Origin of the sequence: Roseateles agri, assembly GCF_034043675.1 — a bacterium.
Classification (GTDB): domain Bacteria; phylum Pseudomonadota; class Gammaproteobacteria; order Burkholderiales; family Burkholderiaceae_C; genus KK5.
Window position 1 is genome coordinate 446,563 of record NZ_JAXCLA010000001.1, and the last position, 56,149, is coordinate 502,711.

Genomic DNA, 56,149 nt, shown 5'->3' on the forward strand with positions numbered 1-56,149 from the left:
GGCGCCGAGGCAGCCAGCACGCCCGAGGCCACGGCTGCCGCAACAGCGCCAGCGCCGGCGATGAGTGGCGAGATCAATTCACGCGAGGAAGCGATCCGCGCGCTGGAACGCATTTGCGACTGGATCGAGCGCAACGAGCCCGCGAGCCCCGCGCCGATCTTCATCCGCCGCTCGCAGCAGCTGCTACAGAAGAGCTTCATCGAGATCATCCGCGACCTGCTGCCCGACAACGTCAAGCAGATCGAGCACTTCGTCGGCAAGACCAGCTAGCGAACGAACCCAGGCATCACCAGGAGTACGACATGGCCAAGGACAGCAGCCAAGGCTTCATCGCCCGCAACCGCGCACCGCGCGTACAGATCGAATACGACGTCGAGACCTACGGCGCCGAGAAGAAGATCCAGTTGCCCTTCGTGATGGGCGTGATGGCCGATCTCTCCGGCACGCCGAAGGAACCGCTGCCGCCGGTGGCGGAGCGCAAGTTCAAGGAGCTGGACGTGGACAACTTCAACGACTTCATGAAGTCCACCCAGCCCCGCGCCAACTTCCGCGTGCCCAACACGCTGACCAAGGATGGCAGCCTGAGCGTGGACATCACCTTCTCGAGCATGGCCGACTTCTCACCGGCCAAGGTGGCGGAAAAGGTCGACGGCGTGCGCGAACTGCTCGAAGCGCGCCAGCAGTTGGCCAACCTGAAGACCTTCATGGATGGCAAGGCCGGTGCCGAGGTGCTGATCGCCGAAATCATCAAGGACCCGGCCCTGCTGCAGTCGCTCGCGATGGCCAAGAAGTCCGTGGCGGCAACGCCCGCGCCCGCTGCCGCGACGGCCGGCGACGCCTCATCCTGAAACGGCCCGAGGAGAAGACGATCATGGCTGAGCAGACCATTTCCCAGGCTCCCCAAGCCACCCAGGCACCTCAAGCGCCCGCGCTCGAAGGCGTCACCTACCGCGACAGCGACTTCGCCAGCCTGCTGACGCGGGAGTTCAAGCCCACGTCCGACGGCGCCAAGACCCTGGTCGAGCAAGCCGTGCAGACGCTGGCCGAGCAGGCGCTCAAGCACGCGACGCTGATCAGCAGCGATGCCCACGATTCGATCGACGCGATGGTCGCCGAGTTGGACAAGCGCATCTCCGAGCAGATCAATACGGTGATGCACGCGGCGGAATTCCAGCAGGTGGAGAGCGCCTGGCGCGGGTTGCACTACCTCGTCAACAACACCGAAACGGACGACATGCTGAAGATCCGCGTCATGAACATCTCGAAGAACGAGCTGGGCAAGACGCTGCAGAGCTTCAAGGGCACGCCCTGGGACCAGAGCCCGATCTTCCGCAAAGTCTATGAAGAGGAATACGGCGCGCTCGGCGGCGAGCCCTATGGCTGCCTGGTCGGCGACTACTACTTCGACAACAGTCCGCCCGACGTCGAGCTGCTGCGCGAGATGAGCAAGGTTTCGGCCGCCGCGCATGCGCCCTTCATCGCCGCGGCCAGCCCGCACCTGCTGCAGATGCAGTCCTGGCAGCATCTGGCGGACCCGCGTGACCTGACCAAGATCTTCAGCACGCCCGATTACGCCGGCTGGCGTTCGCTGCGCGCCTCAGAGGACGCGCGCTACATCGGCCTGGCGATGCCGCGCTTTCTTGCCCGCCTGCCCTACGGCGCCAAGACCAGCCCGGTCGAGGAGTTCGATTTCGAAGAGGACACCGGCGGTGGCGAGCATGGCAGCTACACCTGGGCGAACTCGGCCTACGCGATGGCGGTCAACATCAACCGCTCGTTCAAGCAGTACGGCTGGTGCTCGCGGATCCGCGGTGTCGAGTCCGGTGGCGCGGTCGAGGGCCTGCCGACACACACCTTCAAGACCGACGAGGGCGAGGTCGCGATGAAGTGCCCAACCGAGATCGCCATCGGCGACCGGCGCGAGGCCGAGCTGGCCAAGAACGGGTTCATGCCCCTCCTGCACCGCAAGAACTCCGACAGCGCGGCCTTCATCGGTGCGCAGTCGCTGCAGAAGCCTACCGAATACGACGACCCCGACGCCACGGCCAACGCCAACCTGTCGGCCCGGCTGCCCTACCTGTTCGCCTGCTGCCGCTTCGCCCACTACCTGAAGTGCATCGTGCGCGACAAGGTCGGCAGCTTCAAGGAGCGCGAGGACATGCAGCGCTGGCTGACCAAGTGGGTGATGAACTACGTGGACGGCGATCCTGCCGGTTCCTCGGAAGAGGTCAAGGCCCGCAAGCCGCTGGCCGACGCGGAGGTCAAGGTCGAGGAGATCGCCGGCAATCCCGGCTACTACGCGGCGAAGTTCTACCTGCGTCCCCACTATCAGCTGGAAGGCCTGACGGTCTCGCTGCGGCTCGTCTCGAAACTGCCTTCCGCGAAGGCCGCCTGAGAGCCACTTCAACCGCATCGCATCACAAAGGACACCGCAGCCCCGTCGACTGCGCTGCCCGACACGCCCCGGCGCACCGGGTTGATCGACATCGACGGCAAGCACCCCCACACCCACGGAGCACACGATCATGGCAAAAGTTGACTACTTCCTGAAGATCACCGGCGTCGACGGCGAGTCCACCGACGACAAGCACAAAGGCGAGATCGAGCTGATCTCCTACTCGCTCGGCGGCACCAATGCGGGCTCGTTCCAGAGCGGCGGCGGCGGCGGCAGCGGCAAGGTAGCGCTGCACGATTTCAGCTTCGTCAAGAAGGTGGACAAGTCCTCCGCCAAGCTGTTCGCCGCGATGTGTTCCGGCGAACACTACGACACCGCCACGCTCGTCTGCCGCCGCGCCGGCAAGGAGCAGCAGGAATTCCTGACCGTCGTGCTGAGCAAGGTGATCGTCAGCTCGCTGACACACCTGGGCGCCGAAGGTGCGGAGACGATCCCGAGCGACTCGGTGACGCTGAACTTCGGCAAGATCGAGTTCAAGTACAAGGAGCAGAAGCCCGACGGCTCGCTCGGCGGCGAGATCATCGGCGGCTGGGATCAGACGACGAACAAGGTCGTCTGAGCCGGCCTGAACGCAAGGCAACGCAACGCCACACCGACCGCGAGCACCAGCATGGGCGCCGACGCATCGACTGCCGACCTCTTTCTTGCCGTCGAGTCACGACGCAGCGGCAAGATCAAGGGCGAATCCACGACCGATGACCACGAGGACGACATCATCCTCAGCGGCTGGTCCTGGGGCGCGCAGGCGGGCGACGCGATGGGCAGCAGCACCCGCACCGGGCGCCGCCAGTACGGGCCGCTGGTCGTCACCAAGGGCATGGATGCGGCATCACTGGTCCTGCTGGCGGCGCTGGCCCGCAACGACGAGATCACCGAGGCGACGCTGACGATGCGCAAGTCCGGCGGCGAGGCCCTCGACTACTTCAAGCTGAAGCTCGAGGGTGCCCGCGTCGCCGACATCAGCTATGCGGTCGACGACCTCGGGCACACGGTCGAACAGGTGACGCTGACCTTCACCAGCTTCGATGCCGAATACAGCGACCAGCGCTCCGACGGCACCGGCGGCGGCGCGATCGCTTTCAGCGACGAAGTCCTGTCGCCGAACGCCTGAACCAGCGGGCCGCGGCGCATGGCCACCGACATCAGCGACCGCCTGCAACCCGCGCTGCTGGACCGGCTGACCGACGACGGCCCGCAGGGCGACGGCACCGATTTCCGCGTGATGAGCAAGGCGCAGTTGCGCCACGCCGTGCTGCGTGACCTCGGCGTCCTGCTCAATACCACGCAGCCCTCGGCCCGCACGCTGCCGACGCGGGAGACCGACGCGGCGATCGCCGCCAGCGTGCTCAATTTCGGGCTGCCGCCGCTGGCCGGCAGGCTCCAGCACAAGATCGACATCGACGCGCTGGAGGCGGAGATCGCGCAGGCCATCAAGCGCTTCGAGCCGCGCATCCGAGCCGAGTCGCTTGTCGTTCGTGCGCTGCGCCCCACACGGGTGCTGGAGACGCACAACGTGATCGAGCTGCGGATCCAGGGCGAGCTGTGGTCACAGCCGGTGCCGCAGGAGATCCTGCTGCGCACGCAGCTGAACCTGGAGGCGGGCCAGGTCGAGATCAGCGACGGCGCGCCCGCGCCGACCAGCCGGCGGGTCTAACGCGATGGACCCGCGCCTGCTCCACCTGTACAGCCAGGAGCTCGGCCACCTGCGCGAGATGGGCCAGGAGTTCGCCCGGGAGTTTCCGCGCATCGCATCGCGGCTGGGCATGGAAGGGCTGGAGGTCAGCGATCCCTTCGTCGAGCGCCTGCTCGAGGGCTTCGCCTTCCTGGCCGCGCGCGTGCAGCTCAAGCTCGAGGCCGAACAACCGCGGCTGATCGCCCACCTGCTCGAAGCGATCTACCCGAACTTCCTGGCGCCGCTGCCCTCGATGATGGTGGCGCGCTACGAGATCGACCCGGCCGATCCGAACCTGGCGCGCGGCCACCGCGTGCCGCGTGGCAGCGCCATCGTCTGCGACCTGGCCCGCGGCCAGGACACGCATTGCGAATACCGCAGCGCCCATGAGGTCGCGCTGTGGCCGCTGGAACTGCTCGACGTGCGCTACTTCAGCCTCGCTGCCGACCTGCCGCTGGCCCGGCTACCGCAGGCACGGTCCGCGCGCGGCGGGCTGCGCATCAGGCTGCGCTGCGGCGGCGGCCTGATGTTCCATCAGCTGCAGGAGCTCGACCGGCTGGCCTTCTACATCAGCGCACCGGACGCAACCGCCTTCCGCCTGCACGAACTGCTCGGCAGCGCCGTGGCCGGCACCCTGGTGCGCGAGGACGCGGGCGAAGCCATCTCCGCCCGCGACTGGCGTGGCCCGCAAAGCATCCAGCCCCTCGGCTTCGCGGCGGACCAGGCGCTGCTGCCGGAATCGCTGCGCACGTTCTCGGGCTACCGGCTGCTGCAGGAAGTGGCCAGCATGCCGCAGCGGCTGCTGTTTTTCGAGATCACCGAACTGGCCGAGCGCCTGGCCCGCACGCGCGGCGACACGGTCGAGCTGGTCGTCTTCCTGCAGCGCGGCGACGCGCGCCTCGAACCGCTCGTCGATGCGGCCAGCCTGGCGCTGTTCTGCACGCCGGCCATCAACCTGTTCCGCAAGCGCCTGGACCGCATCACCCTCGGCCCAGGCGACTGGGAGCATCACCTGGTGCCCGACCGCGCGCGGCCGATGGACTACGAGGTGCACAGCGTCGAGTCGGTCACCGGCTTCGGCAGCGGTCGCGTCGCGCGGCAAGATTTCGCCCCGCTCTACGCCACCTACCAGGCCACGCCGCCGGCGCCTGACGCCATCGGCGCGGGCTACTACACGCTGCGCCGCGAACCGCGGCTACCGTCCTCGCAGCAGCAGGCGCAGGGTGTGCGCTCCAGCTACATCGGCGAGGAGGTCTACCTCTCGCTCGTCGACCCTCGGCACGCGCCCTATGCGGAGGAGCTGCGCCAGATCTCGGTGGAGGCCTGGGTCAGCAACCGCGACCTGCCGACGCTGCTGCCCGTGGAGGCGGACGACAAGACCGCCCCGCGCGGCAGTCAGCTCTGGCACCTGGATTCGCCCGGCCCGGTGCTGCAGGTTCGCGCGCTGCGCTCGCCGACGCGGCCGCGCTCGCGGCTGCCGGTGGGCGAGCTGGGTTGGCAGCTCGTCAACCACCTGACGCTGAACCATCTCTCGCTGGTCGGCGAATCGCCCGCCGCGGCGGCGGCCTCGCTGCGCACGATGCTGGGCCTCTATGCGCCGGCGGACGAGGATGCCGGCTGGCGTCGCCAGACCGAGGGCGTGCGCGCGCTGTCGCTGCGGCGGGTGGTGCGCCGGCTGCCGTTCGACGGGCCGCCGACCTTCGGCAGCGGCGTGGCGATCGAGCTGGAACTCGACGAGCTCGCCTTCGAAGGCAACAGCGCCTTCCTGTTCGCCAGCACGCTGGAGCGCTTCTTCGCGCGCCATGCCGCCATCAACAGTTTCACCCAGCTGAGCCTGCGCACGCCGCAGCGCGGCGAGCTGATGCGCTGGCCGCCGCACACGGGGCTGCGCGAGGCAGTGTGATGGCGCCTCAAGACGATCCACGGGAAGCGCTGTGGCGCGAGCTGCAGGCCCAGCCACGCCGGCACGACTTCTTCGCAACACTGCGCCGCATCGAAGCGCTGCATCCGCAATGGCCGCGCCTGGGCGAAGCGCCGCGGCCCTCGCAGGAGGCACTGCGCCTGGGCCAGCAGCCGGACCTGGACTTCGCGCTGGCCGAACTCGCCGCGCTGGACCGGCCCGCCGACTTCGCGCCGCGGCTGCGCGTGCTGTTCTTCGGCCTGCTCGGCCCCAACGGGCCAATGCCGCTGCCCATCACCGAATACACGCGCGAGCGGCTGCTGCACCACAGGGATCCGACGCTGGCCCGCTTCCTGGATGTCTTCCACCACCGGCTGCTGGCGCTGTTCTATCGCAGCTGGGCACAGAACCAGCCCACCGTGCAGCACGACCGGCCGAAGAACGACCGCTTCGCGGCGTGGCTCGGTGCCTGCGCCGGCCTCGGCACCCAGGCCACGCCGCCGGCGCAGCTGTTCCAGGCCGGCCTGCTCAGCCAGCGCAGCCGCCACCCGGAGGGCCTGGCCAAGCTGCTCACCCAGCAATTGCGCCTGCCGGTGCGCATCGAGCAGCACGTGCCGCAGTGGCTGGACATCGAGGCGGAAGACCGCCGGCCGCTGGGCTTCGCGCCGAACCGGCCGGAGCGCAGCGAGGCACGCATGGGGCAGCTCGGCATTTCGGCCAACAGCGGGCGCAAGCAGCTGGACCGGCAGTACAAGTTCCGCGTCGTCGTCGGCCCCTTGAGCAAGGCGGCGTACGAGGCACTGCTGCCCGGCACCGCGGCGTGGCGGCAGCTGCAGCAGTGGGTGCAGCTGTACGCCGGCCTGGACATGCGCTGGGACCTGAAGCTGGTCCTCGCCGCCGCACAGGTGCCGGACGCCCGGCCGGACGGCCGCCTGCGCCTGGGCCTGACCAGCTGGCTCGGCCGCCGGCAGGCCGGCCGCGACCGCCAGGACCTGCGCCTGCGGCCGGAGACCAACTTCCCCGTGCGTCATCCCGGTGCCGCGAGCCACGGCGCGAAGTGACTTTCGGCGCTGTTCGCCGCGTGGACACGACCCGATCATCCAACCGACAGGAGCTTCAGCCCACGCTGACCCCACCCGCATGCCGCCGTCCATCCAGCTCAGCTCGCCACTGCCCGCCTCGGACCTGCTGTTCGAGTCGATGAGCCTGTCGCAAGGCCTGAGCGTGCTCGACGACATGCAGCTGCAACTGCTCAGCGAGAAGCCCGACCTGATGCCCGAAGACCTGCTCGGCAAACCGCTGACGGTGACCGTCGCGCTGCGCGACGGCGGCAAGCGCCACTTCAACGGCCTGGTGACGCGCTTCGCCGCCGGCCGCGCGCAGGACCGCTACTTCGGCTATCAGGCGAGGGTGCGGCCCTGGCTGTGGTTCCTCACCCGCACGTCAGACTGCCGCATCTTCCAGGACCAGACCGTGCCCGACATCGTCAAGGCGGTCTTCAGCGACCACGGCGGCCTCGCGAGCTTCGAGTTCAAGCTGTTCCGCAGCTACCGCAAGCGCGTCTACTGCGTGCAGTACCGCGAGAGCGACTACAACTTCGTCGCCCGCCTGCTCGAAGAGGAGGGCATCTACTGGTACGTGGAACACGACGAGAAGACGCACAAGCTGATGCTCGTCGACGACGCCGGCGCCCACAGCCCGGCCGAGGGCTGCGAGAAGCTGCCCTACTACGCCAACGCCAGGCAGGTGCCGCCGGACACCGACTACGTGTCCAGCTGGACCTTCGCGCGCGAGGTGAAAACCGGCAAGGTCGTATTGGACAGCTACGACTTCGAACGCCCCTCCACCTCGCTGCGCGCCACCAAGGCGCTGGCCCGCAAGCACGCGCTGGCCGAGTACGAGCAGTTCGACTGGCAGGGCGACTACACCCAGCAGGCCGACGGCCAGCAGCTCACCGAGAACCGCATCGACGAACTGCAGGCCCGCCACGAACAGCTCGGCGGCGGCACCAACGCGCAGGCGCTGGCCGTCGGCAGCAAGTTCAAGCTGGAGCGCCATCCGCGCGCCGACCGCAACGTCGAGTACCTGTGCGTGCAGACACACATCAGCGCGCACGTCGACGCCTACGAGGCCGGCGGCGGCAGCGGCGCCGGCAGCTACGAGTGCAGCTTCGCCGCGATGCCCTCGGCCCAGCAGTACCGCCCGCCGCGCAACACGCCCAAGCCCTTCGTGCAGGGACCGCAGACGGCCATCGTCGTCGGCCCCGCGGGCGAGGAGATCTTCACCGACAAGTACGCGCGGGTGAAGGTGCAGTTCCATTGGGACCGCTATGGCAAGAAGGACGAGAAGAGCAGTTGCTGGGTGCGCGTCTCCGCGCCCTGGGCGGGTAAAAGCTTCGGCTTCATCCAGGTGCCGCGCATCGGCCAGGAGGTCGTCGTCGACTTCCTCGAAGGCGACCCCGATCAGCCGCTGATCACCGGCCGCGTCTACAACGCCGAGCAGATGCCGCCCTGGGACCTGCCAGCCAACGCCACGCAGTCCGGCATCCTGACTCGCTCCAGCAAGGGCGGCAGCTACGCCAAGGCCAATGCGATCCGCTTCGAGGACAAATCCGGCAGCGAGCAGCTGTGGCTGCATGCCGAGAAGAACCAGGACATCGAGGTCGAGAACGACGAGACGCACTGGGTCGGCCACGATCGCAAGAAGACGATCGACCATGACGAGACGACCCATGTGAAGCACGACCGGACCGAGACCGTCGACAACAACGAGACGATCACGATCGGTGTCGACCGCAAGGAAAAGGTTGGCAGCAACGAAACGATCGACATCGGTGCCAACCGGACCGAGACGGTAGCGATCAACGAGACGATCAGCATCGGCGGCAACCGCAAGATCAGCGTCAGCGGCAGCGAGACCGCGACGGTGACGATGCAGCGCACGCACATGGTCGGCATCAACGAGACGATCGGCGTGGGCGGCGCTCAGGAGATCGGTATCGGCGGCGCGCAGGTCGTGGTGATCGGGGCGCTGCAAAGCGTGACCGTCGCAGCGATCCAGACCACCAATGTCGGAGCCAGCCAGAGCATCAGCGTCGGCGCGAGCCAGAGCACGACGGTGGGTGCGAGCCAGAACACCCAGGTCGCCGCCGATCGCGGCGTGAAGGTCGGGGGCGCGCAATCGACCACGGTGGCCAAAGCCCGGTCCGCTCAGGTCGGCGAGGACGACACGCTGAAGGTCGGCAAGAACCTCGTCATCGACGCCGGCGAGTCCGTCACTATCAAGACCGGCAGCGCCAGCATCTCGATGAAGAAGGACGGCACGATCACGATCAAGGGCAAGGACATCACGATCGACGGCTCGGGGAAGATCAATGTGAAGGCGAGCAGCGACATCGTGATGAAGGGGCCGAAGGTCGGAATCAATTGAACGGCACGGTGGCCAACATGAAATTGCATGATGATCCCTTCCTGGTCCTGGGCGAGGCCATCGCCGAAGCACCCCGCCCTCCGGCACTGGGCGCTCCCGGTGGGGTCATGGTGGCCCGACTGCAGGGCTTCGATCCTCTCGGCCAACCGTTGTTGGACGAATTGCCGCTCCTGCCCAACCAGGCGGTTGAAGCGCGCAGCACAGTGCGCCTGAGCCGCAACATGGTCGGCCGCCTGGTCGTCGTGTGCTTCGAGAACGCCGATCCACGGCGCCCCATCGTGCTCGGGGTAGTGGAGCCGCATCCGCTCCACCAAACCCTCGCCGCCGCGCCGCTGCAGACCCGCGTGGACGGGGAACGCCACGTCATCGAAGCCGACCGCGAGATCGTTCTGCGCTGCGGCGACGCGAGCATCACACTCACCCACGCCGGCAAGGTGCTCATACAGGGCACTTACATCTTGAGCCGCTCCAAAGGCTACAACAAGATCAAGGGCGCCGCAATCGACATCAACTGACGCGCATCATGTGGCAGGTCGAGAACACCACCCCCTTCGAAGTCGCCGGCAACTGGGTCCGCAGCCGCACGGGCGCGGAGATCTGGGTCCTGGCCGTGCGAGGCACTTTCGATGTGCTCGCCAACGGGCGTGTGGCCGTATCGGCTCGGCAGTCTCCGCCAGCGCTCGGGCCGGTTCATTTCGGTGATCCGGCCACGTCCAGCTTGCGCTTCGACTCTGACTTTCACATGGCAAAGCCGACGACCGACATCCTGCTGCACGGTCACGCTTACGCCCCGGCAGGACGACCTGCGACGCGTGTCGACGTCACGATGCGGGTAGGGGATGTGGAGAAAACCTTGCGCGTTACCGGTGACCGCGTCTTCGGACAGGGACTGTTCGGCACCGGCTATGGCCCGGCGCAGCCCTTCGAACGCATGCCTCTGCGGTACGAGCGGGCGTACGGAGGCCTGGCGGGTAACGGCGACGACCCGCACCAAGTCGAACCGCTCAATCCGCTCGGCACCGGTTTCGCGCCGCAGCCTGGCGCGCGAGCCCCCAACCTGGCCTACCAGGGGCGCGAAGACAAGGGACCACCGGCATGTTTCGGCCCCCTGCCGCCACACTGGCCGCAACGCCTGGCGCATGCCGGCACCTACGACGAGGTATGGTGCCGCGACCGACTGCCACTCTATCCCGATGACCTGGACGACAGATTCTTCCTCAGTGCGCCGCGCGACCAATGGCCCCTCGCCCACCTGAGAGGCGGCGAGCCTGTGAGCTTGTACAACCTCGACCCGACTGGCCTGCTGCAATTCGCCTTGCCGCGCTTGGCGTTCCGGTTCGAGACCCACTTTCGCGGTAGGCAACCTGTGCTCCATCGCGGAACCCTGAACAGCGTGATCCTCGAGCCCGACCTGCGCCAAGTGTGCATGGTGTGGCATTCGGCGCTGCCCGCGCATGCCGATGTCCATCGCTTGGAGCGAACGTTCGTTCGCCAACTCAACATGATCAACTCGCGCGCGGGCTGGCTTCCTGCCGAGTCCTTGGAAGAAGCTGCTTGACCATGGGCCCGGAGCACGACCAGCGCGCGTTCGTGGTGGGTGTCGGCGCCGTCACGGCGGTCGGCCTCAGCGCAGCATCAACGGCCGCTGCCGTACGGGCAGGACTCAACGGCTTCGGCCAGCACGCCTTCGCGGTCGACAGCGCTGGGCAAGCTTTCACCGTCGCTCGCTGTCCGTTTGGTGATCCGGACCGTGCCCCCGCCGAGCGCATCAGAGAATTGGCCTGCGGCGCCCTGCAGGAAGCCTTGGAGGGCGTGGCCTCGATCCGTGGACGCGGTGTCCGCGCACCGGTCTTTCTGGGGGTGGGACAGTCTCGACCAGGCTGCTCGGTCGAACGGCCCATGCTTGAGTCGGCGTTCGAGCAGGTGGTGAGCGATGGCGGCCTGCGGGCTGCCGGTGTACGGCTCGTCCAGGCCGGTAACGCCGCTGGGGCGATGGCGCTGCTGGAAGCCTGGCAGGCTATCCTGTCCGGCACCGAGGAGCTGGTGGTGGCAGGTGCCGTCGATTCCTACCTGGAGCCCGAAACCCTCGAATGGTTGGAACAGCGCGATCAGGTTCACTCGGCAGGCAGCCACAACAATCCGTACGGATTTGTTCCAGGGGAGGGTGCGGCGTTCGTGGCCCTCGTCTCGGCCGACGCCGCGCAGCGCTGGGGCCTGTCCGATTCGATGGAGATCGTCGCCGGCAGCCTTGCGCGAGAACCGCATGGGCTCGGCTCCACGCAGGTCTGCACCGGCGTCGGCCTGACCACACTCTTCAGGCAGCTGGCATCGCGCCTGGACGGCAGCCGCGCGGACTGTCTGTGGACCGACATGAATGGCGAGCCGTACCGGGCCGACGACTTCGGCTTTGCCAGCATCCGTGCCGGAGGCTGGCTCGCCGACCCGTCGGCGTTCGTGACGCCGGCCGATTGCTGTGGCGATGTCGGCGCAGCCTCCGGCCCTCTGTATGTCGTGCTCGCGGAAGCGGCTTGCCGCAAAGCTTACGCAACGGGTCCGTTGCATGTCGTGTACACCAGTTCGGAAGCCGGCGAACGCTGCGGCTTCGTGCTGCGTGGCGCAATGCCGAAGGCACGCTAATGCTCTCGGTCAAGGTCAATGGAACGTCGTTCGGTTTGGTCCACAAGGGCAGCATGCACTTGGCCAAGAGCACTGCGCCAGACGTCTGCAAGACCCCCAGTCCGGGCGGACCGATCCCAATTCCATACCCCGTGATCATCTCGCTGGCCAGCGACTTGGCCAATGGCACCACCACCGTCAAGGCCGACGGCGGCAACATGATCGCGGTCAAGGATTGCGAGTACGCACGCTGCAGCGGCGACGAAGCTGGCTCGGCTGGCGGTGTCGTCTCCAGCACCTTCATGAAGGAGGCCAAGTTCATCCTCTACTCGTTCGACGTCAAGATGGACGGCAAGAACGCCTGCCGTCTCGGCGACAAGATGACGATGAACCATCAGAACACCTTCTGCATGATGGGCACCACGCCGACGAGCGTTCAAGCAGCCAAGTACGAGGTCGACGTCGATTGCCAGAAGCTCAAGAGCCTTGATCCTGCACCGCCGCAACCGAATGGTTGTGCGACCAAGGAACTCTGCGCGAAGATCCAGAAGTTCAACGCATCAAAGGGCAAGAAGAAGCTCAAGCTCAGCCCCAGCAATGACCGCTCACCCTTGAACAACGCGTACCGTGCGGGCAAAAACCGATTCGCCAACAGCTTCAACCGCATGGTGCGCGAACATCAGGCCGCGGGCAAACCCGGCAAGCCACCCGGATCCAGCAAGTACTTCACGCATGCATGCCGCCACGAGGCCTGGGACGGCAACGAGGTTTCGCGACAGGAAATGAACCCCGACCACGTGAAGGATGCCGCTCTGGGCGGCTCGCTGAAGGAAAAGAACCTGCTCTGGATGCACGCCGAGGCAAACCAGGAACTCGGGCGCAACATGGGTGGTTACTCGCCCAGCGAACACCCGGGCGGCATCAAGGCACCCAAGGACTGCAATTGCGGCTAACGCAAGGAGACCGTTCTATGAAGATCACCCCCAACTTGATCGCGGAGATCGTGCAAGCCGAACTGCAGATGCAGACCTACCTGGAGGACGAGCCTCGCGCGCCCGTGGCGGCTGCGCCCGCTCCTGTGAACGACATCGCCCGTTTGCGCGCTTCGCTCGAACAGTCCGGTCTGCACCTTCCGCCGAGCTATGCAGCCTTCCTCGCGGTCTGCGACGGCATGGAGGGCTACCGGTCCGGCTTTTCGCTACTGTGCGTCGCCAAGGTACTGAGACCGCCAGCGGCGACGTTCGTGCGACGGTATCCGGGATACGCGCGTTTCATTATCGGACTGGGCGAGTCCCTGGAGTTCCTTGCCTTCGATCCCGACAAAGCGCATGGCGACGAATATGACGTCGTGTTCGTGGCCGACGACGGCGAAGAAACGCGCTACGACGACTTTGAGGCCTACCTCACGGAGCGTCTCGAGCAGGTGCGCGCCGCCATCGACCGCGAACGCGCTGACCGCGACAAGCCCAAGAAGGCCCGCAAGTGAATGCCGCCGCGCCGCGCAACCCGATCCTCTACCCGTCGACCGACCCGCTGGATCCGGGCCTGTTGCTGGAGATGAAGCTGCGGCTGGTGCTCTACCTCGAATCTCCGCCCGACCCAGTCGCCTTGGTCGGGCTCTATCGCACCTACATGCATCGATTTGGGTCCAGGATCACAGCCTACCGGTCGACCGCTTTCGGCGACCTGCCGTCCCAGTGGTCCGAGTCGGCGCGGATCGAGTTCGAGGCCTCGCTGCTGCCCGACCTCTACCGCGGGACCGCCTGGGGCTATGTGTTTGGAGAAGAAGCGCCGGCCGATGCCCGTTTGTTCCTGTTCCACGGCGCGCGACCCGCGAGCGAATACGGCCGCGCCAGCCTGCTGCGATTCGACTTCGAGTGGCATGTCGATGTGCGTCAGGTGCTTGAACTTGCCGTGACGACCTTGCAAGCGTTCGATTGCATGTGCGGCAGCCTTGGCTACGTGTTGGCACCGGGCGACGCACGCGCAGCTACATCGGACCACGGGCTCGGGTTCGCTGCCGCGATGCGGTATTGGGGGGTCCAGGCACAAGACCTGGACGCCACGGCCGACGTTGCGCAGCAGGGTATTCCGAGCATCGCCTGGGTGACGATTCTGGGGCCTCGGCTGCTGGAGCGTCGACCCGATGCCGTCGCCGCGGCCAGAGCCATGGCCTTCGCGTCCTACGACGTCGGGGCGCAGCTGATGCTGATGACGGAGCAGCGACCACGCCTGATCGACCGCAACCGCCGTGAAACCCTTGGCAACTACCCGGCGGTAGCCCAAGCGCTGTCGCCCCTGCAGATCGAGGGGCACGGCACTTTCGCGGAAGAACCCTGGGATGAAGACTGCACCGAGCGCTATTTGCGCCGTTTCACCGCCGCCCGGCCCCCATGAGAACCTGGGGCGGCGTTGGCGGCATTGAGGTCAGGTCTCACATCAAAAGCCCACAGCCTTGTCGAATTTCAGAGCTTGCAACGCGCCCGCCTGCAGTCGTTCGCACTGCAATCGCATTGCCGCCCTGCAGGGTGCCCGCTCTACGTCCGCGGCCGGACCAAAGGAATGGCCTTGCGCCCCTGTCGCCGGTCGATGCTGAGATCGCTGTCGAGCGCCGTCACGCGGCAGGGCTCATCGAGTTCGGACGTGCTCGGATGCCCGTCTCCCAGGCTTGCCCTCGCCATCCGCGAGCCTGCCGTCGAACTGCACTTCCCAATCCAAGGCCATGGCTGTGTGGCGTGTACTCCATGGCGTGCGCGACATGCCCACCTCGTTGGTGGGCCGCGAGCCGCACGAGGGTTGAGCCTGCGCCCCTCAACACCCCACAATCTTGAACTCCACCCGCCGATCCAGCGCATCCGCCACATCATCCGTCCCCGTCCCGATGATGTTCTCCCGCGCCCCCACCCCGCTCGTCTTCATGCGCGCCAGCAGCTCCGCCGCACCCGGCTCCGCCCCCAGCTTTTGCCGGATCGCCGCGGCGCGCCCCGCCGACAGCCTGTCGTTCAAGGCATCGCTGTCCGTGCGGCTGGTGTGGCCGACGATCAGCATGCAGAACCTGGCCTGCGTGGTCTGCCGTGCGATCTGGCGCAGCCAGATCGCATAGGGGCCGCTGACCTTGGGATCGGACCAGAAGTCGGTCGGCCGGGGTTGAACAGCAGCTTCACGCCCAGGCCGCTGATGGCGATGCCCAGCGCCACCACCCGGCCGAAGGCCTGCTCGGCCTCCTGCAGCCGGCCGAGCCGCCAGTGCGCCAGGTAGATGCGGACGTGCGCAAGCTGCCCGGCGGCGGCTGCTTCATCCGCAACGCCATGCGCCCGCCCGTAGGCGATGCCAACCGGCAGGCCCCCGATGTGGGCCTCATGCCCACCTGCGCGCGCCTGCTTCAGCCCAACCGTTTCAAGACCCGTGGCGACGCGCACCGCTGCTGCAAGCAGAAGCTGGAGGCGGCCAAGGAGAAGAACGCGAAGAAGAAGCGCAACAAGGGCCCATCCTGCCCAAGCTGCAGACCGACCCGCGCTGCAACCTGCCCAACGGCGGCTTCTGCAAGCCGGACGTCGTCGTCGGCAGCCCGGCCGAACAGGTCTACGACTTCAAGTTCCAGTGCCCGCCGACCGGCAAGGCGCCCAAGTGGCCGCTGTACAGCGCGGAAGGCTTCGCTGACAAGGTCCACGGCGTGCGCAAGCCGCCCAACCCCATTGACGACGAGTTGACGCAGGACCAGATCATCAAGACCGCCACCGGCAAGACACCCAAGATGATCAACGAGAACACCGAGCCCTGCAGCAAGAAGAGCTGAGGCGCGGGCACTACAGCGACAGCAGGCGCTCGTGCCAGCGTTGCTGCGCCTCGGCATCGCCGAGGCCTTCGGCCTCGTCAGCGTCGAAGTAGTGCACGCGCCGGGGCCGGTGCAGCTTGCCGGCCTGGTCCAGCAGCCGGGCCAGCCACTGGTAGGCGGCGACCGGCTCCTGGCGGTTCACGTCGCCAAGGATCGGCTCCGGCCCCAGCAGCAGCATCCGCGTGCCGTTGGCCCCGGTGGCCATCTGGCAGCCCTGCGGCAGGCCGGCCGCGGCGGCGTCCAGGCGCTCCCGCAGGTTGGCCAGCAGTTGGCCGCCGTAGAGCGTGAGCCAGAACGCACCGGCCGCCTGGCTGCCGATGTCGAAGGCGACCGAGGACACCTCGGCGATGTCGACGGCCCGGTAGCGCTTGGCCAACTGCTGGTTGCCGATCCGGTCCGAGCCCTCCAGCGCCAGGTTCGCGTAGGCGAAGCTCAGGCGCACCAGGGCCGCGAGATCCGCCATGAGCTGCTCGAAGCCGGCCCGGTGGGCCTGGAAGTACGCCACCGGCACCCAGGCCTGCAGGCTGCTGAGATAGCCCTGCTCTCGGTGTGGCGGGTGGTCGGTGAACATGCCGTAATAACTGAACTCGAACGCGGACAGGCCGCCGTCGGGACTGCCGGCCGTGAACGAGCCGTTGACCTTCTTCTTGCCCAGCCGCGCCCGCGCCTCGCGCACCACCTTGGCCGCATCGGCCTGGACCCAGTCGCCGCCGGGTGCGACATAGGCGCTGAGGGCGCCCCCGGGTGAACGCGCTCAGGCGCTCGAAGAGCGCGATGGCGGGGTCGGCAAGGTCCCGGTTGGGCAGATCGGTGTAGAGCGCCAACCGGACCCGGAGCGCATTCGGCAGCTTGCCAAGCTCGGACATGTTTCCACCCTCCTGCATGGGAGCGGATGTTGCCACGGTCGCGCCGGCGCGGCCCTCGCGCCCGCACCCAAGCGGCAGGTGCGTGACTTTGGTCAGGCCCCGCCGGAGCCCACCGGCACCACGATCGGGCCGGGCTTCGGCGCGCTGCCCGTGAATGGAGGACCGCCCATGGACATGCTGATCGCTCTGCAGCGCGTGCCCGAGGCGCCCGTGCCGGCCGGCCCGGGCGTCCGCAAGCCCATCGCCCCCGAGCACGACCTCGTCATCGCCTGGATCGCCCGCCACTTCACCCCCGCCTGGGCCAGCGAAGCCCGCGCCGCGCTCGCCAACCGCCCCATCACCCTGTTCATCGCCACCCGGGGCGCCCCTTCCGAACTGCTGGGCTTCTGCGCCTACGACGCCACCGCGCGCGGCTTCGTCGGCCCCATCGGCGTGCTGGACGCCGCCCGCCGCGGCGGCGTGGGCGCCGCCCTGCTGCTGGCCTGCCTGCACGAAATGCGCGCCATGGGCTACGACTACGCCGTGGCCGGCGCCGTCGGCGCGCCCGACTTCTTCCGCCACGTGGCCGGCGCCATCGACATCCCCGGCTCCACGCCCGGCATCTACGCCGGCATGCAGCACGCCGCGCAATGACTTTGGTTCATTGCCGCGACGGCGCACCGCGTTCAGCATGTCCCCATGCCTGCAACCGCCCGCGACGAGACACTGCACCTCGCCACTCCGCCTGACGGGCTGCCGCAGGCTGCGCCGGCGGACGCTGACGTCACCCGCATCCCCCCCCACATCGCCGGCCCGACCTTGCCCAGCGGCGCCGCCAGCGCAGCCGGGATCGACGTGCACCAAGCCGGCCGCTACCTGATCCAGGAGCGCCTCGGCCGTGGCGGCATGGCCACCGTCTTCCGTGCGCACGATCCGGGCATCGGCCGCGACGTTGCCATCAAGTTCCTCCACGCCGACCTCTGCGCCGACGAGCAATACCGCAGCCGTTTCCTGCGGGAGGCGAAGGCCGCGGGCGCGCTCTCGCACCCGAACATCGTCACTGTGTTCGACGTCGGCGAGATCGAGGGCCGGCCGTACATGGCGATGGAGCTGCTGAACGGTAGCTCGCTGGCAGAGACGATGGACGCAGGCGTCTCGCTGTCGCTGCGCGATGCGGTCGCGATCGGCATCCAGCTGGCGAATGCGCTGGACTACGCGCATGCGCGGAGCATCGTCCACCGCGACATCAAGCCGGGCAACATCGCCTGGCTGCCGGGCGACGAACCGAAGATCAAGGTCATGGACTTCGGCATCGCCCACATGGACGACACCGGCGGCAGCCAGGACCAGCGCACGCGCGTCGGCGACGTGCTGGGCACGCCGCAGTACATGTCGCCCGAGCAGACGCAGGGCAAGACGCTGGACGGGCGCTCCGATCTCTTCTCGGCTGGCATCCTGCTCTACCAGATGCTCACCGGCCAGCGGCCATTCCAGGGCGACAGCCTGGTGGCGCTGGCGATGAACATCGTGCAGCAGGAGCCGCCCGCGCTGGAGGCGCTGCGGCCCGAGGTGCCGCCGGCGCTGCGGCGCATCGTCAAACGCTGCCTGGCCAAGGCGCCGGCCCAGCGCTTCCAGAGCGGCCGCGAACTGGCCGCCGCGCTGACGCAGGTGCAGGCCCAGATCGACGAGACCGCGCGCGACAAGGACCGCCAGCGCATCGTGCCGCTGCGCGTGCGCTGGGCCGCGGCGATGGCGCTGATCGTGGCCGTCGTGATTGGGCTGTCGGCCACGCTGATCACGCAGCGCCAGCAGGCCGCGCTGATGAAGCAGCTGACCGACAACGGCGCCTCTCTGGCTCGGTTCATCGCCGTGCAGAACGCGGCGGCGGCGCTGGGCGAGGACTGGGGTGTCGTCGACGTGGCGATCCAGGAAATGATGAAGACCGGCGACTTCCGCGCCATCACGGTGGTAGACGGGGCCGGCGTCATCGGCGCAGCCAGCGATCCGGCGCTGCTCGGCAAGCGTTACGCGCGACCGCCGGCAGCGGAGGCGCTGGGCAGCCGGGCCGGCGGCGTGCTGGTGACGCGCTACCCGGCCGGCGGCGAATCGCTACTGGGCTTCGAGGCGCCGATCACCTTCCAGGGCAAGCCGGTCGGGCGCGTGGCGCTCGCGCTGCCGGAGGAACCGCTGCAGCAGGTGGCGCGGTTGTCGGTCGGCCTGATGGCCGGCTTGGTCATCGTGACCGTGCTGGCGGTAGCGATCACGATGTACCTGATGGGCAGCTGGATCGCCCGGCCGATCAAGCGGCTCGGCGCGGCGCTGGACGAGATCGCCCGCGGCCAGTTGGACCACCGCATCGCCGAAACGCGCAAGGACGAGTTCGGCTTGCTGTTCGCCGCTTTCGACCGCATGGCGCAGGCGCTGCAGGCCGGTCGCGAGCAGGCCCCGCCTGCGCCCGCCGCCGCCAGCGACCCGCAGCCGAACAGCTGATCGACCGACGAACCGAGTGAGGAGGAGCGCCTCGCATGCGTTGCGCCTCAGCACCCGTCGCCTTGCTGCAGTTCGCCGCCATCCTCGGGCTGGCCGGCTGCGGTAGCGCGCCCGTGCCGCCCGTGGCCCCGCCCACGCTGCCTGCGCCGCAAGCCCCAATCCCCGCGCGGGGCGGCGAGGTGCTGGGCCAGAGCGAGCGCTTCGTCATCTACCAGCCCGGCCCCGGTGACACGCTGCGCAGCGTGGCCGAGCGCTTCCTCGGCGATCCCGCGCTGGATTGGGTGATCGGCGATTTCAACGACATCACGCAGCTGCAGCCGGGCCAGCCGCTGGCCGTGCCGCTGAAACCGCTGAACCCGACGGGGGTCCATGCGGGCGGCTACCAGACCGTGCCCATCCTCTGCTACCACCGCTTCGGTGGCGCGGCCGGCAAGATGAGCGTGTCGCCGGCCAACTTCGCCGCGCAGCTCGATTGGCTCGCGCGCAACGACTGGCACGTGATCCGCCTGGCGCAGTTGCAGGACTACCTGGCCGGCCGGCAGAGCCTGCCGCGCCGCTCGGTCGTCATCACGATCGACGACGGCTACGAATCGTCCTATCGCCACGCCTTCCCGTTGCTGCGCCAGCACGGCTTCCCGGCCACGGTGTTCGTCTACACCGACTTCATCGGCTCGGCCGATGCGCTGAACTGGGCACAGATGCAGGAGATGGCCGAATCGGGGCTGATCGACATCCAGGCTCATTCGAAGACCCACCGCAACCTGATCGAACGCGCCGCGCAGGAGAGCGAGCCGCAGTACCGCCAGCAACTGGAGGCCGAGGCGCGACTGCCGCGCGAGCTGCTGCAGCGCCGGCTGCCGGTCCAGGTGCGGCACTTCGCCTACCCGTACGGCGACGCGAACGACGCGATGCTCGATGTGATGGAGCGCCAGCAGTACGCGCTGGCCGTCACCGTCACTCCGGGCGGCAACGGCTTCTTCGCACCACCGCTGATGCTGCGAAGGACCATGATCTTCGGCGACACCGACCTCGATGCCTTCAAGGCCAAGCTGCAGATCAGCCGCGGCTTCAGCGCGCCATGAAGTGCTGCCGGGCCGCGGCTGCGCTGTGTCTGGCATCGGGCCTGGCACTGAGTGGCTGCAGCACATCGCCGCCTTCGACGCCGCCCGGCGCATCCGCGCCGGCGACGCAGCCCGAATCGGCATCGCCGCGGGTCCGCGAGCTGCCTCCTGTCCAGGCCTACGAACAGAAGATGCTGACCCGAGCGCGCGAGCAGCTTGCCCAGGGCCAACTGGCCGAGGCGGCGCTGAGCTGGGAGATCCTCGTCACCTTGAAGCCGCGCGACGCCGGCTATGCACAGCAGCTGCTGGAGACACGCAGCTCCGCCGAGGCGGCCGCCGCGCAATCACTGCAGCGCGCGACGCAGTTGCAGAAGAAGGGCGAGCTGGAGGCCGCGGCCAACCAGTACCTCGCCACACTGGCGCTGCAGCCGGACTTGGAGCCCGCCGCCGCCGGCCTGCGTGCGGTGGAGCGAGAACGCCTCCGCCGCGGCGCTGCAGCGCGTTCGACACGGATGGGCGCAAGTGCCGTACCGCCAGCGGCGCCAACGCCGGTCCGCACGACCGGGCCCGCCGAGCGCAACGACCTCGAGCACGCGGCCATCCTCAGCGCTCTCGGCGAGATTGACGCGGCCATCGTGCTGCTCGAACGCCATATGGCGCGCAGCAAGAGCGACCCGCCGGCCTGCCAGATGCTGGCCGAGCTGTACCTGCAGAAGGTCGAAGGCCAGCTGCAGTCCGACAAGGCGGGTGCGCTGGCCACGCTGCAGAAGAGCCTGCGGCTGGACGGCCGCAACCCGCGTGCGCTGGCGCGCCTGCCCCAGTTGCAAGCAAAGCCCACTCCGGTGACGGGCGAGGGCCTGTGCCCGCGGGCACGTTGAGCCCACGGGCACAGGCCGGCCTACTTCCCCGACAGCTTCTGCTTCAAGCTCACCGCGCGCTGGCGCTCCAGCTTGGCGGTGTCGTTGCCGGGGTCGACGACCAGCACCTGGTCCCAGGCCTTGATCGCGCCGTCCAGGTCCTGCTTGGCGAAGGCCGTGCGCGCGCCGCGCGAGAGGCTCGTCACCAGCTTGCCGCGCACCTGCTCGGCCTTCGCGTCGGCACCGGGTTGGTCGAGGCTGGCCGCCTTCAGGTACTCGGCGTAGGCACGGGTCAAGTTGCCGGCGCGCTCGGCCGCTTCGCCGGCCTTCATCGAGACTTCGCCGGGGTTCGGCGCCGGCACCGGCGCCACTGGCGCGGGTGCTGCTACCAGCGTAGGCGCAGGCGCGGGCGTCACGGTGGCCGGCAATGGCGGCGGTGCCTTGCCTGGGATGCGCAAGACCTGCCCCCCGGCCAGCTGCTTGGGCACGCTGATGTTGTTGTAGCGGGCCAGGATATAGAAGGAATAGATGTCGCCCATGAAGCGCCCGGCGATGCTGGACAGCGAATCGTTGGGCCGCACCGTGTAGCTGAACGACTCCTTGCCCAGCGTCGCCACCGGGTCGACGCTGATCTGCCGCAGCAGGCTCTGCGCGAGCTTGTTGGACGGCTCGGCGGCGAGCGCACGCTGGATGTCCTCGCGCGCCTCCGCCTCCTTGCCCTGCTCCAGCAGCGACACGGCACTCATCGCGAACTTGGCAGCCTGCTGGGGCGACAGCACCGGCACTGGCCCAGGGTCCGGCGCGGCAGGCTCAGGTGGCGGTTCGCTCTTCGGTGTCGTCGGCGTCGGCGGAGCGGGCGGCGCATGGTTCACAGGTCCCTGGGCACAGGAGATCAGCAGCCCGGCCAGGCCCAGACTCAGCGAAAGACGCAGCAGCATCATGATGGCTCCGCCGGCCTACGCGTACGCCGCGCTGCCATGCCAGAGCTTGCCGGCCAGCGGCGTGAAGCGGATCGGCGGGCCGGCGACGAACTCGCCCTGGAATTCGCCGCCCGAGCCGCCGAACTTCGCGCTGGCCAAGCCGATGTTCAGCACCGTCCCGAAGCCGAGCCGCGCTTCGCTGGTGTGCGTGAAGGCGACCATGCTCTTCGCATTCCGGGTAGGCAGGGACCGCGAATCGGCCAGCTCGCCGGAGCTCTTGATGACGTCGCCGATCAGGATCCAGGCACCCCGCTCGCCGGATCCCGGCCGGCCCGGGTATGAGCGGCCAGCCGTGTGGACGCGCAGGGCCGACAGCGGCGCGGCGAGGCGGACGGTAACGTAGGCGCCGTGGTGCCACGCGCTCGGGTCGCGCGTCGCGGCACGGACCGGTGTCTCGACCGCTGGCAGCGCCAGTGGTCGGCCAAAGAATGCGAAGGTGCGCATGCGACTCTCCTTCGTCGGGCCCGCGGTGCCCGACGTCGCTGGCGAGTTTCTCGCAAACGTCCGCGTACCGCGCGTGACTTTCGGTCATTGCCGGCGACCGGGCCGCAGCGGCATCGTTCGCTACCGTGAGCGCTTCCGCCCTGTCCCGTCCACCGATCCCCGTCGTCGTCCACCAGCATGCGGAGGAAAGCGCGATGCTGCGCCACGTCCGCTCGGTGCTCGTCCGTGCGCCCCATGTGCGACTGCGGCACCTGCGGCGGCTGGACGACCGAATCGCCGCGCACCTGGACGGCCTCGCCGTGGCCGGCCGCTACGGCACGCAGGTCTGCACCGCGCAGTTGGAGCGCGTGGGTGCGGGCGAGGTGTTCGCCTGCGCCGTCCGTGCGATCGACGAGCGCGACGACGCCGCGCTGCAGCGGCTGATCGCCCTCGGCAACGCGTTTCCGGACGCCAAGCGCGGCCTGCTGTCGGCCTTCGGCTGGGTCTCCGCGCAAGACCTGCAGGGCCTTGTCGGCACCTTGCTCACGGCGCCCGATGCGGCGCGCCGCGAACTGGGCATCGCCGCCTGCCGGCTGCACCGCGTCGACCCCGGGCCGGCGCTGTCCACGGCGCTGCGCCACGAAGACGCGGGCCTGCGGAGCGCGGCCTTGCGGGCGGCGGCGGAACTGGGCCGCGTCGACCTGCTAGAGGCCGTCCTGTGGCACACGGACGAACAGGCAGCGGAGGCAGCACGGGCGGCCTGCCTGCTCGGCGAGCACGGCGCGTCGCTGACCCTGCTGGAAGCGGCCGCCCGCGCCGGCGACGATCCCGCGCGGCAGTTGCTCCTGCTAGCCGCCGATTTCTCCGAGGCCAGTGCGCTGCTGCGCCAACTGGCGCGGGCCGCGCCGCCGGACGCGATGCCGCAGCGCCGTCGCATCATCCGCGCCTGCGGCTGGCTGGGCGACACGCGCTTCGTGCCCTGGCTGATCGAGCTGATGGTCGACGACGGCCAGGCCCGTCTCGCCGGCGAGGCCTTCTCGCTGATCACCGGCGCCGACCTCGCCGCGCTCGACCTGGAACGCAAGCCGCCCGAAGGCGCGCGGATGGGGCCCAGCGAGGACCCGAATGACGATGACGTCTCGCTCGACGAAGACGAAAGCCTGCCCTGGCCCGAGCAGGCACTCGTGCTGCGCTGGTGGCAGGCCAACGCCACGCGCATGCCCGCCACAGCGCGCTGCTTCATGGGCGCGCCGCCTTCGCCCGCGCACTGTCGGCAGGTGCTGCGCGAAGGCACGCAGCGGCAGCGCTTCATCGCCGCCCAACACGCGTGCCTGCTCACGCCGGGCCTGCCACTGTTCCCCGTCTGCGAGCCCGCCTGGCGGCAGGCGAGACGACTTGCGGCGATGACCTAAGTCACGCTGCCGGACCCACTCCGGTGGCTATTCTGGTTCCCGACCTCTGGAGTGAAGCAACCGTGACTTCGGCATCTCGAATCCTCCTTTCCGTGCTGGCCTGCACCGCCGCGCTCGCGCTCGCCGGCTGCGGCAGCAGCCCGCCCAAGCCGACCCAGCTGAGTGGCACGATCAAGGCATCGCCGGCCGTCAATCCCAGCGCGAGCGCACGGCCCTCGCCGCTGCTGCTGCGTGTGTACGAGCTGAAGACCGATGCCGCCTTCGGCAAGGCCGACTTCATGGCGCTGTACCAGCGCGACCAGGCCGAACTCGCGGCCGATCTCGTCGCCCGCGAGGAGTACATGCTGTCGCCCGGCGAGACGCGCAGCTTCACGAAGAAGCTCGCCCCCGAGACCCGCTTCATCGGCGTGCTGGCCGCCTACCGCGACCTGGAGCACGCGGTGTGGCGCAAGGTCGTGCCGGTGCCGCCCGGCGAGAAGCTGCAGGCCGTCATCCAGGCCGATGCGCTGTCCGTCGACGTGACGGTGAAGAAGTAGGCCGGCCATGACCCCGAGCCGCCGCGTCATCTGGACCCAGGGCATGTTCCTGATGCCCCACCATTTCCAGCAGGAGGCTCGGCACGTCGACTACGCGATGGACATGCGCGTGCAGGCGCTCGGCGGCCAGGCTTGGGGTTTCTTCGACCTGATGCTGGACGAGGGCCTGCTCGCCCGGGGCCAGCTCGGCCTGGAGCGCGCCACCGGCATCCTGCCCGACGGCACGCCGTTCTCGATCCCGCAGCACGACCTGCCGCCCGCGCCACTGGACGTGCCGGCCGACATGAAGAACGAGCTGGTCTTCCTGGCTCTGCCGCGCGCGCGCAGCGGCGTCACGCAGGTGGACTTCGACGGGATGGACGGCACGCAGCCCTTTCGCTGGTCGGTGGCGGACGAGGAACTGCACGACCTCACCCATGGCGAAGACGAGCCCGAATCGGTGCAGACCGGCCGGCTGGCGCTGCGGCTCCTGCGCGCCAAGGACGCCCGCGACGGCCAGGAGGGCCATGCGCTGCTGGGCGTCGCGCGGGTGCGCGAGCGCCGCAGCGACGGCCAGGTCGAGATCGACCGCGACTACATCGCTCCGCAGACCCGCATCGATGCGAGCCGCCAGCTCTCGGCGGTCGCCTCACTGCTGCACGGGCTGATCGGCCAGCGGGCGCAGGCGCTGGCCGAGCGCTTCGGGCAGCTGAGCCACGGCGTCTCCGAGATGGCCGACTTCCTGATGCTGCAGGCGCTCAATCGCGCCGAGCCACTGTTCCGCGAGCACGCGCAGGCGCCCGGCCAGCATCCCTGGGCGCTGTACCGCGACGGCCTGCAACTGGCCGGCGACCTCGCCACCTTCACCAGCGAGGCACGGCATGTCGGCGAGTTCCCGCTCTACCGCCACGACGACCTGCAATCCTGCTTCCCGCCGCTGCTGGCCGCGCTGCGGCGCATGCTGACCTCGGTGATGGAGCGCAATGCGATCCAGATCGAGCTGGAACGCCGCGAGCACGGCGTGCACGTGGCCGTGTTCCCGGACGCCGACCTGCCCCGCAACTCGAACCTGGTGCTGGCCGTCAATGCACAGATGCCGGCCGACCAGCTGCGCACCCGCTTCACCGCGCGCAGCAAGCTCGGGCCGACGGACCGGCTGATCGACCTCGTCAACCGCAACCTGCCCGGCATCGCGATCCGCGCACTGCCGACCGCGCCGCGCCAGTTGCCCTTCCACGCCGGCTTCCACTACTTCGAGCTCGACCGCGGCGGCGAGCTGTGGAAGCAGCTGGAGCGCAGCGGCAGCCTTGCGCTGCACGTGCCGGTCGAGCTGCCTTCGCTCGAACTCGAACTGTGGGCCGTGCGCCAGTGAGCGCCGCGCGCTGAACCGGCTGCAAGCAGAAGCGCACTATGGCCAGCACCGTCTTCCACGACCCGTTCGCCGAGCCCGACGAGTCGCAGCGGACCTTCATCAAGCCCAACCCGAGCGGCCGGCCGCAGCCGCTGACCCCGCCCGCGCCGGCGCCGATGTCCGCCGCCGAGGCGCAGGAGGCCGACACGGCCGATCACGGCCTGAACCCGCTCGTGGCTGCCGCCAACCGCCTGCTGGTGCTTGCGCCGCAACTGCGCCAGACCCGGCATGTGGACGACCCGGTCGCGCTGCGCGACTCGCTGGCCCAAGGTGTGCGCGAATTCGGGCAGCGTGCCACAGCACTGCAGAGCCCGCCGGAGCAGCTCACCGCCGCGCGCTACGTGCTATGCACGCTGCTCGACGAGGCCGCCGCGAACACGCCCTGGGGCGGCTCCGGCGTCTGGGCCCAACTGAGCCTGGCGGCGCTGTTCCACAACGATGTAAAGGGCGGCGAGAAGGTCTTCCAGCTGATGGCGCGCTTCGCCGACAAGCCGCGCGAGAACCTCGACGTGCTGGAGCTGATCTATTGCGCGCTCACGCTCGGCTTCGAAGGCCGCTACGGCGTCGTCGACAACGGCCGCGCGCAGCTCGACGCCGTGCGCGACCGGCTGGCCCAGGTGATCCGGCGCGAACGCGGCGACCACCCGCGCGCGCTGGCGCAGCACTGGCAGGGCGAGGCCCGGGCCGGCCGCGTGCCCAGCCGCGCGCTGCCGCTGGCCGCGGCGGCGGCGCTGGCGGCGCTGCTGCTGGCGGGCACTTATGTGGCGATGTCGCTGTCGCTAGCGTCCCGCTCGGATCCGGTCTTCAGCCAGGCGCAGGCGCTGCGCCTGCCCTCGCCGGTCGTCCAGGCACCGCAGCCGGCCGCGCAGCCGCGCCTCGCGCAGTTCCTGCAGGCCGACATCAAGGCGCGCCAGGTCAGCGTGCGCGACGAGGTCGACCGCAGCGTCGTGACGATCGCTGGGGACGGAGCCTTCGCACCCGGCAGCGCGACCGTGCTGCCCGAGCGCCAGGCGCTGCTGGGCCGCATCGCCGACGCACTGGCCCAGGTCCGGGGCCGGGTGCTGGTGCTGGGCCATACGGACAACCAGCCGCTTGCGCGCTCGGCGCGCTTCCCGTCGAACTGGCACCTGTCGCAGGAGCGGGCCAAGCAGGTGAGGGACCTGCTGGTGGCCCACAAGGTGGCACCCGGGCGCATCCAGGCCGAAGGCCGGGCCGACGGCGACCCGGTGGTGCCGAACGACAGCGCCGCCAACCGTGCGTTGAACCGGCGTGTCGAAGTGACGCTGTTCGTCGGCCCGGGCAACGAGGTCTGGCCGGCCAAGGCGGCCTCATCGCCATGATCAAGAAACTGCTCGGCTGGATCTTCAACCGCTGGACGCTCGCCGCGGTGCTGTTCATCGCCATCGCGCTGGTGCTGTGGATCGTCGGGCCGCTGGTCGCCGTCGCCGAGCTGCGGCCGCTGGAAACGGCGGCGGCACGGGGCTGGGCTATCGCGGTCGTCGCGCTGCTGTTCGCGCTGCGCATGGCCTGGTCGGCGTGGCGCGCGCGCCGCGGCAACGCGGCCGTCGTCAGCGAGATGCTTTCCGCCGCCCCGGCAGCCGCCGCCGAGAGCGCCGACACGATCGCGCTGCGCCAGCGTTTCGAGGACGCGATGCAGACGCTGCGCGAGACGCGCTTCGCAGGTGATGGCCAGGGCCGCAAGGGCGCGTCTTCCGGCTTGTCCGGCCTGGCCAGCAAGTGGAGCGGACGCTACCTCTACGAATTGCCCTGGTACGCGATCATCGGCGCGCCCGGCTCGGGCAAGACGACGGCGCTGCAGAACTGCGGCCTGAAATTCCCGCTGGCTGCACGGCTGGGCGAGCGTGCGCTGAAAGGCATGGGCGGCACGCGGCTGTGCGACTGGTGGTTCACCGACCAGGCCGTGGTGATCGACACCGCGGGCCGCTTCACGACGCAGGAGGACGGCCAGCAGGGCAGCGGCGCCACCTGGACCGGCTTCCTCGCGATGCTCAAGCGCACGCGCTCGCGCCAGCCGCTGAACGGCGTGCTGGTCACGGTCTCGGTGGATCTGCTGCTGCAGGGTGCCGCCCGGCGCGACGACTACGCGCAGAAGGTGCGCCAGCGCGTGCAGGAGCTGCACGAACAGCTGGGCATCCGCTTCCCGATCTATTTGCTGGTGACGAAGACCGACCTGCTGGCCGGCTTCATGGACTACTTCGCCACGCTGGACAAGGATCAGCGGGCCACGCCCTGGGGCGTGAGTTTCCCGTTGCAGGCACGCAACGAGGCCAACCTGCAGTCCTTCAGCGAGGAGTTCGACGCGTTGCAGCGGCGCCTGCAGGCGGGCCTGGTCGAGCGCTTGCAAAGCGAGCCCGATGCGCAGAGGCGCGCGCGCATCTACGGCTTCCCGAACCAGTTCGCGCGGCTGCAGGGCATGCTGCAGGAGTTCCTGGAGACGGTGTTCGCGCCGTCCCGCTTCGAAGCGGACCCACTGCTGCGCGGCGTCTATTTCATCAGCGGCACGCAGGAAGGCACGCCGATCGACCGCGTGCTCGGCACGGTGGCGCGCGCCTTCCGGATCGAGAGCGCCGTGATGGCGCCGAACCAGGCCAGCGGGCGCAGCTATTTCCTCTCGCGCCTGCTCGGCGAGGTGGTATTCGCGGAGAACGGCCTGGCCGGGCTGAACCGCGGCCGCGAGCGTCGTCTGCGCTGGCTCTCGGTCGGTACCGGCGTCTCGCTGGCCGCCGTGGCGGCCAGCATGCTGACGGCCTGGGGCGTCAGCTACCTCAACAACCGGCGCTACGTGGACGACGTGGCGGCCCGCGTCGGCCTCGTCGACAGGACGCTGAAGAAGACCCCGAACCGCGCCACGCCGGACCTGTTGCCCATCCTGCCGGCGCTGGACGCCACGCGGGATCTGGCACGTGACGCCGCCGCCGGCCATGGCTTCCTCGGCTTCGGCCTGGAGCAGGTCGGCAAACTCGATCTCGCCTCGCGCGCCGCCTACCAGCGCATGCTGGTCGACGCGATGCTGCCGCGCCTGGGCCTGCGTGTAGAGGACCAGTTGCGTCTGGCCAGCGCCTCGGGCCAGGGCCAGTACGAAGCGCTGAAGACCTACGTGATGCTGCACGACGCCGAGCACTTCGATCGCTCGGCACTGGCCACTTACTTCCAGGCCGGCTGGGACGCGGAGGTCGGCCGCTCGATCGACGCGAATCAGGCCGCCGAGCTGAATAGCCACCTCGCGGCGCTGCTGACCCAGGACGTGCCGCTGCCCAAGGCGCCGGCCGACAGCGCGCTGATCGAGAGCCACCAGCGCCTGCTCGCGCAAGGCACGCTGCCGCAACGCATCTACAGCCGCATGCGCCAGCAGGGCCTGGGCGCGAAGTTCCCCGACTTCACCCTCGTGCGCGCCGCCGGTGACCGCGCCGACCTCGTGTTCGTGCAGGGTGGCGGCGTGGCGGCGCCGCGCGGCGTACCCGGCCTCTTCTCGTACGACGGCTACCACCACGGCTTCCAGCCGCAGGTGACGCAGGTCACCGAGCAGCTAGCCAGCGAGCAGCCCTGGGTGCTGGGGGTCGGCAGCGCGCCGAAGGATGCCGCCGCGCAGATACGCGCCGACGGGCCGCTGATCGATGACGTGCGCCGCCTCTATCTGAACGACTACGTCGCGGCCTGGGAGCGCTTCATCGGCGAGCTGAAGTTGCGGCCCCGCGCCAGCATGGCGGAGTCGATCCAGATGGCGCAGTTGCTGTCGGGCTCGGACAGCCCGCTGCCGAAGCTGCTGCGCGCGATATCGCACGAGACCACGCTGCTGGCACCGGACAGCAAGGGCCCGGTCGACCGGATCGGCGATCGATTCCAGGCCGCAGTCAAGGCCACGCGGGAGACGGTCGCCGGCGCGATCGAGGGCGGCGGCAAGCCGGCCGCCGGGGCGCCCGCACAGGAAAGCATCGTCGACGACCGCTTCCGCGACCTGCGTCGCATGGTTACGGCGCCCGAGGGTGGCAAGCCGCCGGTCGACGACGTGGTGGCGCTGGTCGGCCAGGTCCAGGTGCTGCTCAGCAATGTGGACAACGCAGTCAAGGCCGGCACGGCGCCGCCGCCCTTCCCGGTCACGCTACAGACCACGGCCACGCAGTTGCCGCAGCCGCTGCGCGCGATGCTGGAGGACCTGACCGCCACCGGCGGCCGCATCACGCAGATGCTGACGCGGCAAAACCTGTCGGCCGACGTGAAGGCGCAGGTGGGCGAGTTCTGCCAGCAGGCGGTAGCCGGCCGCTATCCGATCGACCGCACCGCGCTGCGCGACGCCACGCAGGCCGACTTCGCGACGCTGTTCGCACCTGGCGGCAAGTTCGATCAGATGCAGCAGAAGCTGGCACCCCTCGTCGACACGGCGGCGCGGCCGACCTGGCGCTTCCGCGATGGCGAGAACGGCCGGCTCGGCGCCGATGCCGGTTCGCTGCCGGAGTTCCAGCGCGCCCAGGCGATCCGCGAGACCTTCTTCCCGGTCGGCAACGTCCCGACGCTGCGCCTGCAGTTCAAGCCGATCGAGATGGATGCCACGCTGAAGCAGTTCGTGCTGGACGTCGACGGCCAGATCGTCCGCTACGACCACGGCCCGCAGATTCCCGTGCAGGTCCAGTGGCCCGGCCCGCGCGGCGGCGCGCAGGTCAGGCTGGAGCTGAGCCCGCCCGCCAGCGTCGGTGCCACCGGCATGGTCTACGAAGGCCCGTGGGCGCTGCTGCATCTGTTCGACCACGTGAAGATCGAGAAGAACGGCCCGTCGCCCGAGCGCTTCCGCGCGACCTTCGACATCGACGGCCGCAAGGCCGTGTTCGAGATCACTGCCGGCAGCGTGCGCAACCCGTTCCGGCTAGCCGAGCTGACGGATTTCTCCTGTCCCCTGGGTCTGTAGAAAACGGGGGCGCTGATGGACGAAGCAGCGGGCTGGTTCGGGAAGCTGTCCTCGCTGGGCGACTTTGCGCAGCGGCGCGTGTCAGCGCAGTGGGTCGGCATCTGCGACGACTGGCTGTCCGCCTCGATGCTGGCCGGCCGCGAACAGTTGCACGAGCACTGGGTCGAGGCCTACCTGCGGGCACCGGTGCTGCGCTTCGGCTGGGCGCCGGGCGTCGTCGACGCGCAGTGGTGGTTCGGCGTGCTGATGCCCAGTTGCGACAACGTGGGGCGCTACTTCCCGCTGCTGGTGGCGCAGCCGCGGCCGCGGCCGCCCGAGGACCGGGCGGCGCTGGAGCACCTGGAACGCTGGTTCGATCACATCGCCGCCGCGACGATCCAAACGCTCAGCGACGCCGGTGGTTCGGTCGATGACTTCGAGGCGCTGCTGCACGACGCGCCGCCGTGGCCGGCCGTCCTCAGCCCGGCCTCATCCTCACCCGCCCACGTTCCACTGATGCATTGGCTCGAACCGCTGGTCGCCGCACGCTGGACACAGGAACTCGCCGGGCACTCGCTGTGGTGGCGCATCGACCCGCAGACCGCCGAGCGCGACTCGATGCAGATCCTGAAAGGCTTGCCCAATGGCGAGCAGTTCGTGGACCTGATCTGCGGGGATTGAGGTCAGCCCCTCTGCTTCTGGCCAGCGCCGGGCGACGCGCAGCCGAGCGAGCTTCGCCCACGATGGCGCGTGACGAAGGTGCAGAGGGTCGTCGCCGGTGGCGGCTCGATCACCACCGGTTCGGTATTGCCTCGGTACCGGCACTCGACGTAGAGCTGCCGCCCGGCCTCGAAGACGTAAGCCACGTCCCACTCGGACCGGCTGCCGTCCTTCGTCTGGCGGTGTCGGTCGGGGACCAGGTCGGCATGCTCGCTCGGAGGGCCATCGAAGACGGATGCGCTCGCCAGCCGCTCGCCTCCTTTCTCGCTCGGGCACGCGGCTTCGCCGGCCTGGGCGATCGAGCAAAGCGCCGACAGCGCCAGGCTAGTCAACCACGAAGAAGTTGTCGCCATTGTTCGAGTTCCCGTGTGCGCCGAAGCGCAGCAGCCGCTTGTGGATGGCCGTCGCGGGCGGAGTCACCCACTGGTCGACCACGTTGATGCCAATCGCCGTCTGGCTTTCGTAGACTGCCGCGTGACCAGAATAGTGACCGTTCGCGTTGAAGGTGGCAATGGCCGTCCCGGGAAGAATGCCTGTCGCCCCTCGGACCTGGACGCCCTTCTTCCACGCACTGGTGGCAACCGGGAGCGTCGTGCAGACTGTCGTCACATACGACACGCACTGGCCGCAGAAGTTCGGGCCGTGCTGCTTCTCGGCCGGTGGCACGTCGGTGAACGGCGCGATGCCGGAACTCCGCGTGCAGACCCAGTCGCCGAGAGGCGCCTTGGGATTGGTCAAATAGTCCGTCGCAACATGAGCCATCACCTGTCTCCTTTCCTCGCTGCAGTCCGAAACCGTCACGCCGTCCGCGTCGCCCACTCCTTGCGCAGGCGGTCGACCTGCTGCTCGTAGGCAGCCAGGAAGGCCTTGCCGAACAGCGCGTGGAAGTCCTCTTGCGCGGCGTCGTGGATCGAGCCGTAGTGCTGCAGGTATAGTTCCCAGAGCCTCGACTTGCGGGCCATCGGCAGCAGGCGCTCCAGCATGCCGTTGCGGTCAAGCTTGGCCTCGAGCTCTTCGGGCGTGAACCGCTCGAGCACGCCCTCCAACGCTGCGCGCATGCCGGCCATCGTGCCGATCGTGTGGCCGACCAGTTCGCTCATCGCCTCGGCCATCGCCGTCTCGCCCGGCATGAAGCCGCGCGCCGGCGGCAGCAGCAGGCGCTCCAACGCCGAGGCGGCATCGGGCGAGAACTTCAAGGGGTTGTTCTCGCGCGGGCGGATCACGGTCACCTCGGCATGCAGTTCGTTGCGCGTGGAGGCGCGCAGCGACATCAGCTGCAGGGTGCCCTCCAGCGCCAGCCGCAGCAGCGCGCCGGCCTGGACCATCATCGCCTCCGCATCCGCGCGCGCATCGAGTTCGAGGCCGGCGCCGCGGCAGAACGCGGACCACAGATCCTGATGTCCATCGCCGGCGGTGAGCCTCCTGTCCGGCGGCGCCTCGACCTGGCCGACCGGGACGTCGACGGTCGGCGGCGGCTTCGGTGCCAGCACGCGCGGCGGGACGAATTCGCCCTTGAGCTCGGGCACGCGGTCTGCCGACAGTGGCGCGGCCCGGGTGTCCTCGTCGTCATCGAGGATGCCACGGGACGGCTCGGCCGGCGTGGGCCCACCGTCCCGGCCGCCAATCAGCGCGTCGATCGAAAGGCTCTCGCCCTGCGGCATCAGGTCATCGAACGAGGTCCGGTCGCCGGCCGGTGCAGGTGGCCGGCACGGCGCCATCAGGTCAATGTCCGGCAGCAGGCGCGGCAGATCCTCGTCGGGCGGTGGCCGGCCAAGCGGCCCGGCCTGACGGCCCGGCCCGATCGGCTTCAGCAGCTCGGCGAAGGGGTTGTTGGACGACAGGGAATCCTCCAAGCCAAGCGAGCCGACGGAGAAGCCAGAGCTCGGCCCGCGACCGAAGGGCCGGCCCTGGCTGCGCGGGATCACGGCAACGGCAATCTCCTGGTCGCCGGTGCGACGGGCATCGCTATCGTTATCGTCCAGCACCTCCAGCAGGTAGCCGCCGATGCGCACGGCATCATGCGGGCGCAGCGTCGTCGATTCGCCAGGTGCGAGCGTCTGCTGGCGCACGACCAGCGCATTGCCGTTGCTGACGTTCTCGATCGTGAAGCCGGCGCCGTCGGCCGAGATGCGGGCGTGCTGGCGCGAGATGTAGCGCTTGGGGTCGGGTAGCGCCATCGTGTTCTGGTCGCTGCGGCCGATGGTGCCGCCTTCGCGGCCGAACAGCGCCGTGATCGGCCGTGTCAGCGAAGCACCGTCCAGCGATACGGCACGCAAGGTCATGCCCATCGCGACACCCGGCGACGCGGCGGCTGTGAGCGATCCTGTCGACGCTTGCCTTGCATGCAGCGATCCTGTCGCGGCATGCCATGTCGATCAACGGTCGAAAGTCATATCGAACGCGACAACCGTCAGTGAATGTTGCAGCCCTCACGACTGCGGGCGGCATCCGCGCTCGGCAGGCCATCACCACGCACCGCCGCCACAAAGATGGCCAGTGGCGTAAACGAAAGCGCCCGGCGGAACTCCTGCTCGATCGCAGCCCAGATGCCCGACGAGGGCTGGCGCGCATGGGAGACACGCAGGCCGGTGTTCTGTGCAGGAAGGGTCTTCATGATGAGCTACTCCTCGTTTCGTTGACGTAGGTTCATCCTCATCCAGGCTTGTATCGGGGTAAAGCGATCTTTATTGCCAGTTAAATGCAAAACTATTGCATTCAATGGTGGAGCGCGCCACGATGCGGCCATGGACATCACCCTGGCTCGCACCTTCCTCGGCATCGTGGCGGCGGGGAGCTTCATCCGCGCGGCCGAGAACCTTCACGTCACGCAGACAGCCGTCAGCGCGCGGGTGCGCACCTTGGAGGATCTGCTCGGCGCCAAGCTCTTCGTGCGCAACAAGGCCGGCGCCTCGCTGACGCCCGCCGGCGAGCAGTTCCGGCAGTACGCCTCGATGCTGGTGCAGGTCTGGGAGCGCGCGCGCAACCAAGTCGCCGTGCCGGCGGGGCGGCAGTACGTGCTGACGATGGGCTGCGAGCAGAGCCTGTGGGATCCGCTGCTGCTGGACTGGCTGCTGTGGATGCGTACCGCGGCGCCGCAACTGGCGCTGCGCACCGAGGTGGGCGAGCCGTCCGACCTGATCGACCGGGTCGCCTCCGGCATGCTGGACATGGCCGTGGTCTACGCGCCGCAGCAGCGCCCCGGCCTGCGGATCGAGCTGCTCATCGAAGAGAAGCTCGTGCTGGTCACCACCCGCAAGCGCGGGCAGAAGCTGGATCCGGCGGACTACATCTACGTGGACTGGGGTCCGGAATTCGCTGCGCAGCACAGCCTCGCCTTTCCGGAGCTCAGCCAGCCCGCCGTCAGCGCCGGGCTCGGGCCACTGGGCCGGGAGTACGTGCTGGCCGCGGGCGGCTCCGGCTACTTCCGACTGGCCGTCGTGCAGCAGCACCTGGAGAGCGGCCGCCTGCGCCGCGTCCGCGGCGCGCCGGAGTTCCTCTATCCCGCCTACGCGGTCTTCGCCGAGGGCGCGGACCTGTCCACCATCAAGCCGGCGCTGGAGGGCCTGCGGCACGCCACCGGCACGCTGCAGCTCACCACAGCAGCGCCAGTAGTGCCGACAGCTGAGCCTCCGCGGAGCGGTGGTGTTCGATCGCGTCGTTCACCAGCTCGGTGAGCCCAGCACGCATCGCATCGTCCTGCACAGGCAGGCGTTCGCGCAGCGCCGGCATCATCACCGGCTCACGCTGCTGCAGAACTTGCGCGACCATCACCGCCAGCGCGGCCTGGAGCGCATCGGTTTCGTCCCCTGAAGCGAGGCCCACGATCGTGGCAAGCGCTTCCAGCCGCGGCGCGTCGGTGTCGCGCCAGGCGGCGCGCAGACGCCCGCTCATCGTGTCGGGCTTCTGCAGCGCCTGGAAGGCCAGGTCCTGTTCACCGCGCCGCGTCAGTTCGAGGATCGCGGCGAAGGCGGTGGCGCGCGCATCGCCCTCGGCGCTGTAGGCCCGCAGTTTCTCCTGCACTTCGGGGCGTTGCAGTTCGGGATGGCGCGCCAAGTACTCCTGCGGGGCCTCGCTGCGCAGCCATTCGCTCACCTCGATATTGAGCATCATCGGCGCGTAGGCGGCATCGACGCCGTCGCGCCGAGCGTCGGCGAGCAGTCGCAGATGCAGGTCGATCACTTCGCGGCGCTCGGGTGAATCGGCAAATTCCTCAAGCACGATGTCGGCCAGCGGGTCCAGCAGCAGAGGATGCGTGCGCAGGTACTCGCGGGAGAGCACCCAGGTCGGCACGTTCCACCAGCCGATCACGGCCCACTCGACAGCCTCCGGCACCAGCAGCCAGTCGGGCAACTCAGCGCCCTGCTCGCGCCAGGCTCGATCGAAATTCGCCGGGTCGATCTGGCGATGTGAACGGGCAGCATCGCGCACGATGCGCAGCTCTGCCGGTTCCACCTGTCCCAGCGCTTCGAGCACCGTCTGCACGGTCAGCCCAATCTCGTCAGCCGGGCGGTTCCGCATCAGCGCGATGCGACGCTGCAGCTTCGGGTGCTCGTTCAGCGCCGCGAGCGTGTCGTCCCACAGATCGGCCCCCCCGGTGTTGAGCGCGGCGGCGAGCGGCCCGATGTTGGCATCCGACGCTAGCGCAGCATCGCAGAGCGTCTGCAGCACCTCACGAAGGATCTGCAGTCCTTCCTCGGCAGCACCGGTGCCGCGAAGTGCGCGGCCGAGCGCGACGCGCGTCGCCCATCGCGTCGCCTCGGTGAAGGGCGTCTGCATGGCAAGCTCGATCAGCCGGGCGCCCTCGCGCGCATGCACCAGTCCCTCGGCGAACTCCCCTGCGTTGACGAGGATCTGCGCGAGCCCCGCATGGGCGTTGGCGAGCAGGCCGGCAATCAGCGCCGGATGGGCGGGCGCGTCGTCCAGGGCCGTAATCGCGCTCCTGAACAGATCGCCGATATCCCCGGGCTCGCCGCCAAACTGCAGCTGCGCGTTGGCAAGGTTGATCCGCGCCGCTGCAACGCTGAGCCGCACCTGCGGCACGTCGGGCAGGGTCGCGGCCAGCCGCAGCACCTCACGCGAGCATTCGGCCGACTCCCCGGTACGCTGGCCGAGCAGGCGCCCGGCCTGGTCCACCAGATTGCCGAGCAGCATCAGGCCGATCGCTGGCGTATCGGTATCGAGTTCGCGCAGCACGCCGATCGCTTCCTCGCGAATGTCGGTGTCGCGCTCGTTGCCCGAAGCCATCAGCAGTGCGGCGAGACGGCCCAGCGCACTGGCCAGCACCAGGCGCTGCGCCTGCCCGCCACCGCTGCCGCGCCGCAGCAGCGTGACGGCCTCCTGCTGCAGCTCAGTGGTCTGCGGCAGGTCCTGCAGCGTTCCAGTGAGCAGGTCGTTGAGCCGGTAGGCCGTCGCGGCGTCCAGCACCTGGCCTAGCGTCATGCCGACGATCAGGTTGTCCGCCGGCAGGCAGCGCAGCGCGGCGATCGGCTCCTTCAGCTCCTGCGCCGCAGCATCGACAGCGCCGCCGGCCGCCACCAGGGCCGCGCGCAACATCGCCGCGTCAGCGAACAGAATCCCATAGTCCACCACGGTCGACGCGTTCGCGCGGGTCAAGTCGAGTGCCAGGTCGATCAGCTCCGGCACTTCCGCAATCGCCTGCGCACTGGCAAGGCCCCGCGATGCGTTGACGCCGTGCAAGCGGGCCAATGCGACAAGCGCCTTGGCGGTCATCAGGTCGCCCAGGTCGCCGCGCCGGCCGCTGCGGCGGAATTCGTCCAGCACGCGCTGCCCCGGTTCGGTATCGAAGGCATCCAATGGCCCCGGCCTCGCCATCGCGGCCTGCTGCGCCAGCAGGTAGGCCAGGGTCGAGCAGACCTCCAGGAACATCAGCGGTGAGTTCGTCAGCGCATCATGCGCGTCGGCGATATCCAAGGCCACGCGCGCATGGCGCTCGCCTTCCGCGACATCACCCGACAGCTGCGCAGCCCGCGATGCCGTGGTCCGCGCAGTGACGCGGCGCACCCAGGCCTCATCGTCCTCATCCTCAGGGTAGGGCAGGTCGAGCGCGATGGCCTCATCCGCAAGCCGTCTGGCGGTCTCGTAGCGGCCATCGCGCACCAGCGCAACGGCCTTGGTGAGCAAGGCGCTGGCCAGCGTCGACCGGCCCTGCGGCTCGTCGCGCAGCGAACGGGCCAGCTCGGTGGCCTCGTCCGCGGCACTGTCCGCGCCCTGCTCGTCACCGACCATCGAACGCGCCAGCGAGAGCTGGAACAGCGACAAGGTCAGCCGCCGGGGATCGCCCAGTTCGCGCCGCACCTTCACGGCCTGCTCGTGGCAGTGCAATGCTTCCTCGATCCGCACCTCGGTACCTGCGATGGCGCCAGCCAGGTCATTAGCTGCCGCCAGATCCGGCAGGAAGGCGTCACGATCCCGCTCGACCAGCCGCTCAAGATGCTGCAGCCCCGGCGCGCCGGCGTCAGCGAAATGGCGCCACGCGAAACGCCAGAGGTAGGTATGCCGCTGCGGCGCATGGCCCTCGTCCAACCACTGCTCGTAGACCTCGTCGATGGCCTGGGCCACCAGCACCTCCTCGCTGCGTTCAGCCGTGCCCTGGGGCAACCGTGCCAGATAGTCGGAAAGCTGGCGGTGCGCCAGTCGGTACACCGGCTGCCCGCCCTCCGAGCTGGCGATGACGTGACGCCCCAGCGCCCCAAGCGCCGCGTAGGCGGCATCGCGCCCATACACGGTGCCACTCGGAGACAGCGCGGTCGCGACCGCGGGCCAGACGTCGTCGGCCGGAAAGCCGCTGCCATGCGCAGCGGCGAGCGCCCGTAGCAGCTCGCGCGCCGCACCGGGGTGCGGGCGGCCGTCGATCTCGATCACCACGCCGCCGAGGTCGCGCTCCAGCGCGCTTTCGACCGTGCCCGCCAGTCGCAGCCGCCAGTCCTGCGAATCAGTGTCGACGGGCTGGTCGCGCAGCTGCGAGGTGAGCAGCCGAGCGAGCAGGAAAGGCGCCGCGGCCGCCGGCGCTGCCTCACCGCGGGCGATCTCGTCGGCGACCCGTTCGGGGTCCATCTTCGGGTCCACGCCGGCCAGGCGGCGCAGCACGTAGCGGCGCACATCGCGCAAGGTGCCACCGGGGTCCTCGCCAAGGTCGATGCGTTCCTCCGGGCCGCCCAGGATCGCTACCAGCGAGGAGTTCTCCAGGGGCAGGTCGCGCGTCGCGACGATCACGCGCGCCTCGCGCGCGAGCGGCAGCAGCAGCTCGTCGACCAGCGGCTGGCTCATCTGCAGCGCCTCGTCGAGACCGTCGACAACCACCGCCAGCGGCCGCCCCGCGAGCCGGCGCTTGCGCGCCGCGCCCAGCACGCCGAAGCTGCCGGTGGCCGGGTCGACGCCGAGCTGGCGCGCCAGCTCCTCGGCCGCGCTATCCACCGTCGCGCCGCGCGCCTGGATCTGCGCCTGGATGCTCCCCTCGCCCGGATCGAGCGCCGCCGGCACCGCTTCCGACTGCAGCAGGCGCGCACGCTCCGCCGGTGCCGACAAGTCCGCGAGGCGCCCTACCAGCGCCGACTTGCCGCAACCCGGCGGCCCCGTGACGACAAAAAGGCCGGGCTTGGCGAGCGCAAGCCAGCCGACCAGGCGCTCCAGCGCGGCTTCACGCCCGGTGAAGAAACGCTGGTCGCCGGCTCCTTCGCCGGCACGCAGCGCGTGCAGCAGGTCCTCGACGGGCTGGTCTGGCAGGTCCGGCTTGAACAGCGGGTTGCGCACGAAGTCGCCGTCGAGCCCACCGCCCAGGAAGCGGGTGGGCGTCTGGCGCGGCTCGTCCCATTCGTTCAGCAGCGTTTCCAGCAGGTCGTTGCCGCGGATGTAGGGGCGGTTGGCCACCCACCAACCCGCCACGTCCTTGTTGCCCTTGGTCGGCCCCACGCTCAGCAGCCGCTGCATGACGCGCGAGAGCGCGCCGCTGCGCGCCGGCTCGTCACCCAGGCTCGCGGCGATCACGGCGAACCAGGCCGAGCCCGGGTCGCGGCGACCCGCACTCACGGCACTGGCCACACGTGCCGCATCGATCACGCCGCGGCCCGCGAAGCAGGTGTCGATGAGCACCAGCACCCGGCGCGCGCCGGTGCGTGCTGCCCATTCGCCGAGGTCGCTGGCCCGCGCCACGTCGACGTCGAAGCCGCCGCTGGTGCCTTGCAGGCGCAGTTCGTTGTTGGCGTCGACGAGGCCATGCCCCGTCCAGGACAGGATCAGCACGCCATCGTGGGAATCGGCGCGCGGCAGGTGCTGGGCCACGGCAGTCGTCAGCGGCCCGGCCTCCAGGTCGGCCAGCAACAAGGGCGCGAAACCGCGTTCCTCCAGCACATCCGCCAGTGCCTGCGCATCCGGGACAGCGCGTTCCAGCGCCACCAGTTCGCGGTAAGCGCCGTTCGCGATCGCGATGAGGCGAGCACTGCTCATGGCGCCAGCACCAGGAAGGGCTTGCTCACCGGCGGCGGCGCGCCTGGCCCGCTGGCAGCGACCAAGGCGCGGTAGCCGCCTTCGCGCAAGGGACCGAAATCGAAACGGTCGTCGCGCGGCAGCGGCATGGCAGGCCCGAGCGCCTGGCCGGCCTCGTCCTGCAAGGTGACCGTCAAGCGCCGGTCGCCAGCGTCCACGACTTCCAGCGCCGGTGCGTCACCCTGGCTCCAGACCTCCTCCATCGCCACGCCGAAACCCGGCGCGGCCCTGGCCGACTGCCACACGAGGTCCTCGCGCGTCAGGATGCCGTCGACCAGATCCAGCAGCGCGGGCGCCACCTGCAGCTCTCCATGCTGGCCGGCGAGTTCGTGAACTTCCCGGTCGTGATGGGCCAGCGGCTGCGCGGCCAGTCGCGGCACCGTGCCGTCGCCGCCCTGGTTCTTGCCCGGCTCGATCTCCAGCAGCGGCTCGATCCGCTCGCCGAGCACGCGCGCGGTGGTCGCCGTCGGCTGGCGGATGCCGACGACCTTGTGCAGCGCGTAGGCCGGGTCTTCGTTCTTGTTGACTGCCATGTGGAAGTCGCAGGCGTCCTTCCACATCGCAGCGTCGAGGCCCAGGCCACCGGCCGCGCCGATGCCCACGCGAGGCCCGGTGCTCGGGACGATGCAGTCGTACTGCGGCAGCAATTGGTACAGCGAAGGCAGGCTGCGCGCCAGCGCGCTGAGCGACAGGCGCAGCGGCCCGAAGCGCGGCTCCAGGCCGTTCACCAATGCCGTCAGCGCCTTCAGCGCGCCGCGGTGCGGCGTGCCCATCGTGACGATCGCGCGGATGAAGTCGGCGCCGCCCTCGCGCTCGGCGAACCAGCGCGCCACCAGCCCACCCATCGAATGGCACAGCAGCACCAGCTTCGCGTCGGCCATTCCCGGCTGATCGCGCCAGCGCTCTAGCGCGGGCAGCGCCACGTCGCGCAGGCGCTTGCCGTTGTAGCGGTTCGAGAGCCGCCAGTCGTAGGCGAAGGGGATCAGGTTCGGCATCACCCCGGGCTCATCGGGATCCGCCTCGATCAGCTGGAAGTTCGGGCCGCGCAGGAAGTTCATCAGCCCTTCGTAGCCGGTCACCGGGCTCCAGAGGCCCGGGATCACGTGCAGGCTGCGCAGCAGGCCCGCCGGCCGCACGCCATCGGGCGCGGCGCCATCGCCGTGGTCGCGCGGCAGCACCAGCTCGCCGCTCCTCAGCGCCTTGATCGCAGCGGTGAGCCCGCCGGGCGAGACCGTCCAGAGGGGCCGCCCGTCGCGCGCGACCAGCTCGCTGCCCATGATGCCGGGCACCACCACGACCACATCCCGAACCAATGCCGTGTCGACAACCATCGCGGCCTCCGAATCGATGTCGCAGCATAGGTTCGCGCGCCGGGCGCGGCAATCGTGCCGGTTGCGGAAATCCGCTGGCGGAACCTCGCTACTTCCCAGCCTCGCGCACGGCATCGCCCAGCCGTGCCAGATCGATCAACTCGATGCTGCCCGATTCGAAATTCGTCACCAGCAGGCTCTTCCCGTCACTGGTGATCCTGAGTTCGCGCGGAAAGCCACCGGCCGGGATGCTCACCATGCTCCCATCGAGGTGCGCCAGGTCGAGCACCGATATGGATTGAAGCTTCCCACCGCCGAAGCGATCGGAGTTCGCCACGAACAGGTGCGCACCGTCGACGGCAAGGCCGACCGGCGACTGGCCGATCGCCACGCTCGCCTGCAGCGCGTGATCGCGATCGTCAATCAGTCTGCCCGCATCGAAAACCTGCACCGGATTGCAGCCGGCCGGCACCTGGGCAGCGACGGCCTTGTCCGGCTCGCTGATGGCGCGCGCGAGATCAACGACCATCAAGGCGCCCTGCGGGTGCGCGGAGCCCCGCCCTTCCGCGGCACAGCTGCGCTCGCCCGGCGCGACCTCGCTGGTGCTGTAAAGCCAACGCCCATCGGGCGAGAACGCCAGGCCGACCGGCGCACCGCCGGTGGGGATGTGCCCGATCGAGCGGACCGGCTTGCCGGCGCTCGCGGCGGCGAGATCGTAGACGCCCAGGCTGTTCGCACGCTCGTTGCTGACGAACAGCAGCCGATCGTCCGGGCTGAACGCCACATAGATGCTGCCCGCACCACGCCCCTCGTCGAGCAGGCCGACGAGGGGATGACCGGCGCCTGCCGCCAGCAGGCGCTCCACCGGCATCAGCGCCACGCCCTGCCCGTTAGCCGCGGCGAGCACCGTGCCGTCGTGGCTGAGCGCCAGGCCGGTGAGTTGTCCGGGCACGGTCAGGGTGCGGGCAACGGACAGTGCACCATTCGCACGCGCCAGCACGGCGATCTGGCTGCGCCCGTTCGGCGCCGTCAGCGACACGAAGATAGTGCAGCCATCCGCGCTCGGCACCGCGGCGAAAGGGTGTCCCGGCACATCGACCTGGACGATGGCCGACGCCGCGGCCTGGTTGCAGTTCGGCGGCTCGGCCCTCGCAGAAACGCAGGCCCCTGCCAGGATGGCAAGACCGGCAATGACCGGGTGGAGCATGCCCTTCACTGCGCTTGCTTGGGCGGAATCGCTGCCGGATCCATCCAGAGCGCCGCCCACATATGACCATCGGGGTCGGCGAGGTCGCGGGTGTACATGAAGCCCAGGTCGTCGACCGGGTTCACGTCGGCCGTCCCGCCGTGCGCCGCGGCAGCTTCGTTCATCGCGTCGACGGCGGCGCGGCTGTCCAGCGCGAGCGAGAGCATCAGCCCGGCCGAACCCGCTGCCGGGAACGGTCGCTGCGTGAAGGTGCGCCACTTGGCGTGCGTCACCAGCATCACGTAGATGGCCTCGCTCCACACCATGCAGGCCCCACCGTCATCGCTGAAAGCGGGGTTCTTCTCGAAGCCCAGCGCCGTGTAGAAGGTGGTCGAGGCTGCGAGATCGGTGATCGGCAGGGTAATGAAGATCATCTTGCTCATGGGGTGCTCCTGGTGCGTGTCCGGGTGGGTGAATGATGAATGAATGAGGGGCTCATCCGTCCACACGACGATCGGCCGCAGCCCGGATCGACAAGCGGTCCAAAGCTCCTGTAGTCTGCAGCCGTGTGCAGCTCCTGTCCCCGGCCATGTACATCACCCAATCGCTGCATCGCGCGCTGCAACAGCATCCCGAGCGGACCGCCGTGCACTTCGGGGACCGGCAGCAGAGCTTTCGCGAATTCGCCGATCGGGTCGCCCGGCTGGCCGGTGCCTTGCAGGCACTGGGCATGCAGCCCGGCGATCGGGTGGCGATGCTGGCGCACAACTCCGACCGCTACCTGGAGTACCAGATGGCGGTGCTGTGGGGCGGCGGCGTGCTCACCCCGTGCAACACGCGCTGGTCGACGACCGAGATCCTCTACGCGCTGAACGACTCCGGCTCGGCCCTGCTGCTGGTCGACGATGCCTTCCAGGACAGGGTGGCGCATTTCCGCCGCGAGTCGACCGTGCTGCGCGAGGTGATCCACTGCGGCGACGAGCCCACGCCGCCCGGCATGCACAGCTACGAAGCGCTGCTGGCGCAGGCCGCGCCGGTGCCCGATGCGCTGCGCCGCGGCGACGACCTGGCAGGCATCTTCTACACCGGCGGCACCACCGGCTTCCCGAAAGGCGTGATGCTGAGCCACGCCAACCTGTGCAGCTCCGCTATGGCGCTGCACTCCGACGAGCTGGCGCGCGAGGGCGGCACCTACCTGCACGTCGCGCCGATGTTCCATCTGGCCGACCTGGGCATCTCGATGGTGCAGTGGCTGGTGGCGCAGACGCACGTGATCCTGCCGGCCTTCGAGCCGCGCAGCCTGCTCGACACGCTGGAGCGCCACCGCGTCACCGTCGTCCCTCTGGTGCCGACGATGATCCAGATGCTGGTTGACCATCAGGCCATCCGCGAGCCGCGCGACCTGAGTTCGCTGCAGACCATCATCTACGGCTCCTCGCCGATCTCCGAAGCCCTGGTCGAGCGGGTGATGGCCTTCCTGCCCGACGTGAGCTTCATGCAGGTCTACGGCATGACCGAGCTGGCCCCGATCGCCACGATCAACCCTGGCTACTACCACTCGGCCGACGGCCGCAAGCTCGGCAAGCTGCCCTCCGCCGGACGCGCGGGCCGCTGCATGGAGCTGCGCATCGCCGACCCCGAGGGCCGCGAGGTGCCGCGCGGCACGGTGGGCGAGGTGCTGGTACGCGGGCCCAACGTCATGCTGGGCTACTGGAACCGCCCCGAGCTCACGGCGGAGGCACTGCGCGGCGGCTGGATGCACACCGGCGACGGCGCCTGGATGGACGAGGACGGCTTCATCTACATCGTCGACCGGCTCAAGGACATGATCATCAGCGGCGGCGAGAACGTCTACTCCGGCGAGGTTGAGAGCGCCCTCGCCCGCCACCCCGCCGTGGCCGCCAGCGCGGTTATCGGCATCCCCGACGAACGCTGGGGCGAGGCGGTGCACGCCGTCGTCGTCCTGAAGCCGGGCATGCAGCCCACGGCGGGCGAACTGATCGCCCACTGCCTCACGCTGATCGCCGGCTACAAGTGCCCGCGCAGCCTCGTCTTCGCGGAGCAGCTGCCGCTATCCGCCGTGGGCAAGGTGCTCAAGACGGCGCTGCGCGAGCCGTTCTGGCAGGGTCGGTCGCGCAACGTCGCCTGAGTGCTTAGGCGTTCACCGTCGCGTCGCGCAGCTGCTTGACCTCGTCGTGGTTCGCCTGCGCGCCGCGCATCTGGCGTTCGACCAGTTCGCGCGCATCGGGGGTCAGGTCGGCCTTCAGCGCCTTGCGGTAGCGGGCCAGCGCGGTGTCTTCGCCGCGCTCGGCTTCTTCCAGCATGCGATGGTCGGAGTCGGGCGTCAGCGCGTCCTTGACGCTGATCCAGCCGCGGTGCAGAGCGCCCAGCGCACTGCCGCTGTCGGCCGGGTCACCGCCGAGCTGGCGGACATAGGACTGCAACTCGGCTGCGGCGGTGCGGCATTCGGCCGAGCGGCGCAGCAGCGTTTCCTTGATCGTCGGCGACTGCACGCGCTTAGCGCACTCGCTGAAACCGTACTCGCCGTCCTTGGCGGTCTCGATCAGGTCGTTCAGGGCATTGATGGTGTCTTTCGTGGACATGAACTACTCCTTGGCGGGACATCCCGCGGTGAATGGACCTGTTCATGTTGGGCCGCACGCCGGCCCGAGACCACCGGCCTGGACCCCCTTGGCCGGTAGGACGAGGCCTACCGCCGCAGGGGCAACTGGCCTTGCTTCAGCTGCCGCAGCACGAAGCTCGACTTGCTGTGCCGGATGCCGGGGATCTTGTAGAGCCGCTCGCGCAGCAGGCGCTCGTAGTCGCGCGTGCTGCTGACGGCGATGCGCACGTAGTAGTCGTAGTCGCCCGACACCAGGAAGGCCTCCAGCACCTCCGGGATCTCCTGCAGCGCGCGGCCGAACTCCATCAGCGCCTCGTCGGAGTGGCTGTCCAAGGTGACGTGGACGATCACCGTGTCGCCCAGGTCCAGCTTCTCGGCGTTCAACCGCACCGAGTAGCCCTCGATCACGCCGGCCGTCTCCATGCGCTTGATGCGCGTCCAGCAGGGCGAACTGGTCAGGCCGACCTGGGCGCTGAGCTCCTGCAGGCTGATGCGCGCGTCGCGCTGCAGGGCCTCCAGGATCGCGATGTCGAACTTGTCGAGTTGCATTTTTCCTGCCGTTTCTTAAATTTACAGAAGGATTTTCTTTCAGATCGAAGAAAGCGCAGAAATTCAGAAGCACTTTCCGGCCCATTACCGGGATATTTGCCTGCATGGAAACGACTGCCACCCACTCACTCCCCACCGGCGCCGACCTGATCGTGCGCACCCTGCTCGACCTCGGCGTGGACACCGTCTTCGGCTACCCCGGCGGCGCGGTGCTGCCGATCTACGACGCGCTGCACCGCCAGCCGCGGCTGCGCCATGTGCTGGTGCGGCACGAGCAGGCGGCCGTGCATGCGGCGCAGGGCTATGCGCGCTCGACCGGGCGGGTGGGCGTCGTCATCGTCACCTCCGGGCCGGGTGTCAGCAACACCACCACCGGCCTGCTCGACGCGTACTGCGACTCGGTGCCGGTGCTGTGCATCAGCGGCCAGGTGGCGACCACGGCGATCGGCACCGACGCGTTCCAGGAATGCGATGCGCTGGCGATCACCCGCTCGGTGACGAAATGGAATGTGCAGGTGCGCGAGGCCGAGGCACTGGAAGCCACGCTGCGCCATGCGTTCGAGCGAGCCAGCGGTGGGCGGCCGGGGCCGGTGCTGGTCGATGTGCCCAAGGACGTGCAGCAGGCCCGTGTGGCGCACTGCCCTGCGCCCTCCACACCCACAACGAGCACTGCTGCGCCGAACCCGCAAGACATCCAGGCCGCGGCCGACGCGATCCGCAGCGCCGAGCGGCCCGTCTTCTACGGCGGCGGCGGGCTGGTCAACTCCGGCCCGCAGGCCTGCGAGCGGTTCACCGAACTCGTGCGCCTGGCCGGCACGCCCTGCACACTGACCTTGATGGGCCTGGGCGCCTTCCCCGCCTCCGATCCGCAGTGGCTCGGCATGCTGGGCATGCACGGCACGCTGGAGGCGAATATGGCGATGCACGAGGCCGATCTGGTCGTCTGCATCGGCGCGCGCTTCGACGACCGCGTCACCAGCAAGCTCGCCGATTTCTGCCCCGGCGCGAAGGTGATCCACATGGACATCGATCGCCGCTCGATCCACAAGGTCGTGCGCGCCGACATCGCGCTGCAGGGCGATTGCGCGGCGATGCTCGACGCGCTGCTGCCGCTGCTGCGCCGCGACCAGCCGGACGCTCGTCGACTCGCCCCGTGGTGGGGTCGCATCGACCGCTGGCGCGCCGAGCGTTCGCTGGGCTTCGAGGACCGCGCGGACCGCATCGCGCCGCAAGCTCTGCTGCGCGCGCTGGCCCGCCCGGTGCGCGAGCGCGATGCGATCGTCAGCACCGACGTCGGCCAGCACCAGATGTGGGCCGCGCAGCACCTCGGCTTCGACGCGCCGCGGCGCTGGCTCACCTCGGGCGGCGCCGGCACGATGGGCTATGGCTTGCCCGCCGCGATCGGCGCGCAGATCGCGCACCCCGAGCGGCTGGTCGTCTGCGTCAGCGGCGATGCCTCGGTGCAGATGAACATCCAGGAGCTGTCCACCGCCGTGCAGCACCGCACGCCGGTCAAGCTGGTGCTGGTCAACAACGGCTACATGGGCATGGTGCGGCAGTGGCAGGAACTGGTCCACGACGGCCGCTACAGCCACAGCTATACGGAAGCGCTGCCGGACTTCGTCGCCGTGGCACGCGGCTTCGGCTGGCAGGCGCGGCGGGTCGAGCGGCGCGAGGAGCTGGAGGAGGCACTGCAGCAGTGCCTGGACGCGCCGGGGCCCTTCTTCCTCGACGTGGTCGTGGCCGCGGAAGAGAACTGCTTCCCGATGATCCCGGCCGGCTGCGGCCATCAGCAGGTGATGCTGGGCCGCGGGCGCGTGTGGTCGGAGCCCGCGGCTACCTGACCCGCTGCGCGGCGAGTTGCGCGCGCATCTCCTCGGCGTGGTTCTCCAGCTTGATCGCGGTCAGGCCCAGTACCGGGTCGGCGACGCCGGCGATCTCGTCCGGCTTGCGGCCGAGGTAGCGCTGCACCAGTTGCTGGCCGATCGCATAGAGCTGACGGTTCTTGTCCTCCGCGCCGGCCAGCTCGGTGGTGCTGCGTTCCAGCAAGGTGGTCAGCGCGCGGGCGGTCTGCAGGTGCTCGGCGCCTTCGCGGCGGGCGGCCTGCAGCTGCTGCGTCAGCTCCTGCTCGCGCTGCTGCGCGGCGGCTTCCTGCTGCTGCCGCGCCTTGGTGGCCGCGTCGAGTTCGGCCTGCAGTGCCTCGGCGCGCTGCTCGGCGCCGCGCAGCTTGGCGCTCGCCGCCTGGCCGCGGCCCTGCTCGGCCTTCAGCTGTTCGGCAAGCTTGTCCTTGTCCTGCGTCAGCGTCGCCTTGTCGGCTTGCAGCTGGCCCTGCTGCTCGGTGGCGGCGCGCAGCGCGTTCTGCGCGCGGCGCAGCGCCTCGCGCTCGCGCGAGGCCTTGCCCTCGTCCTGCGCGTGAGCGAGCGACATGCAGCAACCCAGGATCAAAACAAGCGGCAGACGATGCATGGTCCTCTCCCTCAGAAACGGGCATTGAGTTCGAGCTGGAACACGTCGATCTTCAGCGGCGCGTTGCTCATCGTGCCGGAAGTGGCGCCGCTGGGGTCGGTGAAGCGCACGCCGTCGTCGAGGTTGCGCGTGCTGGTCCAGCGCGCGCCGAGCCAGGCGTTGCGGTCGATGCCGTAGTTCAGGCCCAGGGTCCAGCCCTTGTAGTTGGTGCCGCCGAGGTTCCAGGTGGTGTCGGTGAAACCGTCGACCCAGGCATCGCGCTCGAAGTAGCGATAGCCGGTGAAGGCCTGCCAGTCGCCGCGGCGCTGGATCGTGTCGGCACCGACATCGACGCGAAACTGCGCCGCGCGATTCTTCGGATACAGCTGCACCAGCGTGACGCCGGCGCGGCGGTTGATGTCGTTGATGTCGAAGGCGGTGTTCTTGATGAAGTCGGCCGTCATCTTGATCATCACCGGCGCGAACATCTCCAGGTTTAGGCCCAGGGTCAGGTCCACCGGGCGGAACTTCGAGGCCAGGCCCCAGACCGGCGCGGCCGTGCTGGTCGGGTCGTTCAGCGCGATCAGCGTGTTGCCCTTCTGGCGCCAGTTCGGCGAGTACTGGCTCGCGAAGTAAGGCTGCGTGCCGGCCAGCGGGCCGGTCGGCGGCGGATCGGTCTCGCGCTGACCTTCGACCTTGTGGAAGTCGTAGATCGCCACGCCCAGCTTGGCCTTGACGCCCGAGGCGATGCGCATGCTGCCGCCGATCTGCGCGCCCAGCAGCCATTTGTTCGTCGACGAGCCGAGGCTGCCGTATTCGAGCGGGAAGGCGCCGACCGTCGCGAACAGCTGATGCTCGCCGGCGATCGCCGTCTTGATCTGCGTGGCGAGGCCGTCGAACGAGAGGTCGTCGGCCCAGCTCAGGTCGGTGTTGTAGAAGGGCGTGGGCATGCGGCCGGCGTTGAGCGTCAGCGCTTCCCAGGGCCGCCAGGAGATCCACGCGCGGTCCAGCACCAGCTGGTACTTGTTGAAGTCGTTGCCCAGCGTCTGCGAGGTGGACGTGGGGCCGCTGCTGCTGTTGCCGGTGGAGGCGCGGATCGTCGCGTCGAGCGTGTCGCCGATCTTGGCGCTGACGCCCAGGCGAGCGCGCAAGGTCATCCGGCTCGTCGTGTTCGTCGTGTTGTTCAGGTCCGGCGACCAGGCCGGCGAGGCGGTCTGGTTGTGATAGTAGACGGCGGGGACATTGGCGCTGTCGAAGTAGTCACCCTCGGCGCGGGCGCGCACGTCGCCGGCGATGGTGAGGCGGCCCAGCCAATCGGGCAGCGCGCCGGGCTCGCCCCAGCGCTCGCTGCGCGCCTGCGCCAGCACCTCGGTCTTGATCTCCTCGCTCATCTGCTTGCGCACCGTCTCGGGCACGTAGGGGATGCGGAGGACCTTCTGCGGTGGTGGCGTCGCTGTTGTCGTCGCCGCAGCGGCACCTGCAGCAGCGTTGGCGCCGGCCTCGTGCGCCTGGCGAAGGATCGTGTCGGCGCGCTCGCGCGTCAGCAGGCCCTGGCCGACCAGCGCTTCGATCAGCGCCTCGGTCGTCGCACGCAGGCGAGCAAGCTCCTGCTTCTCGGCCTCCTGCGCATGAGCAGCGCCGCCGGTGAACAGCAAGGTGCAGGCGATGACGGCCAACGGGCTTCGGAGTCGATGTGGGTTCTTCATGGGGATCGATGTCGAAATTCAGAAATCAGGCTTGCGGCCGCACGTTGAGGCGGAAGCGCATCGGCTGCGCGATGGAGGGCGGCGGCGGCAGCTTGAACTGGCGCACGGTCTCGTCCAGCGCGGCGCGCAGCGCGATGTCGTTGCCCTCGTTGCCGCTGGGCTGCAGTTCGTAGCGCTCGATCGCGCCGTCGCGGGCGAGCCAGATCGAGAAGCTCGCCACCATCTGGTCCGCGTCGCCCTTGAGCCGGCGCTCGATCTCGTCGCGCAGCTGCTGGCGCACGGTGTTGGCGAAGAAGCGTTCCTGCGCACGGTCCGAGCTCGTGCCGGTGCCGCCGGTGCTGGCGCCGGTGACCGGCGTGCCGCCGCTGTACTCGTTCTTCACGCCGCCGGCCGCGAAGGCGCTGTTGCCCTCGCCGGCCGCGCCTTCCATCTTGATCGGCTCCGGCGCCTTCGGCGCCTCGGCCTGCTTGATCTGCTCCTCATGGACGACCTGCTTCGGTTCGTCCTTCGGCGGCTCGGGCTTCTTCTCTTCCTTGGGCGGCGGCGGGGGTGGCGGTGTGTCGGGCAGCAGCGCGATCTTGGCGACTTGGCGGCGCGGGCCTTCGCCGCCCTTCATGTGCGTCAGCGCCCACCAGCCACCGATCACCAGCACGGCGACGATCAGGCCGAACACGGCCGGCATGACCCAGCTTTCCTTGCGGGCCTTGCGGCTTTCCGAGGTGTCGGTCATGTGCCGATCCTCGATGTCACCAGCGCCATGTTGATCTGCAGCTTGTTGCACAGATCGACGATGGCGATGACGCCTTCGTAGCGCGCCTTCGTGTGGCCCTTGATCGCCACGGTCATCTGCGCGTCGCGCCCATGCGCCGCCTGCAGCTGCGATTCCAGCTCGCCCATGCTCAGCGCCACGCCGTTGAGCAGCAGCGCGCCGTCGGGCATCACCTGCACGATCTTCAGCTCGTGATGCTCGGTGCTGGGCTTGTTGCTGGGCTTGGGCAAGGTGATCGACAGGCCCTGCACCGAGGCCGTCGTCATCAAGATGAAGACGACCAGCAGCACGTAGGCGAGGTCCAGCATCGGCGTCACGTTGATCGTGTCGTAGGGCTTGGCTTCGGTGTTGACTTGCATCGCTTCAGCCCCCGTCCGATCCGGCGCGCTTGGTGACGAGTCCGATCTCGGTGATGTCCAGCTGCTTCACTGTCTCCAGCACCTCCATCACCTTGTCGTACTGCGCGGCGGCATCGGCCTTCAGCACCACCGGCAGGTTCGGGTTCGCGGACTTGTACTGGGCCAGCGTGTCATGCAGCTGGCGCATGTCGACCGGGTAGGCGTCCAGGTAGACCGCGCCGTCGGCGGTGATCGTCACCGCGCGGGTCTGCGGCTTGGCCAGGTTGTTCTGCGCCTGCGTCTGCGGCGAGCGCACCTTCACGCCCTGCACCGAAGCGGTCGTCAGGATGATGAAGGTCACCAGCAGCACATAGGCGAGATCCAGCATCGGCGTGATGTTGATGTCGTCGTAGGGCTGGTTGTCGCCCTTGATGTCAGCGGACATGGCGGCTACCTGGCACCATAAATTTCGGCGACGCGAGTGATGAACTCGTCGACGAAGATCTGCATGTCCGAGCTGACGTTCTTGATCCGCGCGGCGAGGTAGTTGTAGCCAAACAGCGCGGGAATCGCGACCGCGAGGCCGGCCACCGTTGCCAGCAGTGCGGCGGCGATGCCCGGTGCGATCGCGTTGACGTTGACATCGCCGGCCGCGGCGATGGCCGCGAAGGTGATCATCACGCCGACCACCGTGCCCAGCAGGCCGAGGAAAGGGCCGCCGGAGATCGCGATCGTCAGCAGCACCATCTTCGAGTTCAGCTTGTTGTTCTCGCGCACGAAGTCGGCGTCCACCGCCGCCTTCACCGCGTCGATCGAGGCGCCCGACAGCGGCGCGCTGCCGGCCTCGCCGACCTTGCGCTTGGCAAGCTCGCGCACGCCGGCCTCGTACAGGCGGAACAGCGGCGAATCGGGATGCGGGTTGTCATTGCCGCCGAGCTTCAGCAAGTTGTCATCTGCGGCGCGGAAGCGTTCGAGGAAGCTGCGGTTGCTCTTGTCGGCGCGGCCCACCAGCACGCTCTTGCTGACCATCACCCAGGCGGCGATCACGAACATGATCAGCAGGATCGCGATCACGGCCTTGGCGTCGGGCGTCAGGCTCTTGATCAGGATGCCCATGTAGCCGCCGCCCTCGCCACCCTCTCCGCCGGCGCTGTCCTTGTTCTCGCGCTGCGAGGCGACCAGGCGGCTCTCCGCGCCCTGTGCGCCGGCGCTGACGGCGATCCAGTCGGCGCTGCGCAAGGTGCTGGCGATCTCCACCTCATCCAGCAGGCCCCGTGCACCGTCGCCCAAGCGCAGGTTGCCCTCCAGCGCCGGCGTGCCCATGTCGCCCTGCGCCACCTGCGCGCCGCCGACGAACAAGGTCGCCTTGTTGCTGCCCAGGCGCAGCGCGACGTGCGTCCAGTGCGCCGCGCCGATCGCGCCGCCGGCCAGTTCCGTCTTGCCCTCGCCGCGGGCGACCAGCTTGCCGTCCTGCACGCGCAGGTTCAGGCCGCCCCAGTCGAGCAGGCCGGCCTTGGACACGTCGTCCAGCTTGATCCACATCGACAGCGTGAGCTGCTTGCCGGCATCGGCGATCGCCTTGTCGCTCAGCGCGTAGACGATGGGCTTGCCGTCCAGCTTCGCAGCGCCGGCCAGCAGGCCGTTGGCCTCGATCGCCACCGGCGCGGCCGGCTTCAGCGCGCCGCTGGCGTCGGCCGCGCCTTCGGTAAAGTGGAAGGCCGCGACGGTCGCCGGGTCGAAGGCCTCACCGGTCTCCGCCGCCGCCTTGGCATTGCCGCCGTAGACGTAGAACACGTTCTTGTCAGTGCCCGGCAGCACGCTGGGCACCTGCACCCACAGCACCGCCAGCTCGTTGATGCCATCGAAGCGCTCGACGCTGAACTTCAGCGGCGTCTTGTCGTCGGCCGCGACAACCCGCAGGTCCGAGCCGTCTTCCTTGGCCGCGGTGAAGTCGAAATTGCCGGAGTGCAGCCGCACGGCCACGGCGATGCCGCCCGACGCCTCCTTGGTCTCCAGGCCCTGGGCCGAGGTGTTGAGCGTGATCTTCGCGCGCTCGGTCCAGGCCTCGTTCCACCAGGAGGCGTGGGCGAAGCCGGTGGCGGCCAGCAGGGCGGTGGCGATCAGTGCTTTGCGCATGGTGTCGTGTCAGTCATTCAAGGGGTCAGGTGTTGCCGCCGAAGCCGAGGAACTCGAGCAGCAGCTGGCGGCGCGAGCGGCGCTTCTTGCGGGCGTCGTCGTCGCCTTCCGGCGCGGCGGCGTTCGCTGCGTTGGCAGCCAGGTTGCTCGCGCCCGGTGCGACGACCGGTGTGGCGGCCGGGGCCGGCGGCGGTGCGCCGGCCGTCGTACCGCCGACGCTGAAGTCGAAGGTGTTGATGAAGGTCTTGGCGCCGAAGAAGGCATTGCCCGCCGAGCGGATGCCCGCTTCGCCGGCGCTGATCGCACCGGACGGCGCGTACAGGTCCAGCTCGCTGGCGGCGTTCAGCACGGCGATGCCGCTGCCGCTGAAGGAGCCCGAGGTGTCGAAGTACAGGTGCCCGGTCGAGTCGAGACGCAGCACCGGCGCCGGCGCGCCGACGACGGTCTTCGCGCCGCGGCCTGCGTCGATATTGCCCTCCGACGACCACAGCAACAGATTGCCGCTGCCGACGGTGAACACGCGCGACTGGTTGACCGCAAGGTTGTCGCGGACGACGCCGGCGATGTCGCCGCCGTTCAAGGTGACGATGCCCAGCTGGCTCGGGTTCTTGGCCTGGCCGGTGGACGCGACCTCGCCAGCGTCGACGCCGCCGCCTGGCGTCATCAAGGTGATGCCGGCGTTCATCGTCGTCTTGACCTGGCTGGTCGGCATCAGGATGTCGCCGGCCGGTCGGCCTTCATCGCCGAGCGGGAACAGCAGGTTGATCGCCCGGTAGCCCAGCGCGTAGTCGGCCGCCTGCGTCAGGTCGTCGGTGGCCTTGGCCGCCGCGCGGCCGGCGCTGCGCAGCTCGCCGACCAGCACGCTGTTGAGCCACACCGCCTGGCGCTCCAGCGGCAAGGTCTCAAACAACTGCGCGGCGGCCGCATCGCTGAGCGACGCGTTGCCGGTAACCTTGCGCACGTAGTCGCCCAGCGCGTCCTTCTGCGCCGCAGTGGCGAAGCCGGCCAGCGCCGTGTAGCGCGTGGCGGCCGGCAGTGCCGCGAAGGCCTGGCTCAGCAGCGGCAGCACGGCCGTGGCCTGCTGGTCCGGCGTCAGCATGCCGAAGGCGGCCAGCGCCTGCGCGGGCGTCAGGCTGCTCCACGCGGGCTGCGTCTGCGATGTGGTCTTGGCGAGTGCCTCCACTACCGCGGCATCGCCGGGCGCCTTGCCCAGCAGCGCCGCCATGCGGATCGCCTGCTCGCCGGCATCGGCGCGCGTGGGCAGCGACTGCGCGTAGGCGGACAGCGCCTTCGTGTACGCCGCATTGCCCAGCAGCGATTGCAGCGCGGCCAGTTGCTGCGCACCGCCGAGCGCGTTGAACGAAGCCGCTGATACCGCCGGTGCACCGCTCACCAGCGCGTACAGGTCGCCGGCATGGCCGGCGAGGCCGCTCACGCCCACGAGCGCGAAGCCCTGCCTGGTCGCGTTTAGGTAGTCCTGCCCGTCCGCGCGCAGGCCGGCCACCATCGTGATGTCGGCGCCGCGGCTGGGCAGCAGCACGCTCGGCGAGGGGCCGGCGCTGCTCGGGTTTGTCCCAGTGTTACCGATCGAGGTAAGGCCCGCACTAACACCGAGATCGATGTTGCGACCGGCCAGCACGACCAAGTCACCCGGTCCCGCCACCTGGATCTTGCTGACGACGCCATCCAGATCGCTACCCATCAGTACATCGCGCCCCGCCTGCAGCAGCGTAAGCTCGGAGACGCTCCCGATCGACGTGCCGTCGGCGGCCAGGCGCTGTGGCTGATGCTGCACCAGCAGGCTGCTGGAGACGACGAAGTCGATGTCCCGGCCTGCAATCATTCGCACCGGCCGAGCGCTGTCGATGCCGCCGCCGCCAATGTTGACATCACCTTCCGAGGCCACGAGTTCGAGCGGACTGCGGTCGCTGGCGTCGAGCAGACCTGTTCCGTTAGCCGTGGTGTTGCCCTGTCCGGTGGCTGCGGCGGTGCGGCTCACCGCTGCGGCCACTGGCGGCGCACCGGCCGCTGTAACGATGAGGTCGGAGACGTTCAGGTCCTGGCCAGCCAGAGCCTCGAAGCCGCCAGTCTGTGTGCTGATCTGCGCTACCGCGCCGAGGTTCACCGAACCGACGGGCGCCTGGAAGCTCACGCTGCCCGGCAGTTGGCCAGTGAGTCCATCGGCCTGGCTGTTGCCCCTCAACGGCTGCGCCGTGGCGAGGTAGCTGACGTCACCAGCCGTTGACTGCAGGCTCAGTGACGCCTCGTTGGACATGCCGGTGACCGTGGCCCGCAGCGCCGCATTGCCGTTTTCCGACTCTGCCATCAGGCTGGCGAGGCTGGATGCGTAGGCCACAGTGATGTCACGTGCCGCGCTGACGCGCACGGCGCCATCCTGGTAAACCAGTTGCAGGCCGTGTTCATCCGCGTTGCTGAGGTCGGCGTCTGCCATGATCTGGCCGCCGGCCTTCACCTGCAACGTCGCGCCACTGGCATAGGCACTGCCGTTGACGACGTTGCGGCCGGCTGTCTCATAAACCGAGCCGCCGCCAAACTGCCACACCTGTGTGGCAGTCGTGCCGCTACCGTTGATGACCCAGCCGCTATTGGCTGCGGCCGTGCGTACGTTGACGAGGTCATTGCCGGCGCGAATGCGCACATCGCCGCCGCCGAAGGTCGCGATGCCTTGCTTGAACAGGTCATAGCGCGAGAACCAGGCCGCCTGCGTACCGTTGGTGCTGCTGATTGACGCGCGGTAGGCCCAGGTGCTGACGCTGTCCGCAGTTGAAGGCGTGGCCCCGACGACGTCATGGCCGGCATTCACGCTGATCGCGCCGCCGCCATCAAGGAAGGGCGTCGTCGTGCCGTCGACCATCACGCGCTGGTTCTTGATGACGGACAGGCTGACCGGCAGGCTGGCCGACGGGAAGTTGTCAGGCGCGGGCACCGGTGCCGGAGTCTGCGCGGGGGCCGGAGCGGGGCTGGGGCCCGGGCTCGGTGAAGGGCCAGGCGAGGGGGACGGGCCGGGGCTCGGCGCATTGCCGCCACCAGGCAGCGGCGGCGC

At 69.2% G+C, this 56,149-nt stretch carries 50 protein-coding genes and 1 pseudogene (2 of these 51 running past the window's edge); 29 read left to right on the plus strand and 22 right to left on the minus strand.

Features of this window, described 5'->3' with window-relative positions:
* The 15 genes from tssA to SNE35_RS02175 form a co-directional block, all read left to right on the plus strand.
* Positions 1 to 270: the 3' portion of a type VI secretion system protein TssA gene (tssA, locus tag SNE35_RS02105; RefSeq protein WP_320421140.1), read on the plus strand. Its footprint begins 726 nt before the window's first position; only the last 270 of its 996 coding nucleotides appear in the window; its start codon lies off the left edge, out of view; its stop codon occupies positions 268 to 270.
* 32 nt (positions 271 to 302) lie between these two features.
* Complete coding sequence (tssB, locus tag SNE35_RS02110) at positions 303 to 848, plus strand: type VI secretion system contractile sheath small subunit (protein ID WP_320421141.1); 546 nt, start codon at positions 303 to 305, stop codon at positions 846 to 848.
* A gap of 23 nt (positions 849 to 871) precedes the next feature.
* A complete protein-coding gene (gene tssC, locus SNE35_RS02115; RefSeq protein WP_320421142.1) occupies positions 872 to 2,395 on the plus strand; it encodes a type VI secretion system contractile sheath large subunit in 1,524 nt (507 codons plus the stop codon).
* A gap of 130 nt (positions 2,396 to 2,525) precedes the next feature.
* Entirely contained in the window at positions 2,526 to 3,014 is a 489-nt protein-coding gene (locus SNE35_RS02120) for an Hcp family type VI secretion system effector (protein ID WP_320421143.1), read from the plus strand.
* A gap of 51 nt (positions 3,015 to 3,065) precedes the next feature.
* Positions 3,066 to 3,566, plus strand: coding sequence for an Hcp family type VI secretion system effector (locus tag SNE35_RS02125; RefSeq protein WP_320421144.1), 501 nt, complete (start codon positions 3,066 to 3,068; stop codon positions 3,564 to 3,566).
* An 18-nt stretch (positions 3,567 to 3,584) separates the two neighbouring features.
* Positions 3,585 to 4,109 (plus strand): type VI secretion system baseplate subunit TssE, encoded by a 525-nt coding sequence (tssE, locus tag SNE35_RS02130; RefSeq protein ID WP_320421145.1) that lies wholly within the window; start codon positions 3,585 to 3,587, stop codon positions 4,107 to 4,109.
* A gap of 4 nt (positions 4,110 to 4,113) precedes the next feature.
* Positions 4,114 to 6,030, plus strand: coding sequence for a type VI secretion system baseplate subunit TssF (tssF, locus tag SNE35_RS02135; RefSeq protein ID WP_320421146.1), 1,917 nt, complete (start codon positions 4,114 to 4,116; stop codon positions 6,028 to 6,030).
* Positions 6,030 to 7,088, plus strand: coding sequence for a type VI secretion system baseplate subunit TssG (gene tssG, locus SNE35_RS02140; protein WP_320421147.1), 1,059 nt, complete (start codon positions 6,030 to 6,032; stop codon positions 7,086 to 7,088). The genes tssF and tssG overlap by 1 nt, the downstream gene beginning before the upstream one ends.
* Positions 7,089 to 7,167: 79 nt before the next feature.
* Complete coding sequence (locus tag SNE35_RS02145) at positions 7,168 to 9,456, plus strand: type VI secretion system Vgr family protein (RefSeq protein WP_320421148.1); 2,289 nt, start codon at positions 7,168 to 7,170, stop codon at positions 9,454 to 9,456.
* Positions 9,453 to 9,971 carry a DUF6484 domain-containing protein gene (locus tag SNE35_RS02150; RefSeq protein ID WP_320421149.1) on the plus strand — a complete coding sequence of 173 codons (519 nt, stop codon included), beginning with the start codon at positions 9,453 to 9,455 and terminating at the stop codon, positions 9,969 to 9,971. The genes SNE35_RS02145 and SNE35_RS02150 overlap by 4 nt, the downstream gene beginning before the upstream one ends.
* A gap of 8 nt (positions 9,972 to 9,979) precedes the next feature.
* Positions 9,980 to 11,014 (plus strand): DUF2169 family type VI secretion system accessory protein, encoded by a 1,035-nt coding sequence (locus SNE35_RS02155; protein ID WP_320421150.1) that lies wholly within the window; start codon positions 9,980 to 9,982, stop codon positions 11,012 to 11,014.
* Between the two features lie 2 nt (positions 11,015 to 11,016).
* Positions 11,017 to 12,093 (plus strand): beta-ketoacyl synthase N-terminal-like domain-containing protein, encoded by a 1,077-nt coding sequence (locus tag SNE35_RS02160; protein ID WP_320421151.1) that lies wholly within the window; start codon positions 11,017 to 11,019, stop codon positions 12,091 to 12,093.
* Entirely contained in the window at positions 12,093 to 13,025 is a 933-nt protein-coding gene (locus tag SNE35_RS02165; RefSeq protein ID WP_320421153.1) for a DUF4150 domain-containing protein, read from the plus strand. The genes SNE35_RS02160 and SNE35_RS02165 overlap by 1 nt, the downstream gene beginning before the upstream one ends.
* A 17-nt stretch (positions 13,026 to 13,042) precedes the next feature.
* The gene (locus SNE35_RS02170) at positions 13,043 to 13,558 is read left to right on the plus strand and encodes an SMI1/KNR4 family protein (protein WP_320421154.1); all 516 of its coding nucleotides are present in this window, start codon (positions 13,043 to 13,045) and stop codon (positions 13,556 to 13,558) included.
* Complete coding sequence (locus SNE35_RS02175) at positions 13,555 to 14,469, plus strand: type VI immunity family protein (protein WP_320421155.1); 915 nt, start codon at positions 13,555 to 13,557, stop codon at positions 14,467 to 14,469. The genes SNE35_RS02170 and SNE35_RS02175 overlap by 4 nt, the downstream gene beginning before the upstream one ends.
* 414 nt (positions 14,470 to 14,883) lie before the next feature.
* On the opposite strand, the gene SNE35_RS02180 is transcribed toward SNE35_RS02175, so the two are convergent.
* The gene (locus SNE35_RS02180; RefSeq protein WP_320421156.1) at positions 14,884 to 15,120 is read right to left on the minus strand and encodes an OmpA family protein; all 237 of its coding nucleotides are present in this window, start codon (positions 15,118 to 15,120) and stop codon (positions 14,884 to 14,886) included.
* Entirely contained in the window at positions 15,114 to 15,491 is a 378-nt protein-coding gene (locus SNE35_RS02185) for a hypothetical protein (RefSeq protein WP_320421157.1), read from the minus strand. The genes SNE35_RS02180 and SNE35_RS02185 overlap by 7 nt, the downstream gene beginning before the upstream one ends.
* Positions 15,492 to 15,745: 254 nt before the next feature.
* On the opposite strand from SNE35_RS02185, the gene SNE35_RS02190 reads away from it, so the two are divergent.
* Positions 15,746 to 15,868 (plus strand): hypothetical protein, encoded by a 123-nt coding sequence (locus SNE35_RS02190; RefSeq protein WP_320421158.1) that lies wholly within the window; start codon positions 15,746 to 15,748, stop codon positions 15,866 to 15,868.
* Positions 15,869 to 15,878: 10 nt separating this feature from the next.
* Here the strand turns inward: SNE35_RS02190 and SNE35_RS02195 are convergent.
* A pseudogene (locus tag SNE35_RS02195) lies at positions 15,879 to 16,613 on the minus strand (type VI immunity family protein); the annotation flags it as partial.
* 328 nt (positions 16,614 to 16,941) lie between these two features.
* On the opposite strand from SNE35_RS02195, the gene SNE35_RS02200 reads away from it, so the two are divergent.
* From SNE35_RS02200 to SNE35_RS02215, 4 genes are all read left to right on the plus strand, one after another.
* A complete protein-coding gene (locus tag SNE35_RS02200; protein ID WP_320421160.1) occupies positions 16,942 to 17,406 on the plus strand; it encodes a GNAT family N-acetyltransferase in 465 nt (154 codons plus the stop codon).
* A 45-nt stretch (positions 17,407 to 17,451) separates the two neighbouring features.
* Positions 17,452 to 19,242, plus strand: a complete 1,791-nt coding sequence (locus tag SNE35_RS02205; RefSeq protein ID WP_320421162.1) for a protein kinase domain-containing protein — start codon at positions 17,452 to 17,454, stop codon at positions 19,240 to 19,242.
* 35 nt (positions 19,243 to 19,277) lie between these two features.
* A complete protein-coding gene (locus tag SNE35_RS02210; RefSeq protein WP_320421163.1) occupies positions 19,278 to 20,324 on the plus strand; it encodes a polysaccharide deacetylase family protein in 1,047 nt (348 codons plus the stop codon).
* Positions 20,325 to 20,494: 170 nt separating this feature from the next.
* Positions 20,495 to 21,181: a tetratricopeptide repeat protein gene (locus tag SNE35_RS02215; protein ID WP_320421164.1), complete on the plus strand. Its 687-nt coding sequence runs from the start codon at positions 20,495 to 20,497 to the stop codon at positions 21,179 to 21,181.
* A gap of 20 nt (positions 21,182 to 21,201) precedes the next feature.
* Here the strand turns inward: SNE35_RS02215 and SNE35_RS02220 are convergent, their stop codons facing one another.
* Together SNE35_RS02220 and SNE35_RS02225 are read right to left on the minus strand one after the other, a co-directional pair.
* Positions 21,202 to 22,101, minus strand: coding sequence for a LysM peptidoglycan-binding domain-containing protein (locus SNE35_RS02220; protein ID WP_320421165.1), 900 nt, complete (start codon positions 22,099 to 22,101; stop codon positions 21,202 to 21,204).
* 15 nt (positions 22,102 to 22,116) lie between these two features.
* The gene (locus tag SNE35_RS02225; RefSeq protein ID WP_320421166.1) at positions 22,117 to 22,584 is read right to left on the minus strand and encodes a hypothetical protein; all 468 of its coding nucleotides are present in this window, start codon (positions 22,582 to 22,584) and stop codon (positions 22,117 to 22,119) included.
* 125 nt (positions 22,585 to 22,709) lie between these two features.
* On the opposite strand from SNE35_RS02225, the gene SNE35_RS02230 reads away from it, so the two are divergent.
* The 6 genes from SNE35_RS02230 to tagF all read left to right on the plus strand — a co-directional run bounded on the left by SNE35_RS02230 (position 22,710) and on the right by tagF (position 31,482).
* Positions 22,710 to 23,975: a TIGR02270 family protein gene (locus SNE35_RS02230; RefSeq protein WP_320421167.1), complete on the plus strand. Its 1,266-nt coding sequence runs from the start codon at positions 22,710 to 22,712 to the stop codon at positions 23,973 to 23,975.
* Between the two features lie 62 nt (positions 23,976 to 24,037).
* Entirely contained in the window at positions 24,038 to 24,511 is a 474-nt protein-coding gene (gene tssJ / locus SNE35_RS02235) for a type VI secretion system lipoprotein TssJ (protein ID WP_320421168.1), read from the plus strand.
* Between the two features lie 7 nt (positions 24,512 to 24,518).
* Positions 24,519 to 25,862, plus strand: a complete 1,344-nt coding sequence (gene tssK / locus SNE35_RS02240) for a type VI secretion system baseplate subunit TssK (protein WP_320421169.1) — start codon at positions 24,519 to 24,521, stop codon at positions 25,860 to 25,862.
* Between the two features lie 38 nt (positions 25,863 to 25,900).
* Entirely contained in the window at positions 25,901 to 27,241 is a 1,341-nt protein-coding gene (locus SNE35_RS02245) for a DotU family type VI secretion system protein (RefSeq protein WP_320421170.1), read from the plus strand.
* Positions 27,238 to 30,822 carry a type VI secretion system membrane subunit TssM gene (tssM, locus tag SNE35_RS02250; RefSeq protein WP_320421171.1) on the plus strand — a complete coding sequence of 1,195 codons (3,585 nt, stop codon included), beginning with the start codon at positions 27,238 to 27,240 and terminating at the stop codon, positions 30,820 to 30,822. The genes SNE35_RS02245 and tssM overlap by 4 nt, the downstream gene beginning before the upstream one ends.
* Before the next feature lie 15 nt (positions 30,823 to 30,837).
* Positions 30,838 to 31,482 carry a type VI secretion system-associated protein TagF gene (gene tagF, locus SNE35_RS02255; RefSeq protein WP_320421172.1) on the plus strand — a complete coding sequence of 215 codons (645 nt, stop codon included), beginning with the start codon at positions 30,838 to 30,840 and terminating at the stop codon, positions 31,480 to 31,482.
* Positions 31,483 to 31,484: 2 nt separating this feature from the next.
* On the opposite strand, the gene SNE35_RS02260 is transcribed toward tagF, so the two are convergent.
* From SNE35_RS02260 to SNE35_RS02275, 4 genes are all read right to left on the minus strand, one after another.
* Positions 31,485 to 31,874, minus strand: a complete 390-nt coding sequence (locus tag SNE35_RS02260) for an STY0301 family protein (RefSeq protein ID WP_320421173.1) — start codon at positions 31,872 to 31,874, stop codon at positions 31,485 to 31,487.
* Positions 31,846 to 32,283: a BPSL0067 family protein gene (locus tag SNE35_RS02265; protein ID WP_320421174.1), complete on the minus strand. Its 438-nt coding sequence runs from the start codon at positions 32,281 to 32,283 to the stop codon at positions 31,846 to 31,848. Before SNE35_RS02265 ends, SNE35_RS02260 begins: the two co-directional genes overlap by 29 nt.
* Before the next feature lie 35 nt (positions 32,284 to 32,318).
* Complete coding sequence (gene tagH / locus SNE35_RS02270; protein ID WP_320421176.1) at positions 32,319 to 33,803, minus strand: type VI secretion system-associated FHA domain protein TagH; 1,485 nt, start codon at positions 33,801 to 33,803, stop codon at positions 32,319 to 32,321.
* Between the two features lie 128 nt (positions 33,804 to 33,931).
* The gene (locus SNE35_RS02275; protein WP_320421177.1) at positions 33,932 to 34,135 is read right to left on the minus strand and encodes a hypothetical protein; all 204 of its coding nucleotides are present in this window, start codon (positions 34,133 to 34,135) and stop codon (positions 33,932 to 33,934) included.
* A 130-nt stretch (positions 34,136 to 34,265) separates the two neighbouring features.
* On the opposite strand from SNE35_RS02275, the gene SNE35_RS02280 reads away from it, so the two are divergent.
* A complete protein-coding gene (locus SNE35_RS02280; RefSeq protein WP_320421178.1) occupies positions 34,266 to 35,195 on the plus strand; it encodes a LysR family transcriptional regulator in 930 nt (309 codons plus the stop codon).
* Here the strand turns inward: SNE35_RS02280 and SNE35_RS02285 are convergent.
* From SNE35_RS02285 to SNE35_RS02300, 4 genes are all read right to left on the minus strand, one after another.
* Entirely contained in the window at positions 35,113 to 39,984 is a 4,872-nt protein-coding gene (locus SNE35_RS02285) for an AAA family ATPase (protein WP_320421179.1), read from the minus strand. The two genes, SNE35_RS02280 and SNE35_RS02285, sit on opposite strands and share 83 nt — an antisense overlap.
* Positions 39,981 to 41,354 (minus strand): esterase/lipase family protein, encoded by a 1,374-nt coding sequence (locus SNE35_RS02290; protein ID WP_320421180.1) that lies wholly within the window; start codon positions 41,352 to 41,354, stop codon positions 39,981 to 39,983. Before SNE35_RS02290 ends, SNE35_RS02285 begins: the two co-directional genes overlap by 4 nt.
* 88 nt (positions 41,355 to 41,442) lie before the next feature.
* Positions 41,443 to 42,540 carry a YncE family protein gene (locus SNE35_RS02295; protein ID WP_348539323.1) on the minus strand — a complete coding sequence of 366 codons (1,098 nt, stop codon included), beginning with the start codon at positions 42,538 to 42,540 and terminating at the stop codon, positions 41,443 to 41,445.
* Positions 42,541 to 42,545: 5 nt separating this feature from the next.
* Positions 42,546 to 42,962, minus strand: coding sequence for a VOC family protein (locus SNE35_RS02300; RefSeq protein ID WP_320421183.1), 417 nt, complete (start codon positions 42,960 to 42,962; stop codon positions 42,546 to 42,548).
* Between the two features lie 146 nt (positions 42,963 to 43,108).
* On the opposite strand from SNE35_RS02300, the gene SNE35_RS02305 reads away from it, so the two are divergent.
* Positions 43,109 to 44,668: a long-chain-fatty-acid--CoA ligase gene (locus tag SNE35_RS02305; protein WP_320421184.1), complete on the plus strand. Its 1,560-nt coding sequence runs from the start codon at positions 43,109 to 43,111 to the stop codon at positions 44,666 to 44,668.
* Between the two features lie 4 nt (positions 44,669 to 44,672).
* On the opposite strand, the gene SNE35_RS02310 is transcribed toward SNE35_RS02305, so the two are convergent.
* Both SNE35_RS02310 and SNE35_RS02315 read right to left on the minus strand, forming a co-directional pair.
* Complete coding sequence (locus tag SNE35_RS02310) at positions 44,673 to 45,122, minus strand: ferritin-like domain-containing protein (RefSeq protein ID WP_320421185.1); 450 nt, start codon at positions 45,120 to 45,122, stop codon at positions 44,673 to 44,675.
* A 107-nt stretch (positions 45,123 to 45,229) separates the two neighbouring features.
* Entirely contained in the window at positions 45,230 to 45,691 is a 462-nt protein-coding gene (locus SNE35_RS02315) for an Lrp/AsnC family transcriptional regulator (RefSeq protein WP_320421186.1), read from the minus strand.
* 104 nt (positions 45,692 to 45,795) lie between these two features.
* Here SNE35_RS02315 and ilvB point away from each other — a divergent pair, with 104 nt between their 5' ends.
* Positions 45,796 to 47,535 carry a biosynthetic-type acetolactate synthase large subunit gene (gene ilvB, locus SNE35_RS02320; RefSeq protein WP_320421187.1) on the plus strand — a complete coding sequence of 580 codons (1,740 nt, stop codon included), beginning with the start codon at positions 45,796 to 45,798 and terminating at the stop codon, positions 47,533 to 47,535.
* Here ilvB and SNE35_RS02325 read toward each other — a convergent pair.
* The 7 genes in view from SNE35_RS02325 to SNE35_RS02355 are tightly spaced (at most 25 nt apart) and all read right to left on the minus strand, a layout consistent with a single transcriptional unit that may run on beyond the window.
* Positions 47,528 to 48,157 (minus strand): hypothetical protein, encoded by a 630-nt coding sequence (locus SNE35_RS02325; protein ID WP_320421188.1) that lies wholly within the window; start codon positions 48,155 to 48,157, stop codon positions 47,528 to 47,530. The genes ilvB and SNE35_RS02325 overlap by 8 nt on opposite strands.
* 11 nt (positions 48,158 to 48,168) lie before the next feature.
* On the minus strand, positions 48,169 to 49,842 hold the full coding sequence (locus SNE35_RS02330) for a putative porin (protein WP_320421189.1): 1,674 nt from the start codon (positions 49,840 to 49,842) through the stop codon (positions 48,169 to 48,171).
* Between the two features lie 25 nt (positions 49,843 to 49,867).
* Positions 49,868 to 50,572, minus strand: coding sequence for a TonB C-terminal domain-containing protein (locus SNE35_RS02335; RefSeq protein ID WP_320421190.1), 705 nt, complete (start codon positions 50,570 to 50,572; stop codon positions 49,868 to 49,870).
* Positions 50,569 to 50,970, minus strand: coding sequence for an ExbD/TolR family protein (locus tag SNE35_RS02340; protein ID WP_320421191.1), 402 nt, complete (start codon positions 50,968 to 50,970; stop codon positions 50,569 to 50,571). Before SNE35_RS02340 ends, SNE35_RS02335 begins: the two co-directional genes overlap by 4 nt.
* A gap of 4 nt (positions 50,971 to 50,974) precedes the next feature.
* On the minus strand, positions 50,975 to 51,394 hold the full coding sequence (locus SNE35_RS02345) for an ExbD/TolR family protein (RefSeq protein ID WP_320421192.1): 420 nt from the start codon (positions 51,392 to 51,394) through the stop codon (positions 50,975 to 50,977).
* Positions 51,395 to 51,399: 5 nt separating this feature from the next.
* Positions 51,400 to 53,085 (minus strand): DUF2341 domain-containing protein, encoded by a 1,686-nt coding sequence (locus tag SNE35_RS02350; protein ID WP_320421193.1) that lies wholly within the window; start codon positions 53,083 to 53,085, stop codon positions 51,400 to 51,402.
* 25 nt (positions 53,086 to 53,110) lie between these two features.
* Positions 53,111 to 56,149, minus strand: partial view of a filamentous hemagglutinin family protein gene (locus SNE35_RS02355; RefSeq protein WP_320421195.1) — the 3' portion only. It continues 8,691 nt past the right edge of the window; the window shows 3,039 of its 11,730 coding nt (coding positions 8,692–11,730); its start codon lies off the right edge, out of view; the stop codon is at positions 53,111 to 53,113.

What these genes read in the sequence shown, in the direction of transcription:
- SNE35_RS02300 (WP_320421183.1), bottom strand. Translation starts at nt 42,962, where the DNA reads ATGAGCAAGATGATCTTCATTACCCTGCCGATCACCGATCTCGCAGCC.
- SNE35_RS02340 (WP_320421191.1), bottom strand. Translation starts at nt 50,970, where the DNA reads ATGCAAGTCAACACCGAAGCCAAGCCCTACGACACGATCAACGTGACG.
- tssC (WP_320421142.1), top strand. Translation starts at nt 872, where the DNA reads ATGGCTGAGCAGACCATTTCCCAGGCTCCCCAAGCCACCCAGGCACCT.
- SNE35_RS02325 (WP_320421188.1), bottom strand. Translation starts at nt 48,157, where the DNA reads ATGCATCGTCTGCCGCTTGTTTTGATCCTGGGTTGCTGCATGTCGCTC.
- SNE35_RS02155 (WP_320421150.1), top strand. Translation starts at nt 9,980, where the DNA reads ATGTGGCAGGTCGAGAACACCACCCCCTTCGAAGTCGCCGGCAACTGG.
- tssM (WP_320421171.1), top strand. Translation starts at nt 27,238, where the DNA reads ATGATCAAGAAACTGCTCGGCTGGATCTTCAACCGCTGGACGCTCGCC.
- SNE35_RS02145 (WP_320421148.1), top strand. Translation starts at nt 7,168, where the DNA reads ATGCCGCCGTCCATCCAGCTCAGCTCGCCACTGCCCGCCTCGGACCTG.
- SNE35_RS02290 (WP_320421180.1), bottom strand. Translation starts at nt 41,354, where the DNA reads ATGGTTGTCGACACGGCATTGGTTCGGGATGTGGTCGTGGTGGTGCCC.
- ilvB (WP_320421187.1), top strand. Translation starts at nt 45,796, where the DNA reads ATGGAAACGACTGCCACCCACTCACTCCCCACCGGCGCCGACCTGATC.
- SNE35_RS02275 (WP_320421177.1), bottom strand. Translation starts at nt 34,135, where the DNA reads ATGAAGACCCTTCCTGCACAGAACACCGGCCTGCGTGTCTCCCATGCG.
- SNE35_RS02315 (WP_320421186.1), bottom strand. Translation starts at nt 45,691, where the DNA reads ATGCAACTCGACAAGTTCGACATCGCGATCCTGGAGGCCCTGCAGCGC.
- SNE35_RS02310 (WP_320421185.1), bottom strand. Translation starts at nt 45,122, where the DNA reads ATGTCCACGAAAGACACCATCAATGCCCTGAACGACCTGATCGAGACC.
- SNE35_RS02220 (WP_320421165.1), bottom strand. Translation starts at nt 22,101, where the DNA reads ATGATGCTGCTGCGTCTTTCGCTGAGTCTGGGCCTGGCCGGGCTGCTG.
- SNE35_RS02205 (WP_320421162.1), top strand. Translation starts at nt 17,452, where the DNA reads ATGCCTGCAACCGCCCGCGACGAGACACTGCACCTCGCCACTCCGCCT.
- SNE35_RS02210 (WP_320421163.1), top strand. Translation starts at nt 19,278, where the DNA reads ATGCGTTGCGCCTCAGCACCCGTCGCCTTGCTGCAGTTCGCCGCCATC.
- SNE35_RS02350 (WP_320421193.1), bottom strand. Translation starts at nt 53,085, where the DNA reads ATGCGCAAAGCACTGATCGCCACCGCCCTGCTGGCCGCCACCGGCTTC.
- tssK (WP_320421169.1), top strand. Translation starts at nt 24,519, where the DNA reads ATGACCCCGAGCCGCCGCGTCATCTGGACCCAGGGCATGTTCCTGATG.
- SNE35_RS02225 (WP_320421166.1), bottom strand. Translation starts at nt 22,584, where the DNA reads ATGCGCACCTTCGCATTCTTTGGCCGACCACTGGCGCTGCCAGCGGTC.
- SNE35_RS02305 (WP_320421184.1), top strand. Translation starts at nt 43,109, where the DNA reads ATGTACATCACCCAATCGCTGCATCGCGCGCTGCAACAGCATCCCGAG.
- tssB (WP_320421141.1), top strand. Translation starts at nt 303, where the DNA reads ATGGCCAAGGACAGCAGCCAAGGCTTCATCGCCCGCAACCGCGCACCG.
- SNE35_RS02215 (WP_320421164.1), top strand. Translation starts at nt 20,495, where the DNA reads ATGCTGACCCGAGCGCGCGAGCAGCTTGCCCAGGGCCAACTGGCCGAG.
- SNE35_RS02260 (WP_320421173.1), bottom strand. Translation starts at nt 31,874, where the DNA reads ATGGCGACAACTTCTTCGTGGTTGACTAGCCTGGCGCTGTCGGCGCTT.
- SNE35_RS02200 (WP_320421160.1), top strand. Translation starts at nt 16,942, where the DNA reads ATGGACATGCTGATCGCTCTGCAGCGCGTGCCCGAGGCGCCCGTGCCG.
- SNE35_RS02165 (WP_320421153.1), top strand. Translation starts at nt 12,093, where the DNA reads ATGCTCTCGGTCAAGGTCAATGGAACGTCGTTCGGTTTGGTCCACAAG.
- SNE35_RS02170 (WP_320421154.1), top strand. Translation starts at nt 13,043, where the DNA reads ATGAAGATCACCCCCAACTTGATCGCGGAGATCGTGCAAGCCGAACTG.
- SNE35_RS02335 (WP_320421190.1), bottom strand. Translation starts at nt 50,572, where the DNA reads ATGACCGACACCTCGGAAAGCCGCAAGGCCCGCAAGGAAAGCTGGGTC.
- SNE35_RS02330 (WP_320421189.1), bottom strand. Translation starts at nt 49,842, where the DNA reads ATGAAGAACCCACATCGACTCCGAAGCCCGTTGGCCGTCATCGCCTGC.
- tagF (WP_320421172.1), top strand. Translation starts at nt 30,838, where the DNA reads ATGGACGAAGCAGCGGGCTGGTTCGGGAAGCTGTCCTCGCTGGGCGAC.
- SNE35_RS02160 (WP_320421151.1), top strand. Translation starts at nt 11,017, where the DNA reads ATGGGCCCGGAGCACGACCAGCGCGCGTTCGTGGTGGGTGTCGGCGCC.
- tssE (WP_320421145.1), top strand. Translation starts at nt 3,585, where the DNA reads ATGGCCACCGACATCAGCGACCGCCTGCAACCCGCGCTGCTGGACCGG.
- SNE35_RS02345 (WP_320421192.1), bottom strand. Translation starts at nt 51,394, where the DNA reads ATGTCCGCTGACATCAAGGGCGACAACCAGCCCTACGACGACATCAAC.
- SNE35_RS02285 (WP_320421179.1), bottom strand. Translation starts at nt 39,984, where the DNA reads ATGAGCAGTGCTCGCCTCATCGCGATCGCGAACGGCGCTTACCGCGAA.
- SNE35_RS02280 (WP_320421178.1), top strand. Translation starts at nt 34,266, where the DNA reads ATGGACATCACCCTGGCTCGCACCTTCCTCGGCATCGTGGCGGCGGGG.
- SNE35_RS02120 (WP_320421143.1), top strand. Translation starts at nt 2,526, where the DNA reads ATGGCAAAAGTTGACTACTTCCTGAAGATCACCGGCGTCGACGGCGAG.
- SNE35_RS02265 (WP_320421174.1), bottom strand. Translation starts at nt 32,283, where the DNA reads ATGGCTCATGTTGCGACGGACTATTTGACCAATCCCAAGGCGCCTCTC.
- SNE35_RS02295 (WP_348539323.1), bottom strand. Translation starts at nt 42,540, where the DNA reads ATGCTCCACCCGGTCATTGCCGGTCTTGCCATCCTGGCAGGGGCCTGC.
- SNE35_RS02125 (WP_320421144.1), top strand. Translation starts at nt 3,066, where the DNA reads ATGGGCGCCGACGCATCGACTGCCGACCTCTTTCTTGCCGTCGAGTCA.
- SNE35_RS02245 (WP_320421170.1), top strand. Translation starts at nt 25,901, where the DNA reads ATGGCCAGCACCGTCTTCCACGACCCGTTCGCCGAGCCCGACGAGTCG.
- tssF (WP_320421146.1), top strand. Translation starts at nt 4,114, where the DNA reads ATGGACCCGCGCCTGCTCCACCTGTACAGCCAGGAGCTCGGCCACCTG.
- tagH (WP_320421176.1), bottom strand. Translation starts at nt 33,803, where the DNA reads ATGACCTTGCGTGCCGTATCGCTGGACGGTGCTTCGCTGACACGGCCG.
- SNE35_RS02180 (WP_320421156.1), bottom strand. Translation starts at nt 15,120, where the DNA reads ATGCTGATCGTCGGCCACACCAGCCGCACGGACAGCGATGCCTTGAAC.
- tssG (WP_320421147.1), top strand. Translation starts at nt 6,030, where the DNA reads ATGGCGCCTCAAGACGATCCACGGGAAGCGCTGTGGCGCGAGCTGCAG.